At 61.2% G+C, this 55,889-nt stretch carries 54 protein-coding genes, 1 pseudogene and 1 riboswitch (1 of these 56 running past the window's edge); of the genes and pseudogenes, 21 read left to right on the forward strand and 34 right to left on the reverse strand.

All coding sequences use genetic code 11. The annotated features are described in order from the left end of the window. Positions 1-183, reverse strand: a 183-nt coding sequence (locus ACI2JZ_RS17330; protein ID WP_404598702.1) for a hypothetical protein, incomplete at its 3' end; no start/stop codon positions are given. A 72-nt stretch (positions 184-255) separates the two neighbouring features. Further along, entirely contained in the window at positions 256-705 is a 450-nt protein-coding gene (locus tag ACI2JZ_RS17335) for an Lrp/AsnC family transcriptional regulator (protein ID WP_133834961.1), read from the reverse strand. A 163-nt stretch (positions 706-868) separates the two neighbouring features. Here ACI2JZ_RS17335 and kynU point away from each other — a divergent pair, with 163 nt between their 5' ends. From kynU to ACI2JZ_RS17350, 3 genes are all read left to right on the forward strand, one after another. Then, on the forward strand, positions 869-2,149 hold the full coding sequence (gene kynU / locus ACI2JZ_RS17340) for a kynureninase (protein WP_133834960.1): 1,281 nt from the start codon (positions 869-871) through the stop codon (positions 2,147-2,149). 123 nt (positions 2,150-2,272) lie between these two features. After that, the gene (locus ACI2JZ_RS17345; protein WP_133834959.1) at positions 2,273-3,655 is read left to right on the forward strand and encodes an amino acid permease; all 1,383 of its coding nucleotides are present in this window, start codon (positions 2,273-2,275) and stop codon (positions 3,653-3,655) included. A 106-nt stretch (positions 3,656-3,761) separates the two neighbouring features. Beyond that, a complete protein-coding gene (locus tag ACI2JZ_RS17350; protein WP_133834958.1) occupies positions 3,762-4,385 on the forward strand; it encodes a thymidine kinase in 624 nt (207 codons plus the stop codon). A gap of 121 nt (positions 4,386-4,506) precedes the next feature. Here the strand turns inward: ACI2JZ_RS17350 and ACI2JZ_RS17355 are convergent, their stop codons facing one another. Further along, positions 4,507-4,911: a RidA family protein gene (locus ACI2JZ_RS17355; RefSeq protein WP_133834957.1), complete on the reverse strand. Its 405-nt coding sequence runs from the start codon at positions 4,909-4,911 to the stop codon at positions 4,507-4,509. 87 nt (positions 4,912-4,998) lie between these two features. On the opposite strand from ACI2JZ_RS17355, the gene ACI2JZ_RS17360 reads away from it, so the two are divergent. Together ACI2JZ_RS17360 and ACI2JZ_RS17365 are read left to right on the forward strand one after the other, a co-directional pair. Next, positions 4,999-5,406: a helix-turn-helix domain-containing protein gene (locus ACI2JZ_RS17360; RefSeq protein WP_128470770.1), complete on the forward strand. Its 408-nt coding sequence runs from the start codon at positions 4,999-5,001 to the stop codon at positions 5,404-5,406. A 185-nt stretch (positions 5,407-5,591) separates the two neighbouring features. Continuing rightward, a complete protein-coding gene (locus ACI2JZ_RS17365; protein WP_133834956.1) occupies positions 5,592-5,831 on the forward strand; it encodes a hypothetical protein in 240 nt (79 codons plus the stop codon). A 118-nt stretch (positions 5,832-5,949) separates the two neighbouring features. Here the strand turns inward: ACI2JZ_RS17365 and ACI2JZ_RS17370 are convergent, their stop codons facing one another. From ACI2JZ_RS17370 to xylA, 4 genes are read right to left on the reverse strand one after another with little or no spacing between them, the layout of a single operon-like run. After that, positions 5,950-6,483, reverse strand: coding sequence for a TetR/AcrR family transcriptional regulator (locus ACI2JZ_RS17370; RefSeq protein WP_133834955.1), 534 nt, complete (start codon positions 6,481-6,483; stop codon positions 5,950-5,952). 33 nt (positions 6,484-6,516) lie between these two features. Further along, entirely contained in the window at positions 6,517-7,785 is a 1,269-nt protein-coding gene (locus ACI2JZ_RS17375; RefSeq protein WP_133834954.1) for an FAD-binding protein, read from the reverse strand. Positions 7,786-7,794: 9 nt separating this feature from the next. Next, positions 7,795-9,222, reverse strand: coding sequence for a xylulokinase (gene xylB, locus ACI2JZ_RS17380; RefSeq protein WP_133834953.1), 1,428 nt, complete (start codon positions 9,220-9,222; stop codon positions 7,795-7,797). 41 nt (positions 9,223-9,263) lie between these two features. Next, entirely contained in the window at positions 9,264-10,451 is a 1,188-nt protein-coding gene (xylA, locus tag ACI2JZ_RS17385) for a xylose isomerase (protein ID WP_105662643.1), read from the reverse strand. Positions 10,452-10,644: 193 nt separating this feature from the next. Between xylA and ACI2JZ_RS17390 the strand changes: the two genes are divergently transcribed. After that, a complete protein-coding gene (locus tag ACI2JZ_RS17390) occupies positions 10,645-11,817 on the forward strand; it encodes an ROK family protein (protein ID WP_404598704.1) in 1,173 nt (390 codons plus the stop codon). Here the strand turns inward: ACI2JZ_RS17390 and ACI2JZ_RS17395 are convergent. After that, positions 11,802-12,611 (reverse strand): MerR family transcriptional regulator, encoded by an 810-nt coding sequence (locus tag ACI2JZ_RS17395; protein ID WP_332503703.1) that lies wholly within the window; start codon positions 12,609-12,611, stop codon positions 11,802-11,804. The two genes, ACI2JZ_RS17390 and ACI2JZ_RS17395, sit on opposite strands and share 16 nt — an antisense overlap. A 176-nt stretch (positions 12,612-12,787) precedes the next feature. On the opposite strand from ACI2JZ_RS17395, the gene ACI2JZ_RS17400 reads away from it, so the two are divergent. The 4 genes from ACI2JZ_RS17400 to ACI2JZ_RS17415 all read left to right on the forward strand — a co-directional run bounded on the left by ACI2JZ_RS17400 (position 12,788) and on the right by ACI2JZ_RS17415 (position 15,283). Continuing rightward, positions 12,788-13,441, forward strand: coding sequence for a Pr6Pr family membrane protein (locus ACI2JZ_RS17400; protein ID WP_105657920.1), 654 nt, complete (start codon positions 12,788-12,790; stop codon positions 13,439-13,441). 155 nt (positions 13,442-13,596) lie between these two features. After that, positions 13,597-14,886: an adenylosuccinate synthase gene (locus tag ACI2JZ_RS17405; protein ID WP_133834950.1), complete on the forward strand. Its 1,290-nt coding sequence runs from the start codon at positions 13,597-13,599 to the stop codon at positions 14,884-14,886. A gap of 109 nt (positions 14,887-14,995) precedes the next feature. Then, positions 14,996-15,154, forward strand: coding sequence for a hypothetical protein (locus tag ACI2JZ_RS17410; RefSeq protein ID WP_402697469.1), 159 nt, complete (start codon positions 14,996-14,998; stop codon positions 15,152-15,154). Between the two features lie 15 nt (positions 15,155-15,169). Further along, positions 15,170-15,283 (forward strand): NUDIX domain-containing protein, encoded by a 114-nt coding sequence (locus tag ACI2JZ_RS17415; RefSeq protein ID WP_286172329.1) that lies wholly within the window; start codon positions 15,170-15,172, stop codon positions 15,281-15,283. Here ACI2JZ_RS17415 and ACI2JZ_RS17420 read toward each other — a convergent pair. The 3 genes from ACI2JZ_RS17420 to ACI2JZ_RS17430 form a co-directional block, all read right to left on the reverse strand. Next, positions 15,264-16,550: a HipA domain-containing protein gene (locus ACI2JZ_RS17420; RefSeq protein WP_133834949.1), complete on the reverse strand. Its 1,287-nt coding sequence runs from the start codon at positions 16,548-16,550 to the stop codon at positions 15,264-15,266. The genes ACI2JZ_RS17415 and ACI2JZ_RS17420 overlap by 20 nt on opposite strands. A 1-nt stretch (position 16,551) precedes the next feature. Next, positions 16,552-16,833, reverse strand: coding sequence for a helix-turn-helix domain-containing protein (locus ACI2JZ_RS17425; protein WP_133834948.1), 282 nt, complete (start codon positions 16,831-16,833; stop codon positions 16,552-16,554). 592 nt (positions 16,834-17,425) lie between these two features. Then, a complete protein-coding gene (locus ACI2JZ_RS17430) occupies positions 17,426-18,955 on the reverse strand; it encodes a sodium:solute symporter (protein ID WP_404598706.1) in 1,530 nt (509 codons plus the stop codon). Positions 18,956-19,323: 368 nt separating this feature from the next. On the opposite strand from ACI2JZ_RS17430, the gene ACI2JZ_RS17435 reads away from it, so the two are divergent. From ACI2JZ_RS17435 to ACI2JZ_RS17455, 5 genes are all read left to right on the forward strand, one after another. Next, on the forward strand, positions 19,324-20,979 hold the full coding sequence (locus ACI2JZ_RS17435; RefSeq protein ID WP_105657924.1) for a thiamine pyrophosphate-dependent enzyme: 1,656 nt from the start codon (positions 19,324-19,326) through the stop codon (positions 20,977-20,979). Between the two features lie 135 nt (positions 20,980-21,114). Continuing rightward, on the forward strand, positions 21,115-22,398 hold the full coding sequence (locus ACI2JZ_RS17440; RefSeq protein WP_133834946.1) for an AAA family ATPase: 1,284 nt from the start codon (positions 21,115-21,117) through the stop codon (positions 22,396-22,398). Between the two features lie 23 nt (positions 22,399-22,421). After that, a complete protein-coding gene (locus ACI2JZ_RS17445; RefSeq protein ID WP_404598708.1) occupies positions 22,422-24,050 on the forward strand; it encodes a hypothetical protein in 1,629 nt (542 codons plus the stop codon). Positions 24,051-24,191: 141 nt separating this feature from the next. Then, a complete protein-coding gene (locus ACI2JZ_RS17450) occupies positions 24,192-24,557 on the forward strand; it encodes a hypothetical protein (RefSeq protein ID WP_404598709.1) in 366 nt (121 codons plus the stop codon). Between the two features lie 142 nt (positions 24,558-24,699). After that, positions 24,700-25,131 (forward strand): SRPBCC domain-containing protein, encoded by a 432-nt coding sequence (locus tag ACI2JZ_RS17455; protein WP_166650869.1) that lies wholly within the window; start codon positions 24,700-24,702, stop codon positions 25,129-25,131. Positions 25,132-25,150: 19 nt separating this feature from the next. Here ACI2JZ_RS17455 and ACI2JZ_RS17460 read toward each other — a convergent pair whose 3' ends face one another. From ACI2JZ_RS17460 to ACI2JZ_RS17520, 13 genes are all read right to left on the reverse strand, one after another. Then, the gene (locus ACI2JZ_RS17460; protein ID WP_404598711.1) at positions 25,151-25,891 is read right to left on the reverse strand and encodes a polysaccharide deacetylase family protein; all 741 of its coding nucleotides are present in this window, start codon (positions 25,889-25,891) and stop codon (positions 25,151-25,153) included. 124 nt (positions 25,892-26,015) lie between these two features. Further along, positions 26,016-27,320 carry an MFS transporter gene (locus tag ACI2JZ_RS17465; RefSeq protein ID WP_133834942.1) on the reverse strand — a complete coding sequence of 435 codons (1,305 nt, stop codon included), beginning with the start codon at positions 27,318-27,320 and terminating at the stop codon, positions 26,016-26,018. A gap of 129 nt (positions 27,321-27,449) precedes the next feature. Further along, positions 27,450-27,728, reverse strand: coding sequence for an HPr family phosphocarrier protein (locus tag ACI2JZ_RS17470; protein WP_105657931.1), 279 nt, complete (start codon positions 27,726-27,728; stop codon positions 27,450-27,452). Between the two features lie 52 nt (positions 27,729-27,780). Continuing rightward, on the reverse strand, positions 27,781-29,463 hold the full coding sequence (gene ptsP, locus ACI2JZ_RS17475) for a phosphoenolpyruvate--protein phosphotransferase (protein WP_105662633.1): 1,683 nt from the start codon (positions 29,461-29,463) through the stop codon (positions 27,781-27,783). Then, complete coding sequence (locus ACI2JZ_RS17480; RefSeq protein ID WP_404598713.1) at positions 29,460-31,454, reverse strand: fructose-specific PTS transporter subunit EIIC; 1,995 nt, start codon at positions 31,452-31,454, stop codon at positions 29,460-29,462. Before ACI2JZ_RS17480 ends, ptsP begins: the two co-directional genes overlap by 4 nt. 2 nt (positions 31,455-31,456) lie before the next feature. Then, positions 31,457-32,434 carry a 1-phosphofructokinase family hexose kinase gene (locus ACI2JZ_RS17485; RefSeq protein WP_404598714.1) on the reverse strand — a complete coding sequence of 326 codons (978 nt, stop codon included), beginning with the start codon at positions 32,432-32,434 and terminating at the stop codon, positions 31,457-31,459. Further along, positions 32,431-33,207 (reverse strand): DeoR/GlpR family DNA-binding transcription regulator, encoded by a 777-nt coding sequence (locus ACI2JZ_RS17490; RefSeq protein WP_105662630.1) that lies wholly within the window; start codon positions 33,205-33,207, stop codon positions 32,431-32,433. The genes ACI2JZ_RS17485 and ACI2JZ_RS17490 overlap by 4 nt, the downstream gene beginning before the upstream one ends. A 1,177-nt stretch (positions 33,208-34,384) precedes the next feature. Further along, a complete protein-coding gene (locus ACI2JZ_RS17495; protein ID WP_404598716.1) occupies positions 34,385-35,371 on the reverse strand; it encodes a peptidase C39 family protein in 987 nt (328 codons plus the stop codon). 165 nt (positions 35,372-35,536) lie between these two features. Next, positions 35,537-37,678 (reverse strand): iron ABC transporter permease, encoded by a 2,142-nt coding sequence (locus tag ACI2JZ_RS17500; protein ID WP_404598718.1) that lies wholly within the window; start codon positions 37,676-37,678, stop codon positions 35,537-35,539. 12 nt (positions 37,679-37,690) lie between these two features. After that, on the reverse strand, positions 37,691-38,584 hold the full coding sequence (locus ACI2JZ_RS17505) for an iron-siderophore ABC transporter substrate-binding protein (protein ID WP_404598719.1): 894 nt from the start codon (positions 38,582-38,584) through the stop codon (positions 37,691-37,693). Between the two features lie 220 nt (positions 38,585-38,804). Further along, on the reverse strand, positions 38,805-39,647 hold the full coding sequence (locus ACI2JZ_RS17510; protein ID WP_404598721.1) for an ABC transporter ATP-binding protein: 843 nt from the start codon (positions 39,645-39,647) through the stop codon (positions 38,805-38,807). A 117-nt stretch (positions 39,648-39,764) separates the two neighbouring features. Continuing rightward, the gene (locus tag ACI2JZ_RS17515) at positions 39,765-40,598 is read right to left on the reverse strand and encodes an AraC family transcriptional regulator (RefSeq protein WP_105658009.1); all 834 of its coding nucleotides are present in this window, start codon (positions 40,596-40,598) and stop codon (positions 39,765-39,767) included. Positions 40,599-40,781: 183 nt separating this feature from the next. Continuing rightward, entirely contained in the window at positions 40,782-41,258 is a 477-nt protein-coding gene (locus ACI2JZ_RS17520; RefSeq protein ID WP_404598723.1) for a GNAT family N-acetyltransferase, read from the reverse strand. A gap of 111 nt (positions 41,259-41,369) precedes the next feature. On the opposite strand from ACI2JZ_RS17520, the pseudogene ACI2JZ_RS17525 reads away from it, so the two are divergent. Next, a pseudogene (locus tag ACI2JZ_RS17525) lies at positions 41,370-42,445 on the forward strand (IS3 family transposase); the annotation flags it as partial. A 17-nt stretch (positions 42,446-42,462) separates the two neighbouring features. Here the strand turns inward: ACI2JZ_RS17525 and ACI2JZ_RS17530 are convergent. From ACI2JZ_RS17530 to ACI2JZ_RS17540, 3 genes are read right to left on the reverse strand one after another with little or no spacing between them, the layout of a single operon-like run. After that, positions 42,463-42,633, reverse strand: a complete 171-nt coding sequence (locus ACI2JZ_RS17530) for a hypothetical protein (RefSeq protein ID WP_404598724.1) — start codon at positions 42,631-42,633, stop codon at positions 42,463-42,465. 5 nt (positions 42,634-42,638) lie between these two features. Continuing rightward, the gene (locus ACI2JZ_RS17535) at positions 42,639-42,779 is read right to left on the reverse strand and encodes a hypothetical protein (protein WP_404598725.1); all 141 of its coding nucleotides are present in this window, start codon (positions 42,777-42,779) and stop codon (positions 42,639-42,641) included. 21 nt (positions 42,780-42,800) lie between these two features. After that, positions 42,801-43,442 carry a hypothetical protein gene (locus ACI2JZ_RS17540; protein ID WP_105657942.1) on the reverse strand — a complete coding sequence of 214 codons (642 nt, stop codon included), beginning with the start codon at positions 43,440-43,442 and terminating at the stop codon, positions 42,801-42,803. Positions 43,443-43,532: 90 nt separating this feature from the next. On the opposite strand from ACI2JZ_RS17540, the gene ACI2JZ_RS17545 reads away from it, so the two are divergent. Continuing rightward, positions 43,533-44,153, forward strand: coding sequence for a helix-turn-helix domain-containing protein (locus ACI2JZ_RS17545; RefSeq protein WP_105657943.1), 621 nt, complete (start codon positions 43,533-43,535; stop codon positions 44,151-44,153). A gap of 231 nt (positions 44,154-44,384) precedes the next feature. On the opposite strand, the gene ACI2JZ_RS17550 is transcribed toward ACI2JZ_RS17545, so the two are convergent. The 5 genes from ACI2JZ_RS17550 to ACI2JZ_RS17570 all read right to left on the reverse strand — a co-directional run bounded on the left by ACI2JZ_RS17550 (position 44,385) and on the right by ACI2JZ_RS17570 (position 49,778). Then, complete coding sequence (locus tag ACI2JZ_RS17550; RefSeq protein WP_404598727.1) at positions 44,385-44,654, reverse strand: hypothetical protein; 270 nt, start codon at positions 44,652-44,654, stop codon at positions 44,385-44,387. Positions 44,655-45,648: 994 nt separating this feature from the next. After that, positions 45,649-46,359: a CPBP family intramembrane glutamic endopeptidase gene (locus tag ACI2JZ_RS17555; protein WP_404598729.1), complete on the reverse strand. Its 711-nt coding sequence runs from the start codon at positions 46,357-46,359 to the stop codon at positions 45,649-45,651. A 332-nt stretch (positions 46,360-46,691) separates the two neighbouring features. Beyond that, positions 46,692-47,279, reverse strand: a complete 588-nt coding sequence (locus ACI2JZ_RS17560; RefSeq protein WP_404598730.1) for a DinB family protein — start codon at positions 47,277-47,279, stop codon at positions 46,692-46,694. A 631-nt stretch (positions 47,280-47,910) separates the two neighbouring features. Further along, a complete protein-coding gene (locus ACI2JZ_RS17565; RefSeq protein ID WP_105657946.1) occupies positions 47,911-48,405 on the reverse strand; it encodes a CoA-binding protein in 495 nt (164 codons plus the stop codon). Continuing rightward, complete coding sequence (locus ACI2JZ_RS17570; RefSeq protein WP_133834308.1) at positions 48,405-49,778, reverse strand: O-acetylhomoserine aminocarboxypropyltransferase/cysteine synthase family protein; 1,374 nt, start codon at positions 49,776-49,778, stop codon at positions 48,405-48,407. The genes ACI2JZ_RS17565 and ACI2JZ_RS17570 overlap by 1 nt, the downstream gene beginning before the upstream one ends. Positions 49,779-49,893: 115 nt before the next feature. Then, positions 49,894-49,988: riboswitch (SAM riboswitch) on the reverse strand. A 111-nt stretch (positions 49,989-50,099) separates the two neighbouring features. On the opposite strand from ACI2JZ_RS17570, the gene ACI2JZ_RS17575 reads away from it, so the two are divergent. The 3 genes from ACI2JZ_RS17575 to ACI2JZ_RS17585 all read left to right on the forward strand — a co-directional run bounded on the left by ACI2JZ_RS17575 (position 50,100) and on the right by ACI2JZ_RS17585 (position 51,896). After that, on the forward strand, positions 50,100-50,660 hold the full coding sequence (locus tag ACI2JZ_RS17575; RefSeq protein ID WP_404598732.1) for a histidine phosphatase family protein: 561 nt from the start codon (positions 50,100-50,102) through the stop codon (positions 50,658-50,660). 112 nt (positions 50,661-50,772) lie between these two features. Beyond that, on the forward strand, positions 50,773-51,270 hold the full coding sequence (locus ACI2JZ_RS17580; RefSeq protein ID WP_332595234.1) for an RNA polymerase sigma factor: 498 nt from the start codon (positions 50,773-50,775) through the stop codon (positions 51,268-51,270). Then, positions 51,267-51,896 (forward strand): methylated-DNA--[protein]-cysteine S-methyltransferase, encoded by a 630-nt coding sequence (locus tag ACI2JZ_RS17585; protein ID WP_332488328.1) that lies wholly within the window; start codon positions 51,267-51,269, stop codon positions 51,894-51,896. Before ACI2JZ_RS17580 ends, ACI2JZ_RS17585 begins: the two co-directional genes overlap by 4 nt. Before the next feature lie 98 nt (positions 51,897-51,994). Here ACI2JZ_RS17585 and katG read toward each other — a convergent pair whose 3' ends face one another. Both katG and ACI2JZ_RS17595 read right to left on the reverse strand, forming a co-directional pair. Further along, positions 51,995-54,178 (reverse strand): catalase/peroxidase HPI, encoded by a 2,184-nt coding sequence (gene katG, locus ACI2JZ_RS17590; RefSeq protein WP_332488326.1) that lies wholly within the window; start codon positions 54,176-54,178, stop codon positions 51,995-51,997. 103 nt (positions 54,179-54,281) lie between these two features. Next, complete coding sequence (locus ACI2JZ_RS17595; RefSeq protein ID WP_105657951.1) at positions 54,282-54,710, reverse strand: Fur family transcriptional regulator; 429 nt, start codon at positions 54,708-54,710, stop codon at positions 54,282-54,284. 664 nt (positions 54,711-55,374) lie between these two features. Between ACI2JZ_RS17595 and ACI2JZ_RS17600 the strand changes: the two genes are divergently transcribed. Further along, on the forward strand, positions 55,375-55,889 hold the 5' end (the start) of the coding sequence (locus ACI2JZ_RS17600; protein WP_404598733.1) for a BCCT family transporter. 1,357 nt of this gene lie beyond the right edge of the window; the window shows 515 of its 1,872 coding nt (coding positions 1-515); the start codon lies at positions 55,375-55,377; its stop codon lies off the right edge, out of view.

Raw genomic sequence — 55,889 nt, forward strand, 5'->3', positions numbered from 1 at the left:
AGAGGAAGGAGTGCCAGGTGTGCCGATTGTCGGGGAAGGAGTCACTTCTTCGAAGATGAACCCTTCACCGAGGTCCCGGTCCGCCGGGCCTTCCAAGGCTTGGCTGATTCCGAACGCGCCAAGAAAAACGACTGCGATGACAGCGATCGTCGCAAAGACGCGGCGCAAAGCTTCCTTTCCCATGTTTTTCATTGTGGCTGAAATAAATGAGATATAGATGAGAGACGCCGTTAGATGACAAAAAGCCTGTCTCGGCTAAGCCAGGTGCTCGAAGATAATTACCGTCTGGGTGGATGAGAACGCGCGGTTGGAGCCCAAGTGCGCGGCCACGAATGCCCGTAGGTCTTCGATGCTTTGGGTAGCCACCCGAACCAGCAAATCCGGCGAGCCGCCAAGAACGAAGACTTCCCTGACCTCGGCAAGCTCTTTGAGCTGATGCGCCGAGGAGAGCAAGCGGTCTCGGGCTGTGGACGAGACCACAATAGAGATCATGGCGTTGACGGCAACACCAAGAAGACGCTCATTGATCGCGGCATGGTAACCGGTGATCACCCCCGCCTTGGAGAGTGCTTTCACCCGGCCCAAGCAGGTCGATGGCGCCAAGCCGACTGTGGCAGCCAAGACGTTGTTGGCAATTCGAGCATCCTTGCTCAGCTCGGTGAGAATGGACAGATCCGTTTCGTCGACGCGAACAGGATTCGGCATGGCATCGCCTTGAACCGTCCATAATGAACCTGCCACGGCTAATCAACTCAATTCTTTGGAAAAGTTTGGATCTGGTCGCACTATATCGAACTAGATTCTACGATGGATGCACCAGGGAGAACGGAAGTCCTCCCGCTTTGATCTTGGCCGAACAGGAGATCCAATGACCACGGAACTGACCCGAGAGTCCCTTGCCCAATTGGACGCGGCAGACCCGCTGGTGGCCTTTGGCAACCGCTTCAACCTCCCGGAAGGCGTCATCTACCTCGATGGCAACTCATTGGGCGCGTTGCCGAAGGGTGCAGCCGAACGCGCCGCCCAGGTGGTGACCGAAGAATGGGGCCAGGGCCTGATCCGTTCCTGGAACACCGCCGGCTGGTTCGAGATGCCGCTGAAGCTCGGCGACAAGCTGGGGCGGTTGCTGGGCGCGAACCCCAGCGAGACTGCGATCACCGATACCACCACGCTGAATCTGTTCAAGGCCTTGGCCTCGGCACTGCGCACGCAGAAGGCCGATGCCCCGCAGCGCCGGGTGATTCTCACCGAACGAGACAATTTCCCCACGGACATCTATATCGCCGAGGGGTTGGCCGACCTGGTCAACTCGCTCTCGCAGGAAACCGGTGTGGCCTATGAGGTGAAGCTCATCGATGGAGAGTCCTCGCTGCGCACCGCACTGGACGAAACTGTCGCCGTGGTTGCCCTGTCGCATGTGAACTACCGCACCGGTTCCATGTGGGACATGGGCGAGACCACTGCAGCCATCCACGGCTCCGGAGCCCTGGTGGTCTGGGATCTGGCCCATGCCGCAGGTGCAGTACCGATTGACCTGAATGCCGCAGATGCCGACTACGCTGTGGGCTGCACCTACAAGTACCTCAACGGCGGCCCGGGCTCTCCGGCTTTCATCTGGGTCAATGCCCGCCATCATGAACGTTTCTGGCAGCCGCTGTCCGGCTGGTGGTCGCACAAGTCGCCCTTCGAGATGGCTGACAGCTACACGCCAGCAAATGACATTCGCCGCTTCATGTGCGGTACCCAGCCGGTTACTTCACTGGCCATGATCGAGGTCGGCCTGGATATCGCGCTGGAAGCGGACATGGACAAGGTGCGCGCCAACTCGCTGGAGCTGGTGGACCTGTTCATCGAGCTGGTTGAAACCCGCTGCGCCGGCTACGGCCTGGAACTGGTGACTCCACGCGAACATGCTGCTCGCGGCAGCCACGTCAGCTTCCGCCATGAGCATGGGTATGAAATCATCGCTGCGCTCATTGACCAGGGCGTCATCGGGGACTACCGGGAACCGGAAGTCCTGCGCTTCGGCATCACCCCGCTGTACCTGACGCGCACCGATATCTGGGACGCCGTGGAGAAACTGCGTGAAATTCTGCACACCAATGCCTGGCAGCGCGAAGAGTACGCCGTGCGTAATGCCGTGACATAACGCAAATTCCGCCGCTTTCAGGCCTTGGTGCCCCGAAGCCAGCGAATCTGCGCGAGAGTAACCTTAAGAGCAGCACGGCATTTTCGATGCCGTGCTGTTCGCATAGGTCTAAAGGGAGCATCGTTGGGCAAGCAGCCGGTACGCGCCACTGAAGTCGGTTCGGGTTTGAAGAAGTCGCTGACTCCTGGGCAGATGTCCATGATCGCGCTGGGCAGTGCCATCGGCACCGGTCTTTTCGCGGGCAGCAAGCTCGCCATCGCCATGGCCGGTCCCTCGGTGATCATCAGCTACCTCATTGGCGGGGTCGTCGCCTTGCTGGTCATGGGCGCATTGGCGGAAATGACCGTCAAGCAGCCGGTAGCCGGTTCCTTCGGGGTCTACGCCGAACGCTATCTTGGACGTTTCGCCGGGTACCTGACCAAGTACCTGTACTGGTCGGCGCTGATCTTCGCCGTGGGCACCGAAGTCAGCGCGGTAGGCGAGTACATGCAGTACTGGTTCCCCGAGATTCCAGGGCTGGTTTGGGTCCTTGTCTTCTCGGCCGCGCTTTTGGGCGTGAACTTCTCCAGCGTGAAGATCTTCGGAACCACCGAATACTGGTTCTCCGCGATCAAGGTCTTCGCGGTGGTCGCGTTCATCATCATTGCCCTCTGGCTGGTGTTCCACGACCCCAGCGACCAATACGGGTTCCATAACTACTCGGCCGAAGGCGGCTTCTTCTCCAATGGCCTGTTCGGCATGTGGACCGCTGTCATCGTGGCGATCTTCTCCTACATGGGCATCGAGGCGATCTCCATTGCCGCCGCAGAAGCAAAGAACCCCAAGATTGCCGTACGCAAGGCCTTCAAGGTCTCCTTCCTGCGCTTGCTGCTCTTCTACGTGTTCACCATGGCCCTGATCCTCGCGGTGGCGCCCACCAGTGAACTGCTGGCCGGCGGATCGCCATTTGTCACTGTGATGTCCCAGATGGGTATCCCGTTCGCCGATTCGGTACTGAACTTCGTGCTCATCATTGCCGCGCTCTCGGCCATGAATGCCCAGCTCTATGCGGCAACCCGCATGCTGCATTCGCTGGCTGATTCCGGGCACGCGCCGCGCCTGGCACACCGGACCAACAGCGCGGGCGCTCCTATCCACGCGGTGTGGATGTCTGCCGGAGGCATCGCCGTGGCAGCACTGGTCTACGCGCTGGTTCCGGAGGGAGGCTTCGGCATCATGATGTCGCTGGCTACCTTCGGTGCCCTGGCGACGTGGTTCATGATCCTGGTGACCCACGTGTCCTTCCGCCGCCAGGTGCGCCTGGACCGGGCCGTCCTGGAGTACAAGCTGCCAGGCTACCCGGCCGCGTCGATTCTCGGCTCGGTACTGCTCGGCGGCCTGCTGGTGACCTCGTTCTTCGTGCCGGAATTCAAGTACACCCTGATCTTCGGTGTTCCCTTCGTCATCGTAATGTCGGTGCTCTACAGGCTGGTTTTCGCCGGCAAGAAACAGCCTGCGGCGAAGTAGCAGGGCAGTCGTCCGCGGTGCTGGTTCGCTTGAGATCTGCGGAGCGGGCACTAAGATCTTAAGGGGCCTGCCGGTTGGCAGGCGCCGCAACTTTCGAGGAGCAATGGTGGCCAAGCTGTATTTCCGCTACGGAGCGATGAACTCGGGCAAATCCACGAGCTTGCTGCAGGCTGCCTTCAACTACGAAGAACGCGGCCAGCGTATCCTGCTGGCCAAGCCGGGGGTTGACACCAAGGGCGAGAAATCAATCGTTTCCCGCCTGGGAATCGAACGCGAAGTCGACTTCAGCGTGGGGCCGGAAGAGAACCTCCGCGAGAAGTTCGCGGCCCATTGCCTCGGCGATGACCCTGATGCCTTGCTGCCGCATGTGGATGCGCCGCCGGTAGCCTGCCTGCTGGTCGACGAAGTTCAATTCCTCTCCCGCACCCAGGTCGATGATCTTCTGCGCATTGCCGTGCTCGATGATGTCCCAGTGCTTGCCTACGGTATCCGTACCGACTTCCGCACCCGTGCCTTCCCGGGCTCGGCACGCTTGATGGAACTGGCGCACTCGCTTGAAGAGCTGAAGACCATCTGCCGCTGCGGGCGCAAGGCCATGTTCAATACCCGCCGATCGGGTGACCACATTGTTTTTGATGGAGACCAGGTCGCTATCGACGGTGAAGAGGTCTGGTACGAGTCGCTGTGCGCTGCCTGCTATCTGGAAGCCTCCGGCGGCAAGCTGGGCTAGCTCGGTAGCCTTTCGGACCGGAAGCCTCGCGCCGGCCGATAGCCGCCGGCGGCCGGTCCACCCAGTGGCGGCCAGCCGGGTAAGGCGCTGGCCGCGGCCCATTCGGCGTTTTCGTTGCGGGTCAGAGTATCGCTGTAGCTTCGATCTCCACGAGAACTGCTGGCTCGTACAGTTGGGCCACGGCGATCAGCGATGCAGGCGGCATTGGAAGCTGCAACCCGATTTCCTCCGCGACGGATTCGACTCCTTGCATGAACTCCGATATTTTGCTGGTTTCCCAGTCGGTTACGTATACGGTCAGCCTGACGACGTCTTGGAACCCCGCCCCTGCCGAGTTCAAGCCTGCGGAAACGTTGCGTAGCGCCTGCGCCACCTGGCCAGCCAAATCGTCGGGGATCCTGGAGCCGTCGGGCATGTGGGCTACCTGTCCGGCGATGTGGATATGCCGCGTGCCGGATCCCACCGCTACGTGGTGGTAGGGAGTTCCGGGGAGCATCCCGGCGGGGCTTGAATAATTCACTGGCATGGAATTCTCCTTCAGTAGTTCGCTGCTGGATGCAGGTATAAAACTTATACTTGGTCTACAAAAGCAACTGCAACGAAACTAGGTGCAATGGAAGAAACCTCCGAATCGCCGCTGGGCATATCGGCTTCCCACCGCGAACTGCTCGACCAGGTCTTGGACAAGTGGTCTTTGCATGTCTTGAGCCAGCTTTGCGAATCACCCAAGCGATTCAACGAGCTGCGGCGAGCCGTTCCGGGAGTGAGCCAGAAGTCCTTGACCAATACGCTGCGCCGGCTGGAGCGAAATGGCGTCATCGACCGCAGGGTATTGCGCTCCCGTCCGGTAGCAGTCGAGTACCGTGTTGCGCCGATAGGCAAGACCATGCGCGCACCGATCGATGCGCTCCTCGACTGGACAGTGAGCCATATGCCCGATATCGAACAAGCGCGGGAACGATACGACCAGCTCGAAGAACAGAACGGCGATGGCTCATTCCAGGAAGAACCTCCAGAATGAAGGTTCATCCCGCTGGCCCTGCTTCCGGCGCATCGGGATCTCTCGAAGGTGCGGTACCGAAGGCCACGGAATCGAATATTCATCGGCACCGATTCATGCCGGACAGCTAGAGGGCCCAAACCCATTGCGGAAGCAACCGCCCGCTTGCGGCCGCAGGCAAATACCAGGGATTCCTGGAGGGAGTCGTGAACAAGGAATTGATGCATGATGCGATCGAGCAAGGGCGTACTGCCGAGGCTGTTGCCATGGCAGTGCTCCACGACCCTGGCATGCTGGTCGAAGAGCTCGACCACCACCGGATCACGCAGGACGCCCAACCGTACTGGGACTTCGCGCAGGAATGGATCGCTGCCGCTCGGGTGCTCGACAAGCCCAGCTGCTTGTCGACTCGGTGCGGGAAGCGAAGAACTACCTGGCAAGTTTGATTGAGGACGTCTCGGTCCTGAGCGATAACCCGGAAGCTGCCTTGGCCAAAAAGGAAGTTCGAGAAATGACCGCTAGCGCGCGGGAGCTGGCAGAGCTGGGAATTCCCGGCGCGAGGCGTTAGCCGATGAGGCCGGCAACGGCCCGCCGCAGCCCCCAGTCGAAGCCATCAGCCAGGGGCGCGTCGACATCGAGCTGCACGAGGTTCTGGCGGTAGGCGACCGAGCCGAGCACGTGGTTCAGCAAAAGCTGCTGTCCATGGCGGGCATTTTCGGCAGGCAGCCCTGCTGCTTCCAGCAGGGTGCGAAGCTGCAGCACCGGCTGGAGCTCGGTGGCCTGCATTGCGGTGGCGACTTCGATGACCTCGGGGCTGTCCTGGATCGGCAGCAACGCGAGGTAGAGCTTGCGCGCCAGCTGCAGGATTGCCTCGGATGGGGAATTGTAGTCCTCGGCATCCACCGACAGTGCAGGGGTATTCAGCAGCTGGGCGGCAACCTGCGCCAGCAGCTCCTGCTTGTTCTTCACATGCCAGTAGAGCGCACCGACCTGGACATCGAGTTCCTTGGCCAATCGGCGCATCGACAAATCAGCCAACCCGAACTGTTGCAGGATGCCGACCGCGGTGTCCACGACCGTTAACTGAGTCAATGCCATGGTGACAAGTCTAGTCGCAACGCCTGTGCGCGCTCAGGCTCCAAACACCGTGCGGTCCAGGAAGTCGTTGCGGAACTTGCCGGACGGATCCAGGCGCTGCGCCAATGCAATGAAGTCGTTGAACTTCGGATACAGCCCGGCCAGCTGCGTAGAGGTGGCTGCGAAGAGCTTGCCCCAGTGCGGGCGTGCCGCAAAAGGAGCCAGTGCTTCCTCGATCCGCGGTAGGAGCGCCTCGACAGCCTCCTGCTGGGGTTTCCAGGTGAAGTGCAGGGCGATGCCGTCACGGCCGTAGTTTCCACTGAGCCACAGTTCATCGGCGGCAATGGTGCGCACTTCCGAGACCAGCAGCAGGGGAGTGATGGCGGGGGAAAGCCCGCGGACGGCCTGGATCGCTTCTGCCGCGTGCTCGCGCGGGACCAGGTATTCGGTCTGCAGTTCATCGCCGGCGCTGGGGGTGAAGTCCATGCGGAAATGCGCCAAGCGATCCGACCATGGACCGGTTGCTCCGAGCTGTTGGCTGCAGATGGACCCATCGGCACCGGGCAGCGGGTGCATCGCAGCAGTTGCCGGGAACCCGCCGAACCGGCCCTGGTCAAAATGCTCTACCAGCGCATCGCCGACGCGGCGCTTGAGCCAGGTCTGGCCTACCTGCTCGCCGCTCCAGTCAGTGAACAGGCTGACGCTGTAGGCCGAAGCCTGGATGGTGTCGAAGCCGTCGAGCACCTTGTCCCAGGACAGATCCTGGTAGACGGTCTGCTGCATCTCGAAGCTCGGCAGGATATCCAAGGTGAGGTGGGTCAGCACGCCCAGCGCGCCCAGGCCGACCACGATGCCATTGAAATCCTCGTCGCCGCGCTGCACGCTCAGTTGCGAGCCGTCGGCCAGCACCAGTTCCACTGCGCGCACGGCGGTGGCGAGGTTGCCATGGGTTTCGCCCGAACCGTGGGTTCCGGTGGATACTGCGCCGGCTACCGAGATATGCGGCAGGGAGGCGAGATTGTGCAGGGCATAGCCGGCGCGTTGAAGTGCATCAGCCAGGGCGCCGTAGGTGGTGCCGGCGCTGACGCGCACGGCCATGGCCAGCGCATCAATCTCGATGGCTTCCGGCATCTTGGCCAGCGTGATCATGGTTTCGCGGGTATCGGCGATGTCATTGAAGGAATGGCGGGAGCCCAGGACCTTCACGGCCTTGGCTGCGCGAACAATATCCTGCAGCTGCTCGAGGCTGGCGGGAAACAGCAGTTGCGCGGCCCGGTATTCAAGATTTCCGGCCCAGTTCAGTTCCTTGTTGCGCAGTTCCACGGCTAATCCTTACTTGTCGAGCCACTGGCTGGAAACCAGTGCGCGATAGCGTTCCAGTATCTGCGGGGCCAGTTCCATCGCTGGGACTTGGGCAGTGCCCTGGGCCCAATTGGGGAATTCCCCGGCCAGTACGCCGGCCGCCTGGCGGGCTGCGCCATCGGCGACGTATTCGCCCGGGGCCGGGATCAAAATTGGCAATCCCAGGATCTGGGCGGCGATCTGCTGGACCGCGCGGGACTGCGCGCCACCGCCGACAAGGATGATGCGCTGCGCTTCAACCCCTTGGGCTTCCAGTGCGCGCAGGCCGTCGGCTAGCGAGCAAACCACCGCTTCCACGGCGCTGCGGGCCAGATTCGCGGCGGTGTAGTTGGCTCGGGTGATGCCATGCAGCGAGCCGGTGGCCTCTGGCAGGTTCGGGGTGCGCTCGCCGTCGAAGTAGGGCAGCAAGGCCAGCCCGTCGCTACCCGGGACGGCGGATAGTGCCAGGTCATTGAATTCTTCGAGGCTGACCTGCAGCAGGGTGGCGGTGGCATCGAAGATGCGGGTGGCATTCAGGGTGCATACCAATGGCAGGTAGTTGCCGGTGGCGTCGGCGAAGCCTGCCACCAGGCCGGAGGCATCTGCCGATGGGGAATCGGCAACCGCGAAGACGGTGCCGGAGGTGCCCAGGGACATGACGACGTCGCCCACCGTGGCGCCTACGCCCAAGCCGGCCGCGGCGTTATCGCCCGCGCCGGCACCGATCAGTGCTCCGGAAGTGGTGCGGCCAATGGATTCCAGCGGGCCAGCGACCGTAGGCAGAATCGGGGCGTGGCCCAGATGCTGCTCCAGCGCCTCGTAGTCATAGGCGTTTTCGGCGGCACGGTAGTAGCCGGTGCCCGAGGCATCCGAACGATCGGTGCGCAGGGCGGCCAGCCCTGCTGCCCCGGAGCCCGGGCCGTAGCCGGCCAGGCGCCAGGACAGCCAGTCGTGCGGCAGGCAGACGGCAGCGACCTTGGCCGCGTTCTGGGGCTCATTGTCCCTCAGCCAGCGCAGCTTGGTCAGCGTGATCGAGGAGACCGGGACGGTGCCGGTGCGCTGTGCCCAGTACTGGGCGCCCGCCGCGGCATCGCCCTGGCCTGCCTCGGTGATGATCTGGCTGGCCGCCTGCGCGCTGCGGGTGTCGTTCCACAGCAGTGCCGGGCGGATCACCGCACCGCTGGCGTCGAGCACCACCATGCCATGCTGCTGCCCGCCCACCGAGATGGCGTCCACGTCGTCCAGGCCCCCGGCCTGGGCGATCGCTTCCTGCAATGCGCTGAACCAGGATTCCGGATCCACTTCGGTGCCATCGGGGTGCGAGGCACGGCCGGAGCGGACCAGGGCGCCTGTTGCGGCGTCGCGGATGACCACCTTGCATGACTGGGTGGATGAATCTATGCCGGCAACGAGCGTCATTGTTCTTCGGCTGCTTTCTGCGGTGGGCGGGGGTGAGCGGTCTAGCGGGCGTTGAGCAGGTGCTCGATGGCCAGCTGGTTCAGGCGGATGAACGCGAAGTTGCGCTGCGCTGCGGCGTTGGCGTCGAAGTCGGCGAAGCTTGCCGCATCGTCCATCAGCTGCTGCGCGGTTTCGCCGGCGTCCAGGGTGCTCTCGCCCAGCTCGAACACGCCCGAGAGCTTCATCGCCTCCTGGACCTCGGGGTCTGCGCGGAATGCCTGTGCGCGTTCCTTGAGCATCAGGTACATGGACATGTTTGCCTTGGCCGAGTCCCACACGCCGTCGTAGCCGTCGGTGCGCGATGGCTTGTAGTCGAAGTGGCGGGGGCCATCGTACTTGGGTCCGCCGGTCGGGAAGCCGTTCTCCAGCAGGTCGACGGTGAAGAAGGCGCTGGTCAGATCGCCGTGGCCGAAGACCAGGTCCTGGTCGTACTTGATGCCGCGCTGGCCGTTGAGGTCGATGTGGAACAGCTTGCCTGCCCACAGCGCCTGGGCGATGCCGTGGGTGAAGTTCAGGCCAGCCATCTGCTCGTGGCCGGTCTCCGGGTTCAATCCGACAATGTCCCCGTGTTCCAGCTTCTCGATGAAGGCCAGGCCGTGGCCTACGGTTGGCAGGAAGATGTCGCCGCGTGGCTCATTCGGCTTCGGCTCCAGCGCGATGCGCAGGTTGTAGCCTTTTTCCTTGATGTAGCCGGCTGCGGTGTCCACGCCTTCGCCCATGCGGTCAAGTGCCGCGGCCAGGTCCTTCGAGCCGTCGTACTCGGCGCCTTCGCGGCCGCCCCACATGACGAAGGTTTCGGCGCCCATTTCGGCTGCCAGGTCGATGTTGTGCAGGACCTTGGCCAGCGCGAAGCGGCGGATCGAGCGGTCGTTGGAGGTGAAGCCGCCATCCTTGAATACCGGGTGGCTGAACAGGTTGGTGGTCACCATCGGGACCTTCAGGCCGGTTTCTTTGAGTGCTGCACGGAAGTCCGAAAGGATCTGCTCGCGCTGGGAAGCGGTGGCGTCAAAAGGAATCAGGTCGTTGTCGTGGAAGGTGATGCCGTAGGCGCCGAGCTCGGCCAGCTTGTGGACAGCTTCCACCGGATCCAGGTTCTTGCGGGTGGCGACACCGAAGGGATCGGCACCGGTCCATCCCACGGTCCACAGTCCAAAAGTGAAGCGGTCGGCGGCGGTTGGCTGAAGAGTCATGGGATGCATCCTTGGATCGGGGGTTGGCTGATGCCATTTAGTTTATGTCCTGAACTATATGGGTGGTGATGCGCTAGAGTCAATAGCGAGCAGTGAACGATTCGTCCCAATAAATTCTCAAGGAGAAGGCATGCGCCAACCAGCGTCTAGCGCCCGTGCCGCAAGCTCTTCGGCCCCGGGTAACGTCGGAGACGTGCGCAAAGCCAACCTGGCCAGGGTCCTATCGGTGATCGCAGGCGCAGGGGAAGACCAGCGGTTATCACGCGCCGATATCGCCCAACTCAGCCAGCTCACCAAGGCCTCGGTCTCCAGCCTGGTCGCCGATTTGCTGGCGGCCGGACTAGTTATCGAAATTGGCGTGCACCGCGACGGGGAACGCGGGCGGCCCTCGGTGGGGCTCATCCTGAACCCCGCACGCTGTGTCATGGGCATGGAAATCAACGTTGACTACATAGCCGCCGGGCTGGTGGACCTCAGCGGCAAACTGCTGGCACACGAAATCCTGCCCAGTGCCAACCACAGCTCAACAGCCAGCGAAGTGCTCGCTGCGCTGGGAGAGCTGAGTCAAAGGCTCCAAGCTGCCGCCCGGGCCCAAGGGCTAATGATTCTCGGCGGCGGGTTGGCTGTTCCTGGTTTGGTCAACGAGGAGCGGTACACCGTCCTGCAGGCCCCTAACCTCGGCTGGGAGCGGCAAGACCTGGATGTCGCAGCATTGCTGCCCGACGCCAAAACCCGCTTCAGGCTCTTTAACGAAGCCAACGCCTCAGCGCTGGCCCAGCAGCAGTTGATGGACGTCCAAGAACGCGACTTCCTGTTTGTCTCCGGGGAAGTGGGCATCGGTGGCGGATTGATAATCGACGCTGAACTTTTTGCCGGTCCCCAGGGACACGCCGGTGAACTCGGGCATGTGGTGATTGCCCCCGAGGGCAGGGCCTGCAGCTGCGGCGGTCGTGGATGCTTGGAAACCATTGCCGGGCAGGAAGCGATCCTGGCTGCCGCTGATCTAGGGGCGATGGTCGATAGCGCCTCGCGCCAACGGCGGATCCACCAGCTATTCCAAGCGCTGGAAACCGGAACCGAACCCGCGCTGAGCGCGGTAGCCGAGGCCGGAAAATCCTTGGGAATTGCGGTGGCCTCGGCCATGCGCCTGTATGACGTTTCCACGGTAGTCTTTGGCGGGCACTTTGCCGCCCTGGAACAGTGGCTACGTCCTGCCATGGAAGCCAGCCTCCAGATGCACGCGCCGAGCATCGCCGGCCAGGCTCGACTGCTGTGCTCGCCGCTGGGTCAAACAGGTGCGCTGGTCGGTGCCGCGCGCAGCGTGGCGGGGGACCTGTTGGAGGCCCCGCATCAGCTGGTGGGTTGAGAAACGCCTACCGGCTGCTGCAGTTCGGCCACCCAATCACCTTGGTCTTCGGAGATGGCACGCACGTAGACTTCGCGGCACGGACCGGTCGGAACCAAACCGCGGGCTAGGACTTCTTCGTGCACGGCCTGCCAGCTTTCATGGATGGTGTCCATGGAGCCGAGGTGCACTCCGCAGATGGCTTCGGGCACCGCGGGGAGCTCGATGATTTCGACATCGGCGAGGTTGGGAGCGTTAGTGGCGTATCCGGCAATGACCTCTACTCCATCCTCAGTTCCGTTGTATTGCGCAATGGGCGTGGCAAGGCTTTGGCCCTGAATGGACTGCGCGATTCTGTCGAAGAGCGGGCCGATGCGACCAGCGATTTCAGGTTGCTCGGACACCGTGAAGCGGCCTGCGGCCAAGCGCACTGCGGGCAGTGGCTTGTGGATGATTTCAATGCGTGACATGAGATTCTCCTTTGAGATCAAGCGCAGGCGCCGTTGCACATCCTGCAGCCGCTGCGTGGCCAGCCGGTGTTCGGCCTCGACCTGCGCGGCACGATTCTGCAAGTGCTCAGCAATCTTTTCCGCGGTGGCTCCCTGATCCAGGATCAGGGAAACCTCTTCCAGGCCGAAACCCAGCTCGCGCAAGGCCACGATCTGATGCAAGCGCTGGAGCTGGGAAGGGTCGTAGGAACGGTAGCCGCTGCACGGGTCTACGTGGGCGGGCTTGAGCACCCCGGCGGTATCCCAGTGCCGCAGCATGCGGTGGGTAACCTGGCCGATCTGCGCAAACGCCCCGATGGATAGCATGCTTCAGTTCTCCGCCCTCACACTGTGTCAGGGGCAAGCCCTTGGCTGGTTTTGGAATAATTGTTGCATCGCGAGAGTTCTCCCGGGCGGTTTTGACGGCCGGCAAAGTTCCGGAATCTCCGAGCAGCTACGCATGAATCCTTGGATGAGGCAGCAGCTGGCTATAGTCTTCCAGGGTGAAGACCCGTCAAACCGCCTTGCGCTTCCTCAACCTGGCTCGGATACTGTGGGCGCTGGCCACCCTGGGCGCTATCGTGGCGACCTACGCCGACACTGCCTCACGGGGCCCGGTGCAGCCACTGAATTTCTTTGGCTACTTCACCATCCAGTCGAATCTGGTGGTGGTTCTGGTCGGGCTTATCGCAGGACTGATGGGCCTAGCCAAGGGTGCTTCGATGCCCCGCTGGGTTGTGGGCCTGCGTGCCATGGCGAGCGTGTGCATGGTCGTGGTCGGGCTGATCTACCTCACGCTGCTGGCACCCTTAGGGGCCGCAGGCGGGGTTCCGCTTCCTTGGGCGAATTGGGTAATGCATATTCTCGGTCCCCTGCTGGTTCTGGCCGATTGGCTCTTGGCCAGGGACCGTACTTCCCTGTCCTACCGGGCAGTGCCGCTATTGCTGATTTACCCGTTGCTCTGGACCGGGGTAGTGCTGATTCGCGGAGCGTCCGATGGATGGGTTCCTTACCCGTTCCTCGACCCGGATCAGGGATACCCCGTCATTGCCCTGTACGTTGTTTCCATTGCCGTGCTCTTCGCGGGAATAGCTTTTCTGGTTGTCGCTTATGGCCTGCGTGGGCGACATCGTGACGTGCAACTCGAGATTCGCTAATCGTTTCGGTAAACTTTGGTCGTAAGAGCCCCTAACTCTTGCAACGGACCTTCAGGTTTCAGTGAGCAGGACAGGGGCATATTTTTTGTCCGGCACCGTGCCGGGACGGCGCTAAGCACGCCGCAACCGCTGCTTTAAGCAAGGGGGAGGATCCCATGCCAGCAATCGTGATCGTCGGAGCCCAATGGGGCGATGAAGGCAAAGGAAAGGCTACCGACCTGCTCGGTGGCAAGGTCGACTATGTAGTGAAGCCAAACGGCGGCAACAACGCCGGGCACACCGTGGTCGTAGGCGGCGAGAAGTACGAGCTCAAGCTCCTTCCTGCCGGCATCCTTTCCCCGAACGCCACTCCGATTATCGGCAATGGCTGCGTGGTGAATCTTGAAGCCCTCTTCGAAGAAATCGACGGCCTGGAATCGCGCGGCGCCGACACCTCGAAGCTGCGCGTTTCGGCCAACGCCCACCTGGTGGCCCCGTACCACCAGACCATGGACAAGGTCACCGAACGCTTCCTGGGCAAGCGGGCCATCGGCACCACCGGCCGCGGCATCGGCCCCGCCTACATGGACAAGGTCGGACGCCTGGGCATCCGCGTGCAGGACGTCTTCGACGAGTCCATCCTGCGCCAGAAGGTCGAAGGCGCACTGCGCCAGAAGAACGAGCTGCTGGTCAAGATCTACAACCGCCGCAGCGTCGAGGTCGAGGAAATCGTCTCGTACTTCCTCTCCTACGCCGAGCGCCTGCGCCCGCTGGTCATCGACTCCACCTACGAGCTGAACAAGGCTCTGGACGAGGACAAGGTCGTGCTGATGGAAGGCGGCCAGGCCACCTTCCTGGACGTGGACCACGGTACCTACCCATTCGTGACGTCCTCCAACCCGACTGCTGGTGGCGCGTCCGTGGGTTCGGGCATCGGCCCGACCCGCATCACCCGCTCCATCGGCATCATCAAGGCCTACACCACCCGCGTGGGTGCTGGTCCGTTCCCTACCGAGCTGTTCGACGACATGGGCCTCTACCTGCAGAAGACCGGTGGCGAATTCGGCGTAAACACCGGACGCCCGCGTCGTTGCGGTTGGTACGACGCCGTGCTGGCTCGCCACGCCTCGCGCGTGAACGGCTTCACCGACTACTTCGTGACCAAGCTGGACGTGCTCACCAACATCGAGCAGATCCCGGTGTGCGTGGCCTATGACGTTGACGGCGTGCGCCACGACGAAATGCCGATGACGCAGACCGACTTCCACCACGCGAAGCCGATCTTCGAGTACTTCCCGGGCTGGACCGAGGACATCTCGGGCGCACAGACCATGGAAGATCTTCCGGAGAACGCCCGGAACTACATCCTGGCCCTGGAGAAGATCTCCGGAACCCGCATCTCCGCCATCGGCGTAGGCCCGGACCGCGATCAGACGATCGTGCGCCACGATTTGATCAAGGACTAGTTCCTGTAGCCAAGGAGCCGCCGCAGTTCATCAGCTGATGAACTGCGGCGGCTCCTTTTCGTGCACTAGAACCTAAGACATGCTGGTAGTGCGGTTCAGGCACCCCAAGATGAAATTCTCGGACTGGATGGCGGGCATGGCGGTTTCTTCGGACATGCACAACCAGCACGTGGATGGATCACGAAGAAACTCGAATGCCGGAACAGATTACTTGTCAGCGGGCATTGCCGTGCATGAGGCCGGGCAGGTTCTGACAGGCCGCAAATGAGGCACGGCATCTTTCATGTTTCCGGGTGGCAAGCCGGAGCCGGACGGACCTCCTATCGATGCGGCCGTGCGAGAAGTGAGTGAGGAGCTACGGACAACCCCGTGTCTTGTTATGTACCTGGCGGGGTGAGCCGGTCGATCCGTTTTCTGGTGTCAGCGGCAACGTCGAGGATCATGGGGGTGAACCAGCCTTCTGCGCGCGATTGCTCGATGAGCGCCGGGAGCGCATCCAGCATCGCTTCCAGAGTGGCGCGGATCTGCCTGGCGGCAATTTTCGCTGGGATACCCCACGAGGACACTTCGTCCATCAGGTGCCTGCCGTTGACTTCGTCGATGTGCACGCCGGCGCCTACGTGCAGGGACAGCTCGCGGTCGGCGTGCTCCCATGCTGCGGTGGGGACCACATCGTAGGCCGGCGCCAGTCGCACGGTTCCGCGGTCGATGGTCAGCCCGATGTTCCGGGCGTGCATGTCGCAGTTCCCCAAGGCCAAGTTCACGGTCAGGTATTTGAGCAGGAGTTCGCGCTCTCGCGGAGGATTTGAAGCGTTGTCGGTGAGGACCTGGGCGATTAGCTTCAGCGTGGGGGATTTCTCTGCGGGTTTCTGGTACTTCTGCTTCATGCCGAGCGCTTGGCAGAAGTCCTCCTGGTGGATGCGCCGCACAGGTTCGGATTGGGCGTCGCGGTCGTAGCGTTCAACCAGGATTGCTTTGCGGCCTTGGACGGTGATGACTTCGGCGGCGGCGGCGATTTGGCGTTTGGAGCGGCTCAGGCGCACGGAGGCTTCGACCAGCCTCAGGCCGAACAGTTCCAGCTCGGCGATGGACGGCCATTGTTCGGTGCCGTCTTCGTTCAGCCGCGCGGGTTTGAGGATGTGGGTGGTGGGGCTGCCGTCCAGGGGCATGCCGATGCGGGGTCCGTCGCGGACTACGAGCAGCTTGCCTTGGAGTCCTCCCAGGCTCACCCGGATGGAGCTGTCGATGCCGATGCCCAGGGGTGCTGTGGGCAGGTTGGTGATGGCTTTGGCCAGTTCCTCGGCGGTGGTCCAGCGGATATTGTGCGGTTCGTTGTTGGGTTCTTCGCCCAGGGGGAGCACTTGGACGGCGCCGGCGCAGTCCTTACCGTAGGCGCCGAGCATCATGAAGGTGTCCACGTGAGCGATTCTCGCCTTGTCGGCGAGCATTTTGCGGATGTCGTCTTCTGGCAGCAGGCCGTCCAGGAAGTGGACGCATTCGACCCAGGGGTAGGGTTCTTCCCGGATGGGCAGCTTGGTGGACAGCAGTGCGCTGCTGTTTTGAGCTTCGGGGGTGTACTGCAGGGAAATGGTGCCGAAGCCGTGATCGGTGATGGTGGCCGTGTGCACTCCATCGAACCATAGTGCCAGCTGTGGGTCCGCCACCTCAGCTCCTCTTGACTCGGTGGTGGATGCTGCGGGCGTTGTGGGCCATGCTGTTGCGGATGGCGTTGGTCTCGCCGGAGTGGCGCGGGGCGATGAGCAGATCCAGGCCGAGGATGGACATGATTTCGAGCAGGATGTTGGCGTTGCCGAGCTTGCCGTTTTCGATCGCGCTGATGGTGTTGCGGGAGATGCCGAGCTGGTCGGCGACGTCCTCTTGGCTCAGTCCGAGGTCGATGCGCTGTTTGCGCAAGGTGCTTCCTATGGCTTTGGGGTCGTTTCGCATGCGCCCGCCTTTCTCTTAAAGCCCATTTTATCGTGAATTAACCCCGATGACATCATAATGTACTGATTTTTGCGCTTTAGTAGGTCAGTGGCTTTAATGAGCAGAATCTTGTGCATTAGCGCATGGTGAGCATTAATGCCCAGAAATTTGATCTTTAATCACTGTGTGCCACTAAAGACCAAAAACTGCGCATTACCGCTAAGGTGCCAAAAGGCCAGCACCACCAGCAAGCTGGTCGTGCTGGTGGTGCTGGCAATCATCATGATCGGCCTGGGTCAGCTGCCACACCATCTATTTCGGGTGATGAAAATATGAGCATCAACGACAGATCAGAAATAAAGGGTTTCAAGTCTGCGGGAGCGATAAAGAAGCCGAGATGCCAACGCTGCAATACTGCCGTTTCTAAGTTCCCGTGCGGCAAAGACGCGTCCTGCTGAATTGTGAACTCATAATTTCATGTTCCGCTTGGATTCCTGCGCAGCCTATTCTGGGGCGCTGGATGTCGAACAGAAAACGAGTACTGTGCCCAGCGGTTTTCACCGCTGGGCACAGGGCTCGAATCTTATATGCTCCACTCGGTATTCTTGGCGGACTAGAGCGTAGGCTCTTGTGCCGTGGCATTGACCGGAGCGTCCTGGATCTTGCCCGCAACGCGCAGGTTCCAGTGCTCAATCACCTGTCGGTCCGTCGACTTGGTCAACAGCGAAACAGCAATGAACGCTGCTGCCGAAGCGATCAGACCGTAGTAGATCGGCTCATTGGCGTAGACGCCGTCGAACTTGTTCTCAGCCTGGATCTCCAAGATGATCATCGTGCCCAAAGTAGCTATTGATCCTGCCGCCATGGAGGCTGTGGCCCCAGCGCCATTGCCGCGCTTCCACAGCAGGCCGCCGATGATTGCCACCAGCAATCCGCCCACCAGGATGTCATAGGCAATGGTCAATGCTGCGACCACGTCATCCACCAAGATCGCCAGCGCGACCGTCACGACGCCCAAGGCCATGACCCAGATGCGGTTTGCGCGCACGTCATGCTCCGGGTTCTCATCGGTATTCACTTCCAAGTGCTTGCCGAACCAGCTGGCGACAAATGGGGTGACGTCGGTGCGGGCCACGGTGGCGGCGGCGATCAGCGCACCGGAGGCGGTGGACATCATCGCGGCCACGGCCGCGGCCATGACCAATCCGCCCACCGCAACGGGCAGCAACTGAGTGGCGACCTCGGCATAAACCACGTCCTTGTTATCCGCCGCGCCGGCGATGTTCGGCAGCGCCACCTTCGCGGCCATGCCAATCAGTGCGCCGGCAGCACCGTAGAAGATGCAGTAGATGCCGGCGGTCATCCCGCCCCAGCGGGCGACCTTCGGGGTTCTGGCGGTGAAAACGCGCTGCCAGATATCCTGGCCGATCAGCAAGCCCAAGGTGTAGACCACGAAGTAGGTGATGATCGACTGCAGCCCCATGCCGGTGAAGCTGAAGAATTCGGCGCCCACGCGCTCGCGGATGCCATCCATGCCGCCTGCGGCATTCATGGAGAATGGCAGCATCAGGGCGAAGATGCCGACGGTCTTGATGACGAACTGCACCTGGTCGGCCAGGGTGATGGACCACATGCCGCCGATAGTGGAGTAGATGACTACGATGGCGCCGCCGATGGCGATGGCCAGCCATTTCTCCCAGCCGAAGAGCACCACGAAAATGGTGGCGTAGGCGCTGGTTGAGGTGGCGCAGAGCATCAGCGTGTAGGCCAGCATGACGATGCCGGAGGTATTGGTTGCCGCCGCGCTGCCGTAGCGCAGGGTCAGCATCTGCGAAACGGTGAAGACCTTGAGCTTCTGCAGCGTCGGGGCGAAAGCCAGCGACAGCAGGATCACGCCTGCGCCAATAGCCACCACGAGCCACATGCCGGAGATCCCGTGCTTGTAGCCCAGGCCAACGCCGCCCACGGTCGAGGCTCCGCCGAGCACCACCGCCGCCATGGTTCCGGTGTAGAGGAAGGGGCCCAGGCGCCGGCCGGCCACCAGATAGTCGCTGCTGTTCTTGGTGCGGGATTTGCCCCACCAGCCAAAGGCCAGCATTGCGGCCAGGTAGGCGGCGACAATCGCGCCGTTGATGAATTCCATGGAGAACCTCGATGTCCGGATAAAAGCAGCGCTTACCTTAAGTAAACTTTTGTTGCATCACAGGCTACTAGCGCTGGCGCTGCCGATCAATGGAAATCGCGAACATTGCCCACCGCACTGCTCTGGCCAGCCGCAATGTGACGAAGCAAACCGTTCCATTCAGTGAAACTTTCTAGACATTTTGCACTCAAATATGATTCACATACGGCATCGTGTCACATATGCGTAGCATTCGATCGGCAATGTGTGCAATCGCAGCTTGTTTAGTACTGTTTCACGTTGACGCAGCGTTGCATCATTGGCCAGCAGGGCCGTTTTCTCCGCCGTTGCGTCAGACGATTTCTCGAAACCAGAAAGACGCCTAGAAGATGAGTGAAAATGGTCAGGGCCTGACAAAGAAGTCGGCCGGACACGTCATTGTCGACACGCTTGCCGCGCACGGCGTGGAACGCGCCTACGTGGTGCCGGGTGAAAGCTACCTGGATGTCCTTGATGGGCTGCACAACTCGCCAATCGAAACCGTGGTCTGCCGCCACGAAGGCGGAGCCACCTACATGGCCGAAGCCGAAGGCAAGATGCACCAGCGCCCCGGCATTGCCATGGTGACCCGTGGCCCGGGAGCTGCCAACGCCCACGTCGGCCTGCATACCGCATGGCAGGATTCGACCCCGCTGGTGCTATTCGTGGGGCTGATCCCGTTCGAGCACCGTGAAAAGGAAGCCTTCCAGGAATTCGATCCCAAGGCATGGTTCGGCACCGGCGCCAAGCGCGTGATGATCCTGGACCACGCCGATCGCGCCAGCGAAGTCGTCGCCGAGGCCATGTTCGCTGCCATGTCCGGACGCCCGGGCCCGGTGGTCGTCGGCCTGCCAGAAGACATCATCCGCAACGAAGTTTCCGCCGAAGTCCATCCGGAAATCCCGGTGGCTACCGGCGGCATGACCGTGACCGACTGGAAGGCGCTGAATACTGCCTTGCAGGAAGCGGATAAGCCGCTGTTCATTTTCGGCGGCAACGACTGGTCCCACGAAGGCGCAGCGGACTTCACTCGTTGGCTCGAGGAACACGACCTGCCAGCCGCTGCCGAATGGCGTTGCGAGGGTACCGTGCCTTTCAACTCGCCATCCTATGTTGGCCCGATCGGCTACGGCCGCCCCAAGCCGACCTATGACCTGCTGGAAGAGACTGATCTGCTGATCTTCGTCGGCACGGTTCCAGGCGACGTCATCACCGACGGCTTCAATGTCCGCCAGAACTGGGACAAGAAGAACTTCCTGGTCACCATCGACCCGTCGCTGCGCGGACGTTCCGGCCCGGTATCGCACCAGATTGTCGCCAAGCCCGATGTCTTCGTTCGCGACCTGCTGCTGATGGATTTGCCGGTCAAGGAATCCTGGAAGGAGTGGACTTCCCGGATGCGCGGCGAGCAGGAGAAGTTCGCCGAACTTCCACCAGCGCAGCCTTCCGCGGGCCAGGCGAGGATGGCGACCATGATGGCTAATCTGGTTGGATCCCTGCCCGAAGACGCCCTGGTGACCTTCGGCGCTGGCGAGCACACCAACTGGGCCCACCGCTACTTCCCAACCAACGGCTACGCTTCGATGCTCTCGGCACGCAACGGTTCCATGGGCTACTCGATTCCTTCCGCCGTCGCCGCTTCGCTGAACTACCCGGGGCGCCGCGTGGTGACCATCGCAGGTGACGGCGAGTTCTTGATGAATGGCCAGGAGCTGGCTACCGCTGCCCAGTACGGCGCCACCCCGCTGGTGATCGTCATGGACAACCAGCAGTACGGCACCATCCGCACCCACCAGGAACGCCAGTACCCGGAACGGGTTTCCGGAACCCAGTTGGCCAACCCCGACTTCGCGCTGATGGCGCAGTCCTTCGGCGGGTTCGGCGTCCGCGTCGAGAATGATTCAGATGTCCCGGCTGCCCTGGAAAATGCGCTGAAGGCCATTGACGAAAACAAGAAATTCGCGTTGATCCATTTGGTGGTAGAGCAGGGAGTCAAGGCCTACTAGGCACTGGGTGCGCTCAGCGAACAGTCGGGTCTGCGACGTATAATTCCAGCGGGTATCGTTTCTAGCGATACCCGCTGGATGCTTTAACCAGCAGAGGCAACAGACCGAGACCTTCAACCGTGGAGCGGCCCTAGAATGAACGATGCCCTTATTGCTAGCCTTCTCCGGGCCGTAGAAGCAGCGCCGGACGACCATGCCCTGCGATTGCACCTGGCTGAACAGCTCGATGGTGCCGGTCGATCCGCCGAAGCGCTGTCCCATGTCAGCATCGTGCTGCAGCAGGATCCGGGGAACGCGTCCGCGCTGGGAAGGCTTGGAACGATCAGCGCGTCGATGGCCGCAGCGATGGCCCCGCAGGCGCCCGTCGAACCCGCAGCGGATGCCGCGCCGGCTGGAAACCAGCAGAACGATACGCCACCAGGCTACGACTGGGAAGCGGGTTCCAAGGAACTCGGCAGTTCGCTGCCGGCGCCCTTTATTGAAGGACGGGTCCCACTGCGCTCAGATGCGGGGTCCGATGCCCCGGAAGCTCCCATCGAGAACCCGGCCGGAAAGGGTGTCACCCTGGATGATGTGGGTGGCTTGCAGGCGGTCAAGGACCGCCTGGACGAATCCTTCCTGGCACCGATGCGCAACGCCGCAATTGCCAAGGCCTTTGGCAAATCATTGCGCGGCGGGCTGCTGCTGTATGGGCCACCGGGATGCGGCAAGACTTTCCTGGCTCGCGCGGTGGCCGGTGAGCTGAAAGCCAATTTCATGTCTGTCACCATTACCGATGTGGTTGACTCCTACATCGGTGAAACGGAAAAGCGGCTCAAGGCGATTTTCGACCAGGCCCGCAAGAATGCTCCAACGGTTCTCTTCATCGATGAGATTGATGCCATCGGCATCCGCCGCGGTTCGCTGACTGGATCGGGCGCGTGGATGCGCCAGATGGTCAATCAGCTGCTGATCGAGATGGATTCGCTTGCGGGAAACAACGATGGCCTTTACGTTCTGGGGGCTACCAACCACCCATGGGATCTGGACGAAGCACTGCTGCGTCCAGGCCGGTTGGACCGGACCCTGCTGGTGACTCCGCCGGACGCGCCGGCACGTGAGTCCATCTTGCGGTACCACCTGAAGAACCGCCCGATTGCCGGAATCGACCTGGAATGGATTGCGGCACAGACCGACGGATTCTCGGGCGCGGACCTGGAGCACGTGTGCACCACTGCCGCCGAGAAGGCAATGATGCAATCCATCGAGCGCAACGAGGTTCTCCCCTTGGACATGGGCCATATCAGAACTGCCCTGGCGGAAATCAAGGCGTCGACTTTGCCGTGGCTGGAATCCGCGCGAAATGTGGTGCGCTTCAGCAACCAGCATGGCCGCTACGATGATTTATCCGAGTATCTGGTTTCGCAGAACATGCTCTAGAAAGCACCGGGGGAGTACACCGCATGGAATTCGAGCGACTGCATCACCGGATCACCCACCACCTGGCGATCGGACGGGAAACCGAAGCGATTGCCTTGCTGAAGGATAACCTCAACGAGCACCATCAGGTCCCTGCCTTCTGGATCCTCTATTCGTCATGCCATTTGAGCCTCAAGCAGTGGGCCGAAGCGGAGTCCGCTGCCAGAGCCGGGCTGAATCTGGATCCTGCCAACCCGGTGGCCGGGGAGTGCCTGGCCGTCGCCCTGATGCGCCAGCATCGACGGGAGGAGGCGCTGCTGGCGATCCGGCAGGTAATCGAAACGGAACCGGAATACGGCAACGGGCACTACTGGCTGAGCATGATCACGCTCAGCGATATTCGGAGCAACGATGACAGGGTGCTGGCCCGCCAAGCCATCGAGCACGCGATTCGGCTGGAGCCGGGGAACCCCGATTACTACCAGGGCGCGGCAATTGCTGCCGAAGCCCAAGATGACAACCGGGCGGCTCTCGGATTCCTCCAATCCGGGCTGCAGATCGACCCCAATCACCAGGGGCTTTTGCGGGCGGCCGGAAGTATCGGCAATGGCGAAAAAATCGTCGGGGAACAAGGCGATGTGCTGCGTGGATTGATATCCATGGATCCGATGAACGAAGGCCTGCATCAGGACTACGCGGAGACCTTCGTTGCGAAGCAAACTGCCTACGCTAATCGGTTCTGGCTTTTCACTCCGGTGCTGGCAGTTGCCGCTGCCCTGGGGCAGCGGGCTGGTGGAACCGGGGCGCTGCTGGCGATTGCCGCCATTGCCATCGTGGCCGGGCTCTTTGGATGGTGGAACAAGAAGGCGTACAGCAAGGCGGCCAGGTCGTTGCCCTCCGGCTACGCCAAGGACATTGATGCGCGCTTCCCCAAACTGCCCCGAGCTATTCGCTCCTACCGGATTGGTTGGCTCCTGAGCACAAGCGGAGCGGTCCTGGGCTGTTTCCTGCCGGTGGCTGGCATCATCGTGATGCTGCTCGGTGTGCTGGCAAGCCAGCTAGGAGCACTGTGGATCCTGCAAGAAAATGCTGGCCCGCCAAGAAAGGGCTCCGACCGCCACGAGCAACGCCGGTACCTGGTCCGGTGCAGCGGCTTGCACGTGGCTGGCTTCTGGAAGCGGGCGTGCCTGGCGCTCATCCAGCTAGTGCTCTTAGGGATTTGCTTGGCCAATGAAAGCAGGATCGCTGCCGTGCCAGCCGGATCGGTGGCCGCCGGACTGCTGGTGCCTGGCATTTCCTTGCTGGCAGCGCAAGTCCGTCTTGGATTCAAGGAAAATGCTTTTGCCTACGGGCTGGCTGTCAGCTCCTCGGCCAAAAACCGGAACTTGGCCATGCTTCGCGGCAATATCGGCGGCCTGTATTTCATCGGGGTGCATCTGTTCGCCGGGCTGTTTGCCGCGGCTGCTTCGCTGGGGCTGCTCATATCGGGAGTGGAGGGTTCGCTGGATTCGCCACCGGAGCCCCGTCATCCAAGCCAGGATAGCGTCCTCGACCAAGACTTGCTGAATCAGCTCAAGGATGTGGAAACGCCGGATTCCCAGCCCCGTGAATACTCGATCCCTTCGCTGCCGGACATGCCCGATATCCCGTCCCTCGGCGTCCCGAACCAGTGAGCAGGAACCTACGCGGAAAAGATCACAACGCCGTGGGCCTTTCTGTCTTGGCACGCGCCCGCTGAAGAAATAAGATGAATTGCTACCGATTCCCGTGAGCACTAGAACCCCAACCACGAGGTGGATAATCTGATGGCACAGATGAGCGAAGAGCTCATTGAGCAGTGGGCTGACGCAACTGCTGAAATCTACAATGAGTCCCTGACTGGCATTAATCTGAGCCGTCTGCCCGAGGCAGTGGCTCAGTACGTCGACCTCTTCGCGCAGAGCGAGAACTTGACGTTCAATGGGGAGGCCACCCCCACCGATTACTTCGATAATCACCCATTCCTCGCGGTGACCGCAGTGCTCAACAGCCCAGAGGCGCTGGAAGCCCTGGATTCCGACGCGCAGGACGCGTTGGATGCGATGGTTGACTTCACCGAGGCCTGGTACAACTTCGACCTCGAGAATGAGCCGGAACTCGGTATCTCCGAGGCGGATGGCGACGACGAAGAAGACTGGTAAGCCTTCTGCCGCCCAGGGGCCGGCACCCAGCAGCGTACGCGCGCTGGGTGCCGGCCTTTGCTGCAGGCGGCCGGAAACCGGATTGCATGCCAACAGCCATGAAGCTATTCCATTTGGCCGCCGAGGGTGGCACTATGCGGATATGAGCCAGTTCAGCGTTTTCGAGAGCACCGTGGTCATTCACCTGCCGGTGCACCGTGTCTGGGAGCTGCTTACCGATTGGGCAGCAACACCCTTGTGGATCCATGGGATCGGCTCCATGCATTCGGACGACCCGCAGCTCAAGGTCGGCACCCAGCTGGTATACCGCGTTGCCGGCCATGAACGCGTGTATCGCGTCCATGACCTGATCGAGAACCGCTTGCTGATCCTGCACACCTCGGAGAATCCCGATGGGCTCTCCTACCGCTACGACCTGAAGGACGACGCGGGGCATACCGAGGTAGTGCTGCAGGTGGCAATCATCAACCCGGACCTGACGGTGGAGCAGTGCGAGGAGCTGGCGGCAAATATCCGCGAAAGCGAAGGGGACAAGCTGGACCAGCTGCGGCTGTACGCAGAGCAGGCCCCCTGAGCACCTGCGCGGCGCAAGACTATTTCGTCGCGCCGGGAGCAGGAGCCGAAGCATAGGCCGTCGAATTCTCCAGCTGGCCATTGAATAGCTGGTCCACGGTGACCGGGGTGTAGCCCTCGGCCTTCAGCTTCTCCACGAGATCCGGCAGTGCCTTGACTGAGCTCTCATGGATGTCATGCATCAAGATGATGGAGCCCGGATGGACTTCGTCCATGGCGATGCGCACCGTTTTCTCCGGATCGTGGTGCTTCCAATCCAGGGTGTCAACATCCCACAGCACCAACGGGTAGGGCACCAGCCGGTCATAGACGGCACCGTGATTCCCATAGGGCGGGCGGAAGACGGTGGGCTCGTGGCCGGAGGCCTTTTCTACCGCTTCGCTGGTCCATCCCAGCTCATGCTGGATCTGTTCTCTGGTCAGCGTCGTGAGATCCGCATGGTCCCAGGTATGGCTGCCCAGCTGGTGGCCTTCGGCGGCCATGCGCTTGACCGCGTCGGGGTATTTGGCAATGTTCTTCCCGACCATGAAGAAGGTGGCTGGCGCATCCGCGGCGTTCAGCTCGTCGAGCAGCCGCCCGGTGTACTGGCCAGGTCCGTCATCGAAGGTCAGCGCCACGCATCGAGCCACGGCGCAATCCACCTGCTCGCTTGCCGCGGAGCCCGTGGGCTGCGCATCGGGAGCAGGCGCTGGTGCAGGGGAACAGGAAACCAGGAATGCCGGGCCCAGCGCCAACAGCGCCAACAGGGCCAGGCGCGCCATGTCGGGCAATCGAGAAGTCATCCTTCCACCTTCCCGTCATGCCCGGTCCGTGCCCGGGAACTACACGCGAAAATCTGCTGGGAGTTTGATCAGTGCCGGCCCAGCGCCAGCTGGTCGCAACCGGTCAACTGCGCTCGCCGTCCAGCTCCGCCGGAACGGGGTCCGAGAGCGGATGCGCTATTTCGTCGCGGGCAAATTTCCCGGCCCACCATGCGATGATTCCGAACAGCGGCGAGGCGAGGCCGGCAATGACGAATATCGCCTGCAAGCTGAGCACCTGGGTCAAAGGTCCCGCCGCCGCCATGGACAGCGGCATCAGCGCCAGCGAAACGAAGAAATCCAGGCTGGAGATCCGCCCGAGCAGGTGTCCGGGAACCCGGCGCTGGAGCAAGGTGCCCCAGATGACCATGCCCACGGCGTCGGTGATGCCGAAGGCCAGCAGGATCGCGAAGAGCATCCACGCGGCATCGACGTAGCCCACCAGGGCCAGGGGCAAGGTGCCCAGGCACCAGCAGGCGGTCATCAAGCTCAAGTAGCGCCGCGGGAATTTCGCGGACGCGACCAGCAGCGAGCCGATCGCCGAACCGAGGCCGAAGAAGGCCAGTGCGAAGCTGAACAGTTTCGCGTCCCCGTGCAGGTTGCCGCTGACGATGAAGGGCAGCAGCACCTCGAAGGGCCCGATGAAGGTGAACACCGAAATGACCGAGAACAGCAGCGTCCACAGCAGCCAGCGGGTGCGCACCGTATAGCCGATGCCTTCGCGCAGCTGCCGGAACATCCCGGGCTGTCCCTGGCCGTCAACGGGGCCTGGCGCGTTGTACGCCTGGCGGTTGGGGATCCGGCGCAGCATCAGCAGCGCCGCGAGGTGGATTACGCAGATGCCGACGATGGCGTGCGCCGGCGAGAGTCCCGCCACCACGAATCCGGCGGCCATCGGGCCCAGGGCGGTGTGCACCACCGGCCGGGCTGTCCCTTCCAATCCGTTGGCGGCCAGCAGCTGCTCGGCGGGCAGCATCTTGGGCAGCAGTGCGGAGTAGGCGGGGTAGAAGAAGGCCGACCCGGCCCCGCCGCAGAAGCCGGCGAGCATCAGGTGCCACAGCTCCAGGGCACCGGCCATGGCCAGCACCGCGGTGATGCCCATGGCCGCCAGCGACAGCGCCTCGACCAGCATCACGATCCGCCGGCAGGAATGGCGGTCCGCCATGATCCCGCCGAGCAGCACGAAGCAGAGCAGCCCGGCGGCACTGGCGGTGGCCACGGCAGAAAGCTGGATGGGCCCGCCGCCCAGCTGGCGCACCTGGTAGACCATTGCCACGGCCCACATGCCGGCGGCGAAGGTGGAGAGGACAAGTGCGCTGGCCAGCAGGGCGTAGTCGCGGTAGGCGAACGGCTTGATGAGGCGCAGTGCAGAGGTTTTGAGCGCGCTCATGGAAGCTCCTGCGGTAGTGCGTAGGAACTATCATCCATCCACTGATTGAGCTTTGTCAATCAGTGGATGGTAATTAAATAACTCCGGGGACCACGCGATGGCGCGTGGTCCCCGGAGCTCGGCTTCGCGCTACTCGGCGTCGTGGTCGGTTTCCAGGATGGCCGCCAACTGCTCCAGGGCAGCTTCGGCTCCTTCGCCTTCGGCGCGCAGCACTACGGTGGTTCCGTATTCCGCGCCCAGGCCCATCAGCGAGAGGATGCTGGACGCGTCCAGCGCCTCGTCCACGGGCTCGCCCTGAAGGGCGATGGTGACCTCGACCGGCGCCTCGGCCGCGGCCTCGGCGAAGATGGCTGCCGGGCGGGCGTGCAGGCCGACGCGGCTGCCGATGATTGCTGTACGTTCTGCCATGATGGCTCCTTCAGGATCTATTGAACGGTTGATTGCGGTAAATTCGGGGGGCCTAGAGGCCGAATCGGTCCAGCTCGCCCAGCTGCGCGCGCACGGCAGTGCGTGCCGCCTCGGCCGACTCGGCGTCCAAGGCCAGCTGGGACAGGCGCTGCGCAGTGGGCAGGTCTACGGTGCGCAGCACCGCGGCAACCGGTGCCAACGCCCGCTTGTTCATGGACAGGGTGTCCACGCCCAGGCCCACCAGCACCACGGCCAGCGCCGGGTCGGCGGCCGCTTCGCCGCACACCCCGACGGGCTTGCCGCCAGCCGCCTGCGCACCGGCGGCGGTGGCGGCCACCAGGTGCAGCACTGCCGGCTGCCAGGGGTCGTTGAGCTCGGCCAGGGCACCGAGCTGGCGGTCCGCGGCCATGGTGTACTGGGTCAAGTCGTTGGTGCCGATGGAGACGAAATCGCAGCGCTGCAGGATCTGGCCTGCCAGCACCGCCGCCGAAGGGACCTCGATCATGGTCCCGGCGGTGGCCAGGCCAGCGGCCTTGGCCAGCTGCGCGAATTCCTGCGCTTCGGACGCAGTGGAAATCATCGGCGCCATCACCCAGATTTCGGCCTGGTGCTCGCCGGCGGCTTGCGCGATGGCCTGCAGCTGGCGTTCGAGCACGCCCGGGCTGGACAGGTCAGTGCGGTAGCCGCGCACGCCGAGGGCCGGATTCGGCTCGCTGGCATCGGTCAGGAAGGGCAGCGGCTTGTCCGCTCCCGCATCCAAGGTGCGCACCACGACCTTGCGGCCGGGGAAAGCGGCGAAGACCGCACCGTAGGCTGCCACCTGCTCGTCATGGGAGGGCTCCTTGTCCTTGCCCAGGAAGCAGAACTCGGTACGCAGCAGGCCCACGCCCTCGGCGCCCGCCGCGGCGGCCAGCTGCGCGTCGTCGCCGCTGCCGACATTGGACAATAGCGGCACGCGGTGCCCGTCGCGCAGCTGCCCGGTGCCGGAGAACTCCGGCAGCGCCTCGCGGTTGGCGTAGGTGGCGGCCAGGTGCTCTTCGGCCTCGCCGGGACCGGTGATGACCAGCCCGTCGATGCCGTCCACGAAGACATGGTCCCCGTCGGCCAGCGCTGTGGTGCCGGCAGCGGCCACGATGGCCGGAAGGCCCAGCGAGCGCGCGATGATGGCGGTATGCGATTGCGGCCCGCCATCGGAGGTGACCAGCGCCAGGACCTTGGCCGGATCCAGCGTCGCGGTATCGGCCGGAGCCAGGTCCACCGCGGCGAGGATGAAGGGCTGGTCCGAGTCCGGGATGCCCGGGGCGGGCACGCCGCGCAGCTCGGCGACGATGCGCGAGCGCACATCGAGCACATCCCCGGCGCGTTCGGCCATGTAGCCGCCGAGCGCCGACAGCTGCGTGGCGACCGCGTCGGCGGCCTCCCAGATGGCCGATTCGGCGCAGGTGCCCGATGCCACCAGCCTGGTGGCCGACTTGAGCAGCGTGCGGTCGCTGGCCATCAGCGCGGTGGCCTTGAGCACGGCTTGGGCATCGCCGGTGGCCTGCGCCGCGCGTTCCTTGAGCTGCGCGGCGACCGCCTGCGTGGCCTCGGCCAGGCGCAGGGATTCGGCTTCCGCGCTGGAACCTGCTGGCAGGGGCGCGCCGTCGGCGGGCGGGAGGATGGGGTCGGGCATGCGGCGCACGGATCCGATGACCCGTCCGGCGCTGACGCCTACTCCGGTGAATTTCTGGCTCATGCTGCGGCCTTTGCCTCTTCAGCGGCCCGTGCGGGGGCCTTGCGGACATATTTCTTCAGGATGATCACCAGCGCCGCGGAAACCAGCGTGCCGATCACGGTGGCCACCAGGAACATCGGCCAGGTGCTGTCCATCGCGAAGAAGACGAAGATGCCGCCGTGCGGTGCCTGGGAGAGCACATCGAAGCTCATGATCAGCGAGCCGGTGACCCCGGCACCCACCATGGAGGCCGGGATGACGCGCAGCGGGTCGGCCGCGGCGAAGGGGATGGCGCCTTCGGAGATGAACGCGGCACCCAGCAGCCAGGCCGCCTTGCCGTTTTCGCGTTCCGCCCCGGTGAACAGCTTCGGGGACACCGCGGTAGCCAGGGCCATCGCCAGCGGCGGAACCATGCCGGCAGCCATCACGGCTGCCATGATCATCAGCGGGGCCGGGTTCTCGGCCACCGAACCGGCGCCCAAGCCGGCTACCGCGAAGGAGTAGGCCACCTTGTTGATCGGCCCGCCCAAATCGATGGCCATCATGAGGCCCAGGATCAGGCCGAGGATCGCCGCCGCGGTGCCGGACATGCCCGCCAGCCAGCCGTTGAGAGCTTCGGTGAGCTGGGCAATCGGCCCGCCAAGGAACAGGAACATCAGGCCCGAAGCGATGATTGAACCGAGCAACGGAACAATGACCACTGGCATCAGCCCGCGCAGCCAGCGTGGCACGGTCCAGGAATTGATCCAGCGGCAGGCCAGGCCGGCGATAACGCCGCCGACGATGCCGCCAATGAACCCGGCTCCCATGAAGCCTGCCACGGCACCCGCGGTGAAGCCCGGGGCGATGCCCGGACGGTCGGCGTAGGCATAGGCGATGTAACCGCCCAGCGCCGGGACCAGGAAGCCCATGGACAGGCCACCGATCTTGAACGCCACCGCGCCGAGGTAGGCCAGCAAGCCAGCTTCCGGCAGATTGAACAGCGTATTTTCGGTCAAGTACTGGTCTGCTGCATCAGTGATGGCGTAGCCGCCGAGCAGGAAGCCCAAGGCGATCAGCAGGCCGCCACCGGCGACGAACGGGATCATGTAGGAGACACCGGTGAGCAGCGCGCGCTTCAGGCCAGCGCCGAAGCCCTCGGAAGCAGAATCCGTGGAGCGCTCGTTTGCCGTTTCGTTGCCGGCTGGTACCTTGCGGGCCGCCGGATCCTTGGCCGCGGCCAAGGCATCCTTGAGCAGCTTTTCGGGTTCATCCACACCGCGCTTGACTGGAACCTGGATCACTGGCTTGCCGGCGAACCGCGATTGGTCGCGCACGTCGACGTCCACCGCAAAGATCACCGCGTCGGCCTGGGTGATCAATGCCGGATCCAACGGCTTGGACCCCGAGGACCCCTGGGTTTCCACAGCGAAGTCAATGCCGAGTTCTTCGGCGGCCTGTGCCAGGGAATCGGCGGCCATGTAGGTGTGGGCGATGCCGGTCGGGCAGGCGGTGACGGCCACGATCTTCGGCCGCGCCGTGGCAGCGGGTGCAGCTGCTGGTGCAGCTGGTGCGGCGGGGGCATCGGAGAGTACTTCGGAGACCAACGCGACGATTTCCTCGTTGCTCCTGGCTGCACGCAGGGCCGCGGTGAAGGGTTTCTTCACCAGTGCGCGGGCCAGCTTGGAGAGCAGCTTCAGGTGCTCCTTGTCGGCGCCTTCCGGGGCGGCAATGAAGAAGACCAGATCTGCCGGGCCGTCCTTGGCACCGAAGTCCACCGGGGTGCCCAGCCGGGCCATGGCCAGGGTGGGAACGGTGACCGCTGCTGATCGGCAATGCGGAATCGCGATGCCGCCGGGCACGCCGGTGGCCGTCTTCGCCTCGCGGGCCAAGGCATGCTCGGCCAATTCGGCAGCGCTGGCGGCTCGCCCGGCCTGCGTGATCTGCTGGGCCAGGTACTGGATGACGTCGGTACTCGTGGAACCTAGATGCGCATCCAGGGTGACGAGCCGGGTTTCGATCAGATCGCTCATGGTCAGGATCCTTGCCTTGGGGTGAGTTCGATGACGCTGACCGCATCGATGCGGAGGTCGGTTGGGGTTGGGATGCCGGAGCCGGGCAGCGAGGCCGCCGCGGTTCCGTAGGCGATGGCCTGGCGCAGCTTGAACGCCGGCAAGTGGCCTGCCGTGTCTGCCAGCAGATAGCCGGCCAGCGAGGAATCGCCGGCACCTACCGTGCTGCGCGGGGTGATCGGCTGCGGCCAGCCGTGCCAGCAGCCCTCGGCAGTGGCCAGTACCGCGCCGTGCGCACCCAGGGTGGTGAGCACCGCGGCCCCGGGGCGGCGCAGCAGCTTGGAGCTGGCGCGAGCGGCCAGCCCGGGGTCCGCTTCGAGCTGGGCTTCGCCCAGGTCCTCGCCCAGCAGCTCGGCAAGCTCTTCGGCGTTGGGCTTGACCAGATCCGGGATGTGGATCTCGTCGTGGGCGAAGAGCTGGCGCAGCGGCTCCCCAGAGGTGTCCACCGCAATCTTCGGGCACTTCGAGCCCAGCTGCTCGCGCAACGACGCGGTAAGCAGAGCGTAGTAGTTCGCCGGCACCCCGGGTGGCAGCGACCCTGCCATGACCAGCCAATCGGCGCCAGCGCAGGAATCGCGCACCAGCTCCGAGAGCTGCTCCAACGTGGCCGCGTCCAGCTCAGGACCGGCCTCGTTGATTTTGGTGGTCGATCCATCCGGCGAGGTCAGCGTCGTGTTGGTGCGCAGCACAGCATTGATTTCCAGCGCCCGGTAGGGCAACTGGTCGGCGGCCAGGGCGGCGATGAGCGGATCGTTTCCGGCTCCGGGGAGTACAGCGAGGGTCCGCTGCCCGGCGGCGAGGATGGCCCGCGCAACATTCACGCCCTTGCCTGCGGCCTGCAGGTGGCTGCCAGCGGCCCGCTGCACCGCACCGGGCTGCAATGCGGCGACCAATTCGATGGTCTTGTCCAGCGCCGGGTTGACGGTCAGTGTGATAATCATGCGATCACCACCTCGACATCCGCCGCTTCCAGCGCAGCGGCAAGTTCAGTGCCGGGTTGCTGGTCGGTGACCAGGGTGTCGATGTCTTCGAGCCGGGCGAAGCAGACCAGGGTTTCCTGGTCGAATTTGGATCCGTCGGCCAGCAGCACCACGCGGCGGGCACTGGCGACCAGGGCGCGCTTGACGGCAGCTTCCAGCGGGTCCGGGGTGCTCAGGCCGAATCCTGCATGCAGCCCGTTGGTGCCGATGAAGGCGATGTCGGCCCGGTACTGGGAATACTCCTGCACGGTGCGGGCTCCGCTGGAGGCGCCGGTGATGCCGCGGACCCGCCCGCCGATCAGCTCCAAGGCGACATCCGGGCTGTGGACCAGCACCGAGGCAATGGGCAGGGCGTGGGTGATGACCACCAGTCCGGTGCCCGCGGTGCTCTTGAGCATGCGTTCGGCCAGGATTTCCGTGGTGGTTCCCGCGTCGATGATGACCGAGGCATCGGAGACCGGCAGCAGGCTCAGCGCGCGCTGGGCGATGCGGGCCTTGGACTCTGAATGGATGGCGGTGCGCACCACGTAGCTTTCCTCGCGGGTGCTGGCTTCGGTGATGGTGACCGCTCCGCCGTGGACGCGGCGCAGGTAGTTCTCGGATTCCAGCTGGGCCAGATCCCGCCGCACGGTTTCCCGGGTGATATCGAAGCGCTGCGCGAGCTGGGCGACGGTTACTTTCCCGTCAGCTTCCAGCTGCTCAACGATCAGCCGGTGTCGTTCTTCGGCGAACATTCTTGCCTCCGCAATTCCTCATGACCTGCAACACATTGATCTGTGTTTCCATGACTTTATGCCCGATTGTGTGGTATCGTCAAGTGAAAATCCGGGGAATATTTGGCTTTAGTTGGTTTTGAGTGGGTTTGCTAGGGGTTATGCAGAATCAACGGTGGGAGATACGCGCAACCCAAGCAGCGTGCGACTTGATTCTGTCCTCCGGAAATCGCCATCTGTGCGGCCTCAGTTGACTGGAAACCCAGCTAATGAGCAAGACGTCTGTACGGCCAGGAACCAAGGCGGGCAGTTCATGAATTCGACAGGAATCATAGGTTGCTGGGCGAATGAGTTGCGTCAGGACGACGTGCCTGGATCAAGCCATACCACTCTCCGCGCTTGAATGCGTTCGGTCGAGTTGACTGAAATGCGACAGCCCTTTATGCATTCCTTTTCTCCTCGGATGTTACTCTGCCAAGGTATAACTTCGACCGGAACAGCGTGGGGGCGATCTGAGGTCAGCTCTGATATTTGCACTAGTGGGCGTCTGTTAAAGTCTTTCCGTTGGATTGGCATTTGGCGATGGATTCGTTATTGCGTTCTTGCAGGCTTCCTAGTTGCATTGGGGTCGAATTTACCATGACGGTGAAAACCATGGGGCCCACCGGCAATCTCGGATCGGCGTCACTGCCGTCGAAGCCAGAGGCCCGCAGCTCGAGGTTGTATTCGCGAACTTCGTCGGAGAGTTCGATTGTTATCTAGTTCGAGCGTTCCTCCCAAACCAAGTACATGATCACCGGAGTAGCATCGGGGAAGTATCGCGTCGAGGGCTGTATCGAATTCGGGCCGGCCTACTAGAGCACCGAATAGCTCGTGATGAATCCAGTGGTCATCGCAGCGGAATCGAATGACGAGGAAGCCCTGGACTTGGCGATCGGCGGCCTTAGCCTTGATTGATCCGCGAGGGGATCCGAAGAGACTGGTTATGGAGTCCTTGAAAAGCCTCTCGCGACTAATGGGGCCCGCATGATCCAACGATATTAGTGCGACACATAGTTGGGAGATTCTAGGACTAGTGAGTTCTCAAGGATTCTCGGCTGGGGAGCGGTGCCCGGCGAGACTTCTCGCAACCATGGAGTTGCAAGATGTCTCTGGATGGGTGTCGAATTCTTTTGTCATTGACGAACTTGATTGGTGATTACTGAGCACTCTCAGTCAGAATTAGCGCAGCTCGATAGCCATCTGACTCGAGACAAGACATGGCTTCTAGTTGCTGGAAAGCTATCGGTAGGCAGGTAGCATCCACCCAGCTCTCCCCGCTACTAACATCGACCCAAGAGTCCTCGATGAGAATGACGGGACGTTCCGTGGAACCAGCCGTTCCATGGCAGAGTAGCCAGTGCGGAACATCGTAGCCGAGCATCTGCTGCAATGACACCAGCAACAAGACGCGGGCACCCTGACTTAATACTTTGTGAATCTGTGAGATTTCCATACGCATAGAGGTCACCGGCAACCCGGTAGCTTCTGCACGGCGGCGCGAGTCAGCCTGCAAGATGCCCCGCCAACCACGTTCAACCTCGGGATAATAGTCGACGATTACTGGCTTATCGGTATCCAAAGACACCTGAACTGAGCTTGCTGGCCAGCGCTCAGCGATGGCCAGCCCGAGCCCCACGGGTTCGCAAGCCATGAAATTAGTCGCTTGACGCCACAGTAACAACTCGGCGGTACGCAGGCGATCCATCGTTGCAATGCTCATCGTTTCCCCGTGCGCGGCCAGCGCGGAAACCGCCGCGCAGGTGAAGTTCTCGCTTTGCTGGTAGTGCGAGGTACGCAGATATCGGGCTGGATGTGACCAGTGCACATAGCCGAATTTTGGAATCGATACCGACGCATCTGTGGTGAAGCGTGGAGTAGGCAACGACTGGAAACCCATTTGTTCAGCCAGGTCTGCGAGCCACGGTTCTTCCGACCAGCTTTCCCATTTCACGCAGGCCAGATCTTTTTCCCTGGCGTAGTCCAGCACCGCACGGACGAGCTCTTCATATGCAGCTGTGTCGCGGGCAAGAACCCCAGAGATCTTCACGTATGCAGTCGCCGAACGGGCGGTAAGCAATGCGGCACCGAGTATGGTGGCATCTGATGACTGTATCGTGAGCAGCCGAGCGTTGACCGTTGCCATGAGACTTTCCCACGGACCTGATATGCAACCCAGATGCCGTAGTTGCGCCGGGTGCTGCTCGGGGTCAAAGGCCTGGATTCTCGTTTGCCGGGCAGAGCGTTTCGCCATGATTCCTTACTATTAGGTGGGGTGGAGGCGGCGTCGGTTAGGATCCTCGCTTAACACCTAGCCGCGTGATCGGTACAAAAGCCAAATGAAGTACGGGGAGCCGAGTAACGACACGATCAGACCGGCGGGAATCTGTGCCGGCGCGATTGCGGTACGGCCCAAGGTATCGGCCAGGCAAACTAGCAAGGCTCCGAAAACCATGGACACCGGGATCGCCCGGTGATGGCGGGAACCCACCAACGACCGCGCCAAATGCGGGGCGATGAGTCCGACAAAGCCAACCACACCTACGGCCACGACGCTGAGTGCCGCAAGCAGCGCGGCAATGGACAATGAGACTAATCGGATGCGAACGGTCTTGACGCCCAGCACCCGGGGCAGGTCTTCGTCGATGGCTAGCAGGTCCAGTTTGCGTCCCATGAGCAGTACGACCGGAAGAGCTAATGCCAACACCGTCAGAACAGGTAACACGTCTGCGAACTGACGTCCATAAGTTGAGCCAGACAGCCAGGTGTAGATGCGCGGAGTTTCCCACGAATTAATGCTCAGCAGCAGGTAGGTGGTGACCGCAGAGAGCGTGTAGCCTGCACCGATGCCGATTAGCACAAAACGTTCAGGGGAGAATCCTCGACGCCAGGCTAGGGCGGTGATGGCAGCGAAGGTCGCGAGCCCGGCAATCACCGCAAAAATCACCAGTAGCGAGCGGGAACCGCCAAAGGCGGTGACCACTACAGCCGCGCCCAGCCCTGCCCCCGCAGTAATACCCAGGATTCCGGGCTCGGCCAATGGGTTGCGCACGGCGCCCTGCACCAAACAACCAGCCAGTCCCAAGGCGGCTCCGGCACCCAGCGCCGCGCTGGTCCGTGGTGCACGTTCGGAGAAGGCGCGGGCAATGAGCTTGGGCGCATCATCCTGGAACCACAAGGCGAGATCTCCCAGCTTGAGTAACATGCTCCCGGCCAAAAGGCCTAGAATCACCGCTCCCAACAGCAAACTGAATCCCAGCGTCATGGTGAGAATGAATCGGCGGTTGCTACGCAATTTGCTTGCTACCTGTAACGGGTTGCGAGAGCTGGAAGCTTCGGGCAGTCGCATTGCCAAGATGATGATCAGCACGCCGCCCAGGATCGCGGTGGGAACTCCAGTAGGAATGGAAGCCGCACCTTGCGCACCGAGCGAGGCACGAAGCGAAACATCGGCCAGCAGGATCAGTAGCGCACCAATCAGGCCGGTGGCGGGGAGCAAGAACAGTTGACGGCGCAACACTACCAGGCGGCGCGACAGCAGTCGGGCGAGCACGGGGGCGCCAAGCCCTACAAAAGCAATCGGGCCGGACAGCGAAACGGAAACGCCGGTGAGCAGCACAGCACACAGGACGGCCAGAGTGCGGGTTGAGCGCACCGGGATGCCGAGCACCGCAGCGTTTTCATCACCCAAGGACAGGACATCCAGTCGGCGAGAGAGCAAGAGGCAGATGGCCAGCACCACCAAGATCACTGGCAGACTGCGCAAGAATGCATCGAGATTTAGTTGGGCCAGCGACCCTGAACCCCAGGCATACAGTCCAGTCGTATTTTCCTTGAACAGCAGCAAGATGATTCCGCTGCCTGCTTCCAACGCCATGGCGATGGCTGAGCCAGCGAGGATCAACCGGGTGGTGGCGGTTCCCGCGCTGCGCCCAGAGATAGCCAATACGATCCCGGCGGCGAGCAGCCCGCCAGCGAATGCGAGAGTGCTGGAAGCCAGCGTGGACATGCTTATTCCCAAGGCAGCAGCCACGCTCAACGCGAAGAATGCACCTGAGGTGACAGCCAATGTGTCCGGCGAGGCCAGCGGGTTGCGGGTGACGGATTGGAGCAATGAACCTGCCACCCCCAAAGCCAGACCAACGGCGGCACCCGCACAGAGGCGCGGTAGCCGGGAGCCGGTGAAGATCTCGGCGGCTCCCACCCCTCCGATACGGGTGTCATCTCCGGTGAGTGCGCGTAGCAGTTCACCCAAACCAATACCGGAGGTCCCCTGGGTGAGGTGCCAAGCACCCACCAGCAGTACCGCTGCCGCTAAGGCGGCTAGCAGACCTAGGCCAGTGGCGAGACGGGTACCGGTGACCGGCGCGGGGGAATAACCAAGGCCGGTCATTTGGATGCCGACCCCGCTGTCCACGATGTGTCGCTCTGCTGATTCTTCAGCGGTTTTCATTTCAGTTGTACGCTACTTGGCTTCCGAGGCGGAGGTCAGTGCATCGGTGAAGGCATCTACCGCTTGACTGGTGGATTTCGGCCCGCCGGCACCCCAGATGTTTGGGAACTGGAAGGTCCGGCCTTCCTTGACTGCGGTCAAGTTGTTCCAGATCTCGCTGGATTCCAGCTCGGTGGTCCACCCGGTGCCTGCGTCGTTGGAGTAGAACAGGTTGACGTCGCCAACGCCCGCTAGGCCTTCTATGTCCGTCTGGGCCAGCCCGTATTCTTTGTTCACGCCGCCGGATCCGAAGGACTTGTTGATGTCATCGTTCCAAGCTGGGCTCAGGCCCAGTTCCTTGCCAAGCTCTGTGAACAGAGCCCCGTCAGTGTATGGGCGAATCGTCAGGTTGGAGCCGTCAACCCAACCGTCGAAGAAGAGGAAGTCGGTGGTTTCCAACTTCACCTCGGAGACTTCCTGTTTTTTCTGCGCCAAGTGGGCGTCGAATTCGTTGAGCACTAACGCAGCACGCTCGGTGCGGCCGGTGGCTTCGGCGACCTGTGAGAAGACTTTTTTCATGTTGCCGATGGGATCCGCAGAATCGTTGCCCTTGACCGCCAATACGGGAACGTCGCCCTTATCAAGCTGCGACAGCACGGGGTCTTCTTCACTAAAAGCGTCCACGATGATTAAGTCGGGGTCCAGCGCGTAGATCGAATCCAGATCTGGCTCGCCACGTTCACCCACCGAAGCAACACCCTCAGGCAGCTCCTCTGCAGTGACGTAGGTGCTATATCCATCTGGGGAAGCGACGCCCACCGGAGTGACGCACAAGGTTAGTACATCTTCAATTTCCTGCCATTCGAGCACCACCACGCGCTCGGCTGGTTTATCCAATTCAAGTGTGCGGCCCAGATCATCGGTCATAGATACCGGATCTGTGCTAGTGGCGGTGGTGTCATTCGCGCAACTTGCGGATGCGGCAGCGGGGCTCCGTTCGGCACCAGCGCTGCTAATGTCCGTGGTACCGCAAGCGGTGGCTGAGAACAACAGTGCTAGAGCGGCCGCTGAAGTGACTGCATTTCGAGCGAGTGTAGGCATAGGTTTTCCCTTGTAATTATATGTTTCGGTGGTAGAAAGAAAGTGGTCAGCTCATCCGGTGGCGGCTAACCGGTTCGATGCGCAACAATCCATTCTGCTTATCAGAGAGGACCTGCACAGGGATCTCATAGACCTCCGAGAGGTTATCTGCGGTGAGGACCTCAGCGGGGGTTCCTGAGACGTATACCCGGCCGTGTTTCATCAGCACCAGCCGATCAGCCAACGCGGCGGCTTGATTCAGGTCATGCAGGACGATGCCGATGGCTAGCCGATCTTGACGGGCTAGATCATGGACCAGATCTAGGGTCTCGACCTGATATCTCAAGTCGAGGTGATTGGTCGGCTCGTCGAGAAGCACCACATTGGTTTGCTGTGCCAAGCACACGGCCAACCAGACACGTTGAAGTTCTCCACCGGATAGTTCCCCAGCTGCCTTCCGGGACATCGAGGTAGTGCCAGTCAGTTCCATGGCCGAGGCAATCGCCGCATGATCCGCATCGGATAGCCCCGAGATACCGCGCCGATATGGATGGCGACCGAAGGCGACGATATCTGCCACGGCTAACCCTTCCGGGGTGGCGTGGGACTGCGCGAAGAGCGTAACTTCGTGGGCGAATGTTCGTCCATTCAGCGTGCTAATTTCGCGGGCCTCCCCGTGAGAATTGGAGAGCGTGATCACCCCCGCGGCGCGCTCATGCAACCTTGCCATGGAACGGAGAAGTGTGGATTTCCCGCTGCCATTGGGTCCAATGAGTGCGGTGACTTCACCCGGGGATAAACGGATGGAAGCACCGTCCACTACAGTGCTTTTGCCGTAGCGCAGCACTACCTCGTGGGCGAGCATCGTTCCGGCTGCGGCGGATGCTGCTCCGGACGCCACGTCTAGCATGCGTAAGGAACGGATTGAATACGTCCGATTTGAATAGGTATTTTCACTTAGGTAAGTCTAAGTTAACTAATCGATGTCAGCAATCGATGATTTCTGACAGTGCATCCGGCTTTTCGGTCACCTATTCACATTTGCTAAGGTGAATGTGCCAGGTGTGGAGCCCATGGTGCGTCGAAAAGCGTCGATAAAAGTACTCGGCTGCGCGTAGCCCAGCATTTCAGAGATGTCTTGGACGCCTTCACCGTTGGTGAGCAGCTCCAGGGCGCGATGAATTTTCACCGCTTGACGCCACTGGGCAAAGGATAAGCCGGTTGCTTCGCGGAAGACTCGCGTGATGGTTCGTGAGCTGATTCCAGCATCTACCGCCCATCGCTCGAGAGATCGGTTATCCGCAGGGTTGGCTAGTAGACGGTTGGCAATGCCATGGATACGAGGGTCATCGGGCAAGCGCAGCGCTAGCTGATGAGCTGATGGTTTGAGTACGTCGAAAACTACAGCCTCCGCACGCGCTCTGGCTTCTTGGCTCAGTTCCCGACTGGATAAATGGACCAGCAACGACTTAAGCAACGGTTTCATGTCGATCACTGTAGGGGTACTGAATGGGGTGGTGGTTCGTTCAGGGGAAAAGAACGCGCTGAAAAGTTCTACATGTGCGGTCAGGCGTCCACCGTGCAGCGCTCCGGACGGAATCCACAGACCATGACCCTCGGAGACCGTAAAAATCTGTCCTTCGATTTGAGCGGTGAGTGTCCCATCTTGGGTCCATAAGAGCTCATGGGCCAGGTGCGAATGAGGCTCCCACTCCGTAGAGACCTCAATGGTGTGCGTTTCGCTCAGAATCACAAATGATGAGGTCGCATCGCTAGGCAAGGCAGTTGCTTGCACTAGAGCAGTACCTGGTTCACGGGACCAAGTACCAAGCCCGATGGTCGAGGTAGGAGGGGAAGTCATATTTGCAGTATAGAAAGTATTCAGCATGACATAGCAGGTTTCATGTTAGATCTACCGAACCCCTTGAAGAACGGTTCAATAATCGCGTGCCAAAATTCTACGGATCGGCTACTAAACCAAATACATTTCACCCCCAACTGGTTCAATCAGGAATCTAGGCTGCGTTCGGTTACCCACAGAAGGCTATTCCAGTGTGTAGTACTCAAGCATGTCATCACGTTTTTCCAGTCTGAATCCTCGACTGGTGAGCAGTCGGGTTGAAGCAGTGTTAGCCGGAGCTACGCGGGCACTGATTTTCGTAATTCCGTATATCTTGGGAATTGAAATCAGGGTGCTATCGAGCACGGCTCCACCAACTCCTCGCCCCCATTGATCTGGAGATACCCAGTAACCGACCTCCACGCAACTTTCCTGCCGGGTGCAAAACACGAGGCCCACTGCTGCATTTGCTTCAGTAGCTAGGAACCATCGAGAGCCCCCCACAGTGTCGAGTGGTTCATGTTGGAGGGATTGCTTAACGCAGGCGTTGATGGTTTGCCGGTCCCATGGCTCCCCATACCCAATAAAACGAGCTACACGTTCATCCGAGGCCATGCTGGCAAAGAATTCGGTGTCTGCGCTGCGAAATGGACGCAGGGTAATTGATTGTGAGCGCGACATCCAAAGCCTTTCGATGTCGTAAATTTAAAAAACTCTTAAATGCATTAAACAGTACTAGACCTACCTATGGCGCTCTTATTTCAAATAGAGGTCAATGAGCGCTCAGAATCCCGCGCCGACCGCGCCGAGCGTCCCATAGCGGAAACCGAAGAACACGGCCCAGTGAAACGGTCCACAACGAGAACCTGCGCAAAGAACTGTTGAAGGTGAAACGGGAGAACGACTTCATAAAAGTTGTCGGAGCCTATCGCGCCTCGAACAGTAAGGAGTAAGCGCGGTCTTAGACTTCATCGAAGCCCACATAGGCGAGTATCCAGTGAACTGGATGGGCAGGAAACCCAGAATTCCAGGGGCAGTCACTACCGATGTCTGAACGCCTGCCAAGAGCTGAGCGAAGCCTAAGTCCTGCGAGCACACCGCACGAAACTGCTCCAGGACGAGTGTGAGGCGTCCAACCAGGTCGCCGGTGGCGGACAATCAGTGGATTTGATCCGCAAAAACCATGAGGAAGACATCTCGACATCCACGGTGATGTCGCTCATGAAAGAGCTGAGAATCCGGGCCAGGCGGATGAGCGCCTTCAAAACCACGACCGTGCGTGAGCGCCAATCCCGGACGGTGCGTATAGAAAACCATAGGGTCGACAATCTCGGCATGCGTGACTTCCGCTCCTCGCGGCTTGCGGCGAAACTGTTAGGCGATATTGCCTGCCTGCGCGCCGGTGAAGGCTGGTTGTATTTGGCGACGGTGATCGATTTGAATTCGCGACAGATCGTGGGCTGGTCAATGGGTAAGAACATGTAAACGTAGTTGGCCATTGACGCGAGGGGGCTTGCTGCGTCGCAGGCGTTCATCCAGTTTGGTAGTGTGTTCCATTCAGACCGAGGCCCCAATGTACCTCGGCGCGTTCCAGAGGTGGTGTGCTGCGCACAGGGTGCAGTAGTCGACGGGACGCGCCGGGGTGTCCCTGGGATAATTCCGTCGCCGAGTCAGCCTTCTTGACGATCAAGAAGGAAATGTTCCACCACAGGTTCTTCAGCAGCAGGGTGGCTGCGTGTGCCGCAGTGAAGGAGTGCATCGCGGTTTGGTACAACCGGAAGCGCCCGTATACGGCAAATGGCGGAGTTAGCCCCCAGGCGGTTCTGGACTCGTATCAGGAAAGGGATCCTCTAGCTTTGACGGCTTGAGGAAATGTACAAAAAGATCAAAGTTCGTGTCCCAAAAACTTGACCAGCTCACCGTAAGGGGTGAGCAAGGCCAGGGAGAGAGAGCCGGCGACCTGTTGGAGCGGCGTGAAGCCGGCACGCCCGAGGATTTCGGTGTCGATATGACGGGCGCCGATGAGGGACAGCTGCGCGAAACCTGCAAAGCCCACGAGAATCAGGCGATCGCGAGGATCCCGCGCGGGATCCTGCGTTTTTCGCCCGCGTAGACGCGGTGGTATTCGGCGGCGGGCGGAACACGGGAAGCTGATATCGGTTCGTCGATTTGGAGGAGCCAGTTTGAGGCGGCGTTCGGCATAGTTGTTTTCCTTTCGCGGGCTTAGCTGGCGAGTTCGTCGATCCAGCTCGATCGCATCCGCAAGGCACGTTCCGTGCTGCCAAGGACGGCCGCGAATCCGATGAAAAGGTTGCCCTGGAGCGGGAGTTGCACAGGAGAAGTGAAGGTGCCTATCGAATCGGCGATGGGAGGAAACTGGGATATCGATTCAAGGATCTGAGGCACCGTGATGCACAGGCCGGCGAGGACCAGCGCGGTCGAGACGATGCCGATGAATCGGCTCAGGCCCGGATGCCTGTGATGCAGTCTGGCACGGCACCCTTCCGCGGATGCGGGATCTGGGGCCAGCTGCAGTTCGCTGCCGCCTGCAGGCATATAGTGGCAGCGCTTGAGTCCGAAGCCGTTGGCAGCGACTTCGATGTGGCCGCCTGGGACTGGGAAGCGCGCGGGCATCTTCGAGTACGAGTGCAACGATCCATTCACATAGAGGCGGGCCCTGATCACGCCATCAGCCATGTCGCCGCCGTGGCGGACATCAACCGTGTAGGTGGATGCTGTCCCATCGGGAGAGGGTAGGGCGATGGTGCGCAAGGACCTGCTGAATATCTGCCACCAGCGCAAGCGCTTCACCGGCTCGCCGGATCCGGCACGCACGCGATGGTTCAACCACCTTTTGAACTTCATTTTCCGTCCTCGCTTCCAGACTAGTACGCCGTAATAGTCAATAATGGGATAGACTAGCACACTGTAATAGTTTTGTAACGAGAGGACGCCATGGGCAGCCAGCCTGATGCATCGAGAGAAGTGGGCACGCGTGAGAAGATCCTGATCGCTGCGGCGACGATGCTCGGCGAGGATCCAACCGCGCGCTTGAGTGTTCGGGCGGTCGCCGCTCGCGCTGAAGTGAGTACGGGTTCGCTGCGGCATTTCTTCCCCACGCAGCGTGCCCTCGTCGACACTGTCGTCGCCGGAATCTACGACGTCGACATTCCCGACGATCCGATCAACGATCGGGCTCTCATGCCGGCCGAGCGCCTGACCGCATGTTTGCGGCTGCTCCTCGCGCAGTTCGGTGCCGGCGATCGCGCCCGGGAGCAATGGGGATTCTTGTATGACGCGTACGTAGCCTCCGCACCGTCCGAAGATGAGACGAGAACCTACCTCGCGCTCGAGCGGATGGGGCGTCATCGTGTGGAGCGGTGGTTGGGTGCGCTTATTGAGGAAGACGCAATTCCCGCCGGCCAGATTGAGCAGCGGGCACGATTCCTCGCGACCGTAATCAGCGGCCTCATGACGGAGCGTGCTCTGCCCTCCGAAGCGGTACGGGTTGAAGCTGAAGCGGAAACGCTCCGTCTTGCCGTACACGCAGTGACGACCGCATGGAATGCGGCTTAAGCGGCTCCAGTGCGGGAATACTTAATCGTCAGCAAGCGGAGCTTCCGGCGTGAAGGCGCATGCCTCCGGCCAGGTTCTGGCAAGTGTCGGAGCTTGGCAAGGCCAGGACTGCCGACTTTGATTGCAGGCTGTTGAGCGTTGGAATACGGCCGTGTATCAGCCGCGCCGCGCCAGGCACGCCGCCACGACGCTTTGCGGGAGCCTCGATCACATCAGCCGCCGGATCGGAGGTCAACCGGAAACCAAGTTTGCCGAGGCCCCCACCGCCGTGTCATCGGTGGGACGAGCCAGCCACGTGTACACGTGGGCAATGGCCCGGTGATCCAAAGCCGCAGCCAGCAGCAGGCCGGCCGAGAGGTCCTGGCCTGCCGAGTCGAAATAGCAACTGGTCTCAGCACCGGGGTCATGAGAGCCAGAAGCGAACTGCTCGGCCAGCTTGGCCGCGCGCACTTCGCCAGTAACGTACGAGAGCGTAGTCCACCACCAGGCCGGATCTTCCAATGCAAGCGGCTGGGGTTATGCCGGATTGATGGTGGGAGATACGCGCAACCGAAGCAGCGTACGACTCGAGTCTGTCCTCCGTGATTCGCCATCTGTGCGGCCTCAGCTGACGGGAAACCGTACTAAGGAGCAAGGCGTCGGTACGGCAAAGGCCCGGGGCGAGAATGTCTTGAATTCGACAGGAATCCCAGGCAGCTTCGCGAGTGATTTGCGTCAGGACAAAATTCCCGGATCCATTCATGCCGCTCTCCGTGCCTGAATGCATTCGGGCGAGTTGGCTGACATTCAACAGTCCTTTGCGCATTCCTTTTCTCCTCGGATATCACTCTGCCAAAAGGATGGATTCTGCCAGAGCAGCGTGGGACGGGCTGAGGCCAGCCGGTACACTCGTAATAGGGGGCATCCGCCAAAGCTTTCTTCGCCGCTTGGTGCTAAGACTGGTGGTGCGTTCGAGCAGCTCGTCGGCGAGTTCGAGCTTTTTAAAGTAGAGCATCCCAGCCGATACAAGTTGGTGATCACCAGAGCATCATTGGGTGGAACAAGTCGAGTGCTTCATCCAACCCGGGCCGTCGGTCCAGCGCATCAAATAACTCCTGATAAATGTAGAGATCATCAATTCGGGCCCCGCGTTGAGAATGTCTTGGATTTTGCTGTAGGTTCCGTGAGCTTGGGCTAATATGCAAGTGCATCTCGTTAGCTTGGTCGGGGAATCCTTGAAGGTAGCTCCTAATGTGAGGGTGGAGTGGCGGGCTTATCGCAATGCTATCCGTCCCCGGAAAGATGCAGCTCGGAGACCGAACGTACTGAGTGGGACGCAAGCCCGGCTCAATATTCACGTACTAGAAGTGATCATCCGATGAAGAACATCCGGGATGAAGCCCATTCAAAGTACCTACGCCAGATATTTTCTCGAGAGGGGAATAGGGGAGATTCAAATATGGATCCGCCCAGTTTCGTCTATAGCTTAGGTACAGTCGCGCCGGAGGTTGGTTCCTCAGTCGCGGGTTTTCCGGACGTCAAGTACTGAGACCAGGATAGCGGCCGCTGTGAATGGCACCCCGCCGAGAGCGATCATGGCGAGTTCCGGTGAACCGCCGAATTCGATGATGCCATGGGTGAAGACGAGTTGGGATGCGCTTTGAAAAGCGACGTGGATGCCGACAGCGGTCCACACGCTGCCAGTGACGAGTCGAACGTAGCCCAGTACAATTCCCATGGCCGCGAACAGTGATACGTCGAGTGGGCTGACTCCGCCACGGAGGAAGACCGCAGTAGCAACGAAGAGTGCAGTCTGCACGCCGATGACCCACCACGATGGCAGACGTTCTGCAAGAACCGCGGACACGTAGCCGCGAAACACAAGCTCTTCGGGAATCGCCTCAGTTAAGAGCACCGCGAAAAAGATCAGGCCGAATACAAGCCAAAATTCGGCGGCGGCCACGGGAATCTGTAACGGATTGCCAAGTAGCCTGAGAACAAAGAAAGTGGCGACCGCAGGTACAGACCACGAGGCGATGCCCAGGGCAAACGCTCGCAGATCGCCGGAGGCTGTCGTGAAGCCGGCAGCGCTGAGAGAACGTCGCCCTGACCAGCGAACGAGGATCACAAGGACGGCGATCACGAGGCCAGAAATGGCGAAGCCGCTCAGGATGCGCGTCCAGAGGGTTCCGTGTGCGGTCGGGTCGGTCGAGTTGTTAAGTGCCACCGCGAGCAGAAGCGTACCTACTAGGACTCCGATCATGAAAGCGATGCGAACTAGAACCGACCAGAGTGGTAGCGGTATCCGTTGCTCTTGTGCGGATTTCGGTTCAGGCCCTGTCATCGTGGGGGTGCCTCCGTTAGTCGAGCATTGCAGTCAAGAACAGCTAATTCGTCACGGTCAGCCGCGGGTCTCGGCCTATAAACGTAGCGGACAATGAGGGAGTTGTCAGCGGTCCAATCTGAAAATCATCTGCATGACGCGGGCATACCGAGCGATCCATCAACTTCTTCTTGGGTATCTCTGGCCTCTGACAGGCTTAGAAAGTAGATGATGCGCTAGGCGTTGTCGGCTATTTCTTTTATGCGCAGGCGTTGTTCTTCCCACTGCGCGGGCGTCAGATCTGGAATGTTGGGTGCTGAGGGGCGTAACCCGACGAAACCGTCCAATTGCTCGCGTACGATATCCATGTGTCCTGCATGGCGATGAGACTCGGCGATCATATGAATCAGGAGACGTTCCACTGTCGTATGCCGATGCGTTCCCCACCAGGGAACAACGGCAGGGGAATCCAGATCCAAATAATCCAAAACTACGTCGGCAGCGGTGGTTGCCTCGCGGTAGATATTCATGGCATCAGCTAAGGTCATGTTCGGTGGCGGGCGGAAGTCGGCCTGGGCGTCTTCGTCTTCGGAAATGTCTCGGATAATGGGATTCTCAATTTTCTGTCCGAGGCATCCGACGAGATACTCTGATTCGGTGACGGCTAGGTGAAGCAGCAACCCCATGACATGGGTTCCTGTGGGTGCCAAGGGCGTACGCGCTTGGGTGTCGCTCAAGCCTTCGCATTTCCACAAGATTGCTTCGCGGGCATCATTCAGATATTCGCGTAGATGGGCCCCAGTGCCGCTATTGCCAATTGCCATGTGCTGAGTCTAATGCCGCGCAGGGGTCATGCCCCGAAGGATGCTGGACCGAATGCCCAAGATTCCGCCCGGCTTGTTTGACGGGAAATAAACGGCAGTCGCACCGCAGGTTCCCACGGAGAGGCATTCGCCTAATTCGGGCAAGGGGGCATATCCGGGTGAGCGATCGATAGCGTTTTCGTGAAGGGCATGCATAGGAAGCAACGTACGGGTCCGCCGAAATTTCGAGTTCATCTGGCTAGGCAATTGCCAGTCGCCAGTACCTCCGGCCTCCAAAAGATCTTGCCGCGTCCCATTTTCTCCAGCCCATGCAAATGCATTGCAAAGCAGCCGTTGCTGCTAGGCAAGGCGGCGGGAGGATACCAACGAGTAATTCAAGGGCTATTTGCGATTGCGGTTCTCGGGCCGAGTGCCGGACACCTGGAGAGCTGGCACCAGATGGTTTCTAATAACTGGCCGTAGCCGGCCGGTCGTTGTCGTGAGCAGTCCGCCGAGCCGCAAAACTCAGCAATGCCCCTGGGCAGGTGGCCTAGTACGCACAGCTCCCGAAGAAGAGCTCCGGTAGCGACGGCAAAAATGGGTGCATGCAACGCAATGTTGCATGCACCCATTTCCTGGAATCTTGGACTCCCTAGGCAAGTACCTGGCGCTTGGAGGAAATGACGCCGGTATTGAATCCAGCCAGGCGCAGGCCGCCGTGGAAGCGGGCGTGCTCGATCTTCACGCAGCGGTCCATGACCACATTCATGCCCGCGGCCTCGGCGCGCCGGGCCACTTCCTCATGCCAGGATCCCAGCTGCAGCCACAGGGTCTTCGCGCCTACGGCCAGGGCCTCGTCCAGCACGGTAGGCAGGTCATCGTGCTTGCGGAAAACCTCGACCAGATCCGGGGTCTCCGGCAGATCGGCCAGCGACTTGTACACCGGCTGGCCCAGGATCTCATCGAGTACCGGGTTGATGAAATACACCTTGTACTTGGAGGAGGAGAGCAGGTAGGTAGCCACGAAATAGCTGGCGCGCGATGGCTTGTTCGAGGCACCGACAATGGCGATGGACTTGGTGTCGCGCAGGATCTCCAGGCGCTGTGCGGCTCCAGGGCCTTCCCAAGCGGTATCAACGGCAGTCATTAGATTGCTCCCTTCGAAGCGGTTGGCAATGCGCAGGCGGAACCGTCATAGGCCGGAGCCTCGAACCCTGCGGCGGAAGCGGCAATCGCTTCCTGCGAAGCGGCCAGCGCCTGGTCCAGATCCCAGAGGATGTCCTCGACATCTTCCAGTCCTACCGACAGCCGGATCAGATCTTCTGGCACGCCAGCGGAGACCAGCTGCTCGGCGCTCAGCTGCTGGTGGGTGGTGGAGGCCGGGTGCAGCACCAGGGTGCGGGCATCGCCGATGTTGGCCAGGTGGCTGGCCAGCTGCAGGGCTTCGATGAACTTCGAGCCGGCTTCGCGCCCGCCCTTCACCCCGAAGCTGAAGACCGAGCCGACGCCCATGGGCAGCAGCTCCTTGGCCTGCGCGTGCTGCGGGTGGGATTCCAGGCCGGCATAGTTCACGTAGGTCACGCGCTCATCGGCCTGCAACCAGGCAGCGACCTGCTTCGCGTTGGACAGGTGGTTGTCCATGCGCTGCGGCAAGGTCTCCAGGCCCTGCAACAGCTGGAATGCGGACTGGGCCGGCAGAGCCGGTCCGAAGTCGCGCAGCTGTTCGCTGCGCAGCTTGGTCAGGAAGCCGTACTCGCCGAAGTTGTCCCACCAGGAGACGTTGCCGTAGCTGGCAACCGGTTCGGTCATGGTGGGGAACTTGCCATTGCCCCAGTTGAACTTGCCCGACTCGATGACCACGCCGCCCAGGGTGGTGCCGTGCCCGCCGATGAACTTGGTGGCCGAGTGGATCACGATGTCCGCGCCGTGCTCGATAGGGCGCAGGATGTACGGGGGAGTGAGCGTCGAATCGACTACCAGCGGGAGATTGTGGCGGTGCGCCACCTCGGCCAGGCCCTTCAGGTCAGCGATGTCGCCGGACGGGTTGGCCACCACCTCGGTGTAGACGGCCTTGGTGTTTTCCTGGATCGCCGCTTCGAAGTCGGCGGGATCATTGGAGTCGATGAAAGTGGTGTTGATGCCGAAGCGGCGCAGCGAGACATCGAGCTGGGTGATGGTGCCGCCATAGAGCTTCGATGAAGCCACAATGTGGTCGCCTGCCTGGGCCAAGGCCGCGAAGGTGACGAATTCCGCGGCCATGCCCGAGCCGGTGGCTACCGCTCCGATGCCGCCTTCCAGCGAAGCCATGCGCTCTTCGAAAGCCGCTACGGTCGGGTTGCCGATACGCGAGTAGATGTTGCCGTACTTCTGCAGGGCAAAGAGGTTGGCCGCATCGTCAGCGTCCTTGAAGACGAACGAAGTGGTCTGGTAGATCGGCACTGCGCGTGAGCCATGCTCGGCATCGGGGGTGCCTCCGGCATGCAATGCGCGGGTGCGGAATCCAAACTTGTGATCTGCCATGGTGGCTTACGACTCCTTGTCGATTGGGGTTTCGCGGGCACCGCAGGGCGGGCCGCGATCGAGGCAGGAATCCCGGAATCAATGTCGCTTCCTGCTGTGGTCCAACGGGTAGGCGGCTGCATCGTTTCTGGCGGTAGCACCGTAACCACCGGATGTGGCAGGTTGCTGCGGCGTCATCGAACCAGATCTCTCAGCCGCTCGGGATGGTGTAATAATCTTCGCAACATGACCGTTCGTGACCCAACTATGAGTCGTAACGTTGCGTATTGGAGCTGTTATCGGAGATTCTTCGATAACTATTACCCCGGTTAGGCTGGAGTCATGGATACTTCGCTGGCACTGGTGCGACATGGGCAGACCGATTGGAACCTTGCAGGGCGCCTGCAGGGGCGTACCGATATCCCGTTGAACGATACCGGGCGCGAACAAGCTCGCGAGGTCGGGCGCCAGCTGATCGGCCAGAACTGGTCGCTGGTACTTGCTTCGCCCTTGGAACGTGCCCGGGAAACTGCCTCGCTGATTGCCCAGCAGATCGGGGCCGAGACGGGGAACGCCGTTCCGGAACTCATTGAACGCGGCTTCGGCCCGCTGGAAGGCCGGATCATGGCCGAGGTCAGCGAAGCGGAATCGGCTGCTGCCAAGGACCTGCGTGAGCCGCGTGCCCAGATCTTGAGCCGTACGGTGCCAGCGCTGCTGGACTTGGCCAGCAGGCATGCCGGGCGCAAGGTCATGATTGTCAGCCATGGGGCCACCATGCGCACCATCCGCGACGCATTGGCCGGAACCACGGATCCCCAAGGCGTGGAAAATGGCGAAATGCTCCACCTGGAATTGATCCGCCTTGAGCAGATCGCCAGCGAATTGGATCTGGTGGCATTCTAGGAATCCATGGGTATCTGCGTGAAGGAATTTTTTTCGTTCACGCCTCACAAAATGGTCTCCTCGTACGTTTACATGGTGAGAAGCCATGAAGGCGCAAAATTCCAGGAGAGCCATGCAAGCACCGTTCGAGCGGATAGTCCAGGACTATGGACTGAACGTCCTGCGCGTTTGCCGTGCCCTGCTTGATGAGCATCGCGCGCAAGACGCCTGGTCCGAAACGTTCCTTGCCGCGCTCAAGGCGTACCCGCAACTGCCGGAGGACGCCAATGTCCTGGCATGGCTAGTGCGTATTGCCCGGAACAAAGCCATTGACGAGTTGCGCAGGAACAAGCCGGAAATCCTCATCGGCCAAGACGTGGACAGCCTGGCCCCATCGGCCCAACGGCCGGATCTGCAGTTGGAAAACCTGCAGCTGTGGCATGAGGTGAACCAGCTTCCTGGCAAGCAGCGGCAGGTGGTGGCCTACCGCTACCTGGGCGGAATGAGCTACGCGCAAATTGCCGGAATCCTTTCCGGCACCGAAGCTGCCGCCCGGCGTTCGGGCGCCGATGGGATCAAGAATCTGCGGGCCCGGATGGATGACCAAGAACTATGGCGGGAGCAGCCATGAACGGAAAAAATTATCGGCAGCAGGCTACGGCCGCTGAAGCGCAAGTCCTCGACTCGCTGCAGGACCGGCTCGTTGAACGGGCCCGTGCACGGGAACTTGTTGATGTTGCCTATCGCGTGGTCGATAGCCCCGTGGGGGCCTTGCTGCTGGCCAGTACCGATGCCGGGCTGGTCCGGGTCGCTTTTGAATCCGAAGGCCATGACCGGATTCTGGAGGTGCTCTCGGAAAGGCTCAGCCCGCGGATCCTGCGCGACAAGTCGAGCTTGGATGGTGCCGTCCGGCAACTGGATGAGTATTTCGCGGGCCAGCGGCATGGCTTCGATCTTCCGGTGGACTTGCAGCTCTCCACCGAGTTCCGCCGCCAGGTGCAGCTGGAGCTGGGTCATATCGATTACGGGCGTACCCTGAGCTACGCCCAGCTGGCGCAGCAGATCGGCAAGCCGAAAGCGGTGCGGGCCGTCGGTTCAGCCTGCGCCACCAACCCGATTCCCATCGTGCTGCCCTGCCATCGGGTGCTGCGCACCGATGGTTCATTGGGCGGCTACCTGGGAGGCTTGGAAGCCAAGTCCGAGCTGCTGAAGCTGGAGAACCCGGACTTCGCCAGCGGCGCCGCGACGCTGTTCTGACGGGCAGTTCCCGCATGAAACAAGTGCTGGGCTGCTGCCTCCCTTGCGGGAAGCAGCAGCCCAGCACTAATTGCTACGGGCTTGCAGCCCAGCAGCTGCTACTTGCTGCGCAGTTCGAAGCGATCTGCGTCCATGAGCTTGGCCCAAGCGGAGGCGAAGTCATTGACGAACTTCTCCTTGGCATCATCCGAAGCGTAAACCTCGGCCAGTGCACGCAGCTCGGAGTTGGCACCGAAGACCAGATCCACGCGGCTGCCGGTCCAGCGGCCATCGGTGGTGGTGTAGGTCTGCTCGTCAGCGGACGGGGTCCATTCCAACCCCAGCTCCAGCAGGTTCGCGAAGAAGTCGTTGGTCAACGCGCCTGGGGTGTCGGTGAAGACGCCCAAGTTGGAGCCGTCCCAGTTATTGCCGATGACGCGCAGTCCACCGAGCAGTACGGTAGCTTCCGGTGCCGAGAGGCCCAGCAGATTCGCGCGGTCGATCAGCAAGTACTCGCTAGGCAGCTTGACGAAGCCCGAGTCGTAGTTGCGGAATCCGTCGGAAACTGGTTCCAGCCATGCGAACTGGTCAACGTCGGTTTGCTCCTGGGTTGCGTCTACGCGGCCCGGGGTGAATGGAACCTCGACCTGCTGGCCAGCTGCCAGGGCTGCCTGCTCGACTCCGACGTTGCCGGCTAGGACAACGACGTCCGCGAAGGAAGCCTTGATCCCGGAAGTGGCGTTGAAGTTGTCAACAATCTCTTCCAGCTTGGCAATTACCGGCTTGAGCTGTTCAGGCTGGTTCACGCTCCAGGAGACCTGTGGTTCCAGGCGGATGCGGCCGCCGTTGACGCCGCCGCGCTTATCCGAGCTGCGGAAGGTCGAAGCGGCCTTCCAAGCCGTGGATACCAGCTGCTGGACGGTCAGTCCCGAATCGTTGATCAGGGCTTTAAGTGCGGCAACTTCAGTTGCACCCAAGGTGGTCTGCGGAGCTGCTGGCAGTGGATCCTGCCAGAGCAGGTCCTCAGCAGGAACCTCTGGGCCGAAGTAGCGGGACTTCGGGCCCATGTCACGGTGGGTCAGCTTGAACCATGCGCGGGCGAAGGCGTCTGCGAACTGGTCTGGGTTCTCCTTGAAGTTCTTGGAGATCGGGCCGTAGACCGGGTCGAAGCGCAGGGCCAGGTCGCTGGTAAGCATGCGTGGCTCGCGGTGTTCCAAGGTCTCGAATGCAGGCTGGACCAAGCCGGCTCCGCCATTGTTGACCGGGCGCCACTGCTTGGCGCCTGCTGGGGATTCGAACAGTTCCCATTCGTAGGCGAAGAGGATGTGGAAGAACTCGTTGTCCCAGCGGGTTGGGTGGTAGGTCCAGGTGACTTCAAGACCCGAGGAGACGGTGTCCGCGCCCTTGCCGGTGCCGTGGCCGTTCTTCCAGCCCAGTCCCTGCATTTCGAGCGGAGCTGCTTCTGGATCCGGGCCGATCTTGTCATCGGCATGCGCGCCGTGGGTCTTGCCGAAGGTGTGGCCACCGGCGATCAGCGCGACGGTCTCCTCGTCGTTCATGCCCATGCGGCGGAAGGTTTCGCGGATGTCTACGGCCGAGGCCAGCGGATCCGGATTTCCGTCAGGACCCTCAGGATTCACGTAGATCAGGCCCATCTGCACTGCTGCCAGAGGAGCATCCAGGTCTCGCTTGCCGGTGTAGCGTTCGCTGTCCAGCCAGACCTTTTCAGGGCCCCAGTAGACATCGTCATCTGCTTCCCAAACGTCCTTGCGGCCGCCGGCGAAACCGAAGGTCTCGAAGCCCATGTCTTCCAGAGCCACATTGCCAGCCAGCAGGATAAGGTCGGCCCAGGAAATCGACTGGCCGTACTTCTTCTTCACTGGCCACAGCAGGCGGCGAGCCTTGTCCAGCGAAACGTTGTCAGGCCACGAGTTCAGCGGAGCGAAGCGCTGCTGGCCTGCGCCGCCGCCGCCACGGCCGTCGTGCGAGCGGTAGGTGCCTGCGGAGTGCCAAGCCATGCGGATGAAGAACGGGCCGTAGTGGCCGAAGTCTGCTGGCCACCAGTCGTGCGACTGGGTCATGATTTCGGTCAGGTCGGCTTTTACTGCCGACAAGTCGAGGGCATTGAAGGCTTCAATGTAGTCGAAGTTCTCGTCCAGCGGGTTGGAAACCTGCTGGTTCTTGGCCAGAATCCTCAGATTCAGCTTATTCGGCCACCATTCGGTGTTGGCATTGCCCTGGGTAGGGTGAATTCGACCCGCGCCGCCAACTACTGGGCACTGACCTGCAGTCATCTCAGACATGTGCTCTTTCCTTCCGGATTGTTTAGGGTTTATCTGGTTTTATCCATCGCACAGCAGCTGCGCTGATGACGATGGCAAATCTAGGGGTTTACTTAGACAGCAACTATGCGTTCGCAGCCTGGCAACCCGGGCAGGTGCCCCAATAGATCACTTCGGCTTCATCAATGCTGAACCCGTGGTCATTGGAAGCATGCAGGCACGGGGCGCCGCCGACAGCGCAGTCGACGTCCGCCAGCTTTCCACACTGGCGGCACACCACATGGTGGTGATTGTCGCCAACGCGGGCTTCATAGCGGGCGGTATGGCCCTGTGGCTGTATCTGCCGAATGACACCCAGCTTCGTGAAGAGCCTGAGTGAATCGTAGACAGCTTGGTGCGACACATTGGGGTGATCTTCACGGACAGCCGAAATGATGGTTTCGGTATCCGCGTGCGGGTGCGCTGCGACGGCGGAAAGTACCGCAACGCGCGGTTGCGTGACCCGCATCGATGCCGCCTTCAGCACCTGCTCGATCCCTGCCTGTGATGTCATGTACCCAGCATGCCTGCTTATTTTGAATCAGTCAAGATAAGTTCCAGTGTATTTCACGTTAAAAGTTGGTGGACCCCGGTTCGCTGGTTGGATCAATGGCTCATTAGTAAGTATTCCGTAACCGACATGTTCAGGCATGACGTGCTTCCGGGGAGAAAAATTGCGGAATCATAGAGATTTCACCAGGAATAGGAAAGGCAATAATGAGCGATTTTGACTCCAAGAATATTTCCGGTCATTTGATGATTTCGCGGGGGCAAGGAGTGGAAAACTCCATGGGGCGAGGAAGCTCACATAGATGGTGATGCCAGCGTAAACAACGTGATCCTGGGGCGGCGGAGGTCCGAAAATGGCGAGAAATCAAGGAACAGATTTGACCCTTGATGAGATGTCGACCATGCTGGAAAAGGCCCATTTTGGGATTTATCGTGTCAAATTCGTGCTAAATCGGGTCAACTCGCAGAAATAATTCGCGGGATATCAGCGGAGAATAGCTGTTTCTTTCAGGCTGCTCCAACGCTAGATTTAGACACAACGGACCGACACCCGAAAAGCAATTCGCAATCAATCACACTGCATGGCGATCGTTTACTCGAGAGGCGATGGCTCGGCAGATTCCGCCCGGATCTTCTCCGCGGGATCTCACCAGTGAAGGAAGAACGCAATGAAGCAGACGGATCAATCAATCGTAGACCTCGTCGAGGAACTGCATTCAGTTCGTCACAGACGACCTAAGAAGTACTCACTTTCCGGTACGGATTACTGGGTATTCGGAATTGCCGGCGTTCTAGCGCTGGCATTTATCATTTGGGGTTTCGCTACCCCGGAAGGGCTGGGCAAGGCCTCCAGTGCGGCCCTTGATTGGGTTATCACCAACACTGGCTGGCTTTTTGTCATCGCTGCCGCGGTTTTCGCGGTCTTCGCCATCGTCGTAGCGGCCAAGAACTTCGGACGCATCCCGCTGGGCAAGGACGGCGAGACGCCAAAGTTCTCCACGGTCTCGTGGATCTCGATGATGTTCGCAACCGGCATGGGCATCGGCTTGGTCTTCTACGGCGTAGGCGAGCCGCTGTACTTCTACATGTCGCCTCCTCCGGGAACGGTGGAAGGTTCCACCAGTGATGCCCTGAGCACCGCCATGGGCACCACGCTCTTCCACTGGACCCTATTCCCATGGGC

This window comes from Microbacterium sp. NPDC087868 (genome assembly GCF_044900755.1).
Lineage (GTDB): Bacteria > Actinomycetota > Actinomycetes > Actinomycetales > Microbacteriaceae > Microbacterium > Microbacterium galbinum.

Coding starts and splice junctions, on each gene's coding strand:
- xylA (WP_105662643.1), bottom strand. CDS start 10,451: ATGACTCTTCAGCCAACCGCCGCCGACCGCTTCACTTTTGGACTGTGG.
- ACI2JZ_RS17470 (WP_105657931.1), bottom strand. CDS start 27,728: ATGGCAGAACGTACAGCAATCATCGGCAGCCGCGTCGGCCTGCACGCC.
- ACI2JZ_RS17370 (WP_133834955.1), bottom strand. CDS start 6,483: ATGGCATTGACTCAGTTAACGGTCGTGGACACCGCGGTCGGCATCCTG.
- ACI2JZ_RS17485 (WP_404598714.1), bottom strand. CDS start 32,434: ATGATTATCACACTGACCGTCAACCCGGCGCTGGACAAGACCATCGAA.
- ACI2JZ_RS17395 (WP_332503703.1), bottom strand. CDS start 12,611: ATGCTATCCATCGGGGCGTTTGCGCAGATCGGCCAGGTTACCCACCGC.
- ACI2JZ_RS17515 (WP_105658009.1), bottom strand. CDS start 40,598: ATGACTTCCCCTCCTACCTCGACCATCGGGCTTGGTACTTGGTCCCGT.
- ACI2JZ_RS17460 (WP_404598711.1), bottom strand. CDS start 25,891: ATGGCGCGCCTGGCCCTGTTGGCGCTGTTGGCGCTGGGCCCGGCATTC.
- ACI2JZ_RS17575 (WP_404598732.1), top strand. CDS start 50,100: ATGGATACTTCGCTGGCACTGGTGCGACATGGGCAGACCGATTGGAAC.
- kynU (WP_133834960.1), top strand. CDS start 869: ATGACCACGGAACTGACCCGAGAGTCCCTTGCCCAATTGGACGCGGCA.
- ACI2JZ_RS17585 (WP_332488328.1), top strand. CDS start 51,267: ATGAACGGAAAAAATTATCGGCAGCAGGCTACGGCCGCTGAAGCGCAA.
- ACI2JZ_RS17480 (WP_404598713.1), bottom strand. CDS start 31,454: ATGAGCGATCTGATCGAAACCCGGCTCGTCACCCTGGATGCGCATCTA.
- ACI2JZ_RS17415 (WP_286172329.1), top strand. CDS start 15,170: ATGTTTCCGGGTGGCAAGCCGGAGCCGGACGGACCTCCTATCGATGCG.
- ptsP (WP_105662633.1), bottom strand. CDS start 29,463: ATGAGCCAGAAATTCACCGGAGTAGGCGTCAGCGCCGGACGGGTCATC.
- xylB (WP_133834953.1), bottom strand. CDS start 9,222: ATGACGCTCGTTGCCGGCATAGATTCATCCACCCAGTCATGCAAGGTG.
- ACI2JZ_RS17560 (WP_404598730.1), bottom strand. CDS start 47,279: ATGGCAATTGGCAATAGCGGCACTGGGGCCCATCTACGCGAATATCTG.
- ACI2JZ_RS17520 (WP_404598723.1), bottom strand. CDS start 41,258: ATGTCGCGCTCACAATCAATTACCCTGCGTCCATTTCGCAGCGCAGAC.
- katG (WP_332488326.1), bottom strand. CDS start 54,178: ATGTCTGAGATGACTGCAGGTCAGTGCCCAGTAGTTGGCGGCGCGGGT.
- ACI2JZ_RS17430 (WP_404598706.1), bottom strand. CDS start 18,955: ATGGAATTCATCAACGGCGCGATTGTCGCCGCCTACCTGGCCGCAATG.
- ACI2JZ_RS17510 (WP_404598721.1), bottom strand. CDS start 39,647: ATGCTAGACGTGGCGTCCGGAGCAGCATCCGCCGCAGCCGGAACGATG.
- ACI2JZ_RS17355 (WP_133834957.1), bottom strand. CDS start 4,911: ATGCCAGTGAATTATTCAAGCCCCGCCGGGATGCTCCCCGGAACTCCC.
- ACI2JZ_RS17410 (WP_402697469.1), top strand. CDS start 14,996: ATGAAATTCTCGGACTGGATGGCGGGCATGGCGGTTTCTTCGGACATG.
- ACI2JZ_RS17490 (WP_105662630.1), bottom strand. CDS start 33,207: ATGTTCGCCGAAGAACGACACCGGCTGATCGTTGAGCAGCTGGAAGCT.
- ACI2JZ_RS17535 (WP_404598725.1), bottom strand. CDS start 42,779: ATGCCGAACGCCGCCTCAAACTGGCTCCTCCAAATCGACGAACCGATA.
- ACI2JZ_RS17570 (WP_133834308.1), bottom strand. CDS start 49,778: ATGGCAGATCACAAGTTTGGATTCCGCACCCGCGCATTGCATGCCGGA.
- ACI2JZ_RS17455 (WP_166650869.1), top strand. CDS start 24,700: ATGAGCCAGTTCAGCGTTTTCGAGAGCACCGTGGTCATTCACCTGCCG.
- ACI2JZ_RS17595 (WP_105657951.1), bottom strand. CDS start 54,710: ATGACATCACAGGCAGGGATCGAGCAGGTGCTGAAGGCGGCATCGATG.
- ACI2JZ_RS17580 (WP_332595234.1), top strand. CDS start 50,773: ATGCAAGCACCGTTCGAGCGGATAGTCCAGGACTATGGACTGAACGTC.
- ACI2JZ_RS17440 (WP_133834946.1), top strand. CDS start 21,115: ATGAACGATGCCCTTATTGCTAGCCTTCTCCGGGCCGTAGAAGCAGCG.
- ACI2JZ_RS17495 (WP_404598716.1), bottom strand. CDS start 35,371: ATGGCAACGGTCAACGCTCGGCTGCTCACGATACAGTCATCAGATGCC.
- ACI2JZ_RS17445 (WP_404598708.1), top strand. CDS start 22,422: ATGGAATTCGAGCGACTGCATCACCGGATCACCCACCACCTGGCGATC.
- ACI2JZ_RS17360 (WP_128470770.1), top strand. CDS start 4,999: ATGGAAGAAACCTCCGAATCGCCGCTGGGCATATCGGCTTCCCACCGC.
- ACI2JZ_RS17405 (WP_133834950.1), top strand. CDS start 13,597: ATGCCAGCAATCGTGATCGTCGGAGCCCAATGGGGCGATGAAGGCAAA.
- ACI2JZ_RS17450 (WP_404598709.1), top strand. CDS start 24,192: ATGAGCGAAGAGCTCATTGAGCAGTGGGCTGACGCAACTGCTGAAATC.
- ACI2JZ_RS17545 (WP_105657943.1), top strand. CDS start 43,533: ATGGGCAGCCAGCCTGATGCATCGAGAGAAGTGGGCACGCGTGAGAAG.
- ACI2JZ_RS17335 (WP_133834961.1), bottom strand. CDS start 705: ATGCCGAATCCTGTTCGCGTCGACGAAACGGATCTGTCCATTCTCACC.
- ACI2JZ_RS17500 (WP_404598718.1), bottom strand. CDS start 37,678: ATGAAAACCGCTGAAGAATCAGCAGAGCGACACATCGTGGACAGCGGG.
- ACI2JZ_RS17540 (WP_105657942.1), bottom strand. CDS start 43,442: ATGAAGTTCAAAAGGTGGTTGAACCATCGCGTGCGTGCCGGATCCGGC.
- ACI2JZ_RS17565 (WP_105657946.1), bottom strand. CDS start 48,405: ATGACTGCCGTTGATACCGCTTGGGAAGGCCCTGGAGCCGCACAGCGC.
- ACI2JZ_RS17425 (WP_133834948.1), bottom strand. CDS start 16,833: ATGCGAAACGACCCCAAAGCCATAGGAAGCACCTTGCGCAAACAGCGC.
- ACI2JZ_RS17465 (WP_133834942.1), bottom strand. CDS start 27,320: ATGAGCGCGCTCAAAACCTCTGCACTGCGCCTCATCAAGCCGTTCGCC.
- ACI2JZ_RS17505 (WP_404598719.1), bottom strand. CDS start 38,584: ATGACCGATGATCTGGGCCGCACACTTGAATTGGATAAACCAGCCGAG.
- ACI2JZ_RS17435 (WP_105657924.1), top strand. CDS start 19,324: ATGAGTGAAAATGGTCAGGGCCTGACAAAGAAGTCGGCCGGACACGTC.